52 protein-coding genes and 1 pseudogene (2 of these 53 cut by a window edge) are annotated in these 56,337 nt (G+C 63.9%); 24 read left to right on the top strand and 29 right to left on the bottom strand.

Annotation, left to right across the window (positions count from 1 at the left end; translation table 11 throughout):
* The 7 genes from ABVK50_RS01115 to ABVK50_RS01145 form a co-directional block, all read right to left on the bottom strand.
* A protein-coding gene (locus tag ABVK50_RS01115; RefSeq protein ID WP_353643193.1) for an ABC transporter permease crosses the window boundary here: on the bottom strand, positions 1-568 show its 5' portion. The gene continues 431 nt to the left of window position 1, outside the view; only the first 568 of its 999 coding nucleotides appear in the window; the start codon lies at positions 566-568; the stop codon falls past the left edge of the window.
* 2 nt (positions 569-570) lie between these two features.
* Complete coding sequence (locus ABVK50_RS01120; RefSeq protein ID WP_353643192.1) at positions 571-2,472, bottom strand: ABC transporter substrate-binding protein; 1,902 nt, start codon at positions 2,470-2,472, stop codon at positions 571-573.
* Positions 2,469-4,361, bottom strand: a complete 1,893-nt coding sequence (locus ABVK50_RS01125; RefSeq protein ID WP_353643191.1) for an ABC transporter ATP-binding protein — start codon at positions 4,359-4,361, stop codon at positions 2,469-2,471. The genes ABVK50_RS01120 and ABVK50_RS01125 overlap by 4 nt, the downstream gene beginning before the upstream one ends.
* 158 nt (positions 4,362-4,519) lie before the next feature.
* Entirely contained in the window at positions 4,520-5,434 is a 915-nt protein-coding gene (locus ABVK50_RS01130) for a polysaccharide lyase (protein WP_353646055.1), read from the bottom strand.
* Between the two features lie 41 nt (positions 5,435-5,475).
* Positions 5,476-6,816: an adenylate/guanylate cyclase domain-containing protein gene (locus ABVK50_RS01135; RefSeq protein WP_353643190.1), complete on the bottom strand. Its 1,341-nt coding sequence runs from the start codon at positions 6,814-6,816 to the stop codon at positions 5,476-5,478.
* Positions 6,813-7,601, bottom strand: a complete 789-nt coding sequence (locus ABVK50_RS01140) for an FkbM family methyltransferase (protein ID WP_353643189.1) — start codon at positions 7,599-7,601, stop codon at positions 6,813-6,815. Before ABVK50_RS01140 ends, ABVK50_RS01135 begins: the two co-directional genes overlap by 4 nt.
* 108 nt (positions 7,602-7,709) lie before the next feature.
* Positions 7,710-8,870, bottom strand: coding sequence for a DUF3095 domain-containing protein (locus ABVK50_RS01145; RefSeq protein WP_353643188.1), 1,161 nt, complete (start codon positions 8,868-8,870; stop codon positions 7,710-7,712).
* Positions 8,871-8,962: 92 nt separating this feature from the next.
* Here ABVK50_RS01145 and ABVK50_RS01150 point away from each other — a divergent pair, with 92 nt between their 5' ends.
* Positions 8,963-10,048, top strand: coding sequence for a glycosyltransferase family 4 protein (locus ABVK50_RS01150; protein WP_353643187.1), 1,086 nt, complete (start codon positions 8,963-8,965; stop codon positions 10,046-10,048).
* A complete protein-coding gene (locus tag ABVK50_RS01155) occupies positions 10,045-10,785 on the top strand; it encodes a polysaccharide deacetylase family protein (protein ID WP_353643186.1) in 741 nt (246 codons plus the stop codon). Before ABVK50_RS01150 ends, ABVK50_RS01155 begins: the two co-directional genes overlap by 4 nt.
* Here the strand turns inward: ABVK50_RS01155 and ABVK50_RS01160 are convergent.
* The 4 genes from ABVK50_RS01160 to ABVK50_RS01175 form a co-directional block, all read right to left on the bottom strand.
* The gene (locus ABVK50_RS01160) at positions 10,730-11,644 is read right to left on the bottom strand and encodes an MBL fold metallo-hydrolase (protein WP_353643185.1); all 915 of its coding nucleotides are present in this window, start codon (positions 11,642-11,644) and stop codon (positions 10,730-10,732) included. The genes ABVK50_RS01155 and ABVK50_RS01160 overlap by 56 nt on opposite strands.
* 129 nt (positions 11,645-11,773) lie before the next feature.
* The gene (locus ABVK50_RS01165) at positions 11,774-12,238 is read right to left on the bottom strand and encodes a cyclic nucleotide-binding domain-containing protein (RefSeq protein WP_165029099.1); all 465 of its coding nucleotides are present in this window, start codon (positions 12,236-12,238) and stop codon (positions 11,774-11,776) included.
* Between the two features lie 51 nt (positions 12,239-12,289).
* Positions 12,290-15,004: an ABC transporter ATP-binding protein gene (locus tag ABVK50_RS01170; RefSeq protein ID WP_353643184.1), complete on the bottom strand. Its 2,715-nt coding sequence runs from the start codon at positions 15,002-15,004 to the stop codon at positions 12,290-12,292.
* Between the two features lie 8 nt (positions 15,005-15,012).
* Positions 15,013-15,606, bottom strand: a complete 594-nt coding sequence (locus ABVK50_RS01175; RefSeq protein WP_353643183.1) for a hypothetical protein — start codon at positions 15,604-15,606, stop codon at positions 15,013-15,015.
* Between the two features lie 29 nt (positions 15,607-15,635).
* On the opposite strand from ABVK50_RS01175, the gene ABVK50_RS01180 reads away from it, so the two are divergent.
* A complete protein-coding gene (locus ABVK50_RS01180; protein ID WP_353643182.1) occupies positions 15,636-16,331 on the top strand; it encodes a class I SAM-dependent methyltransferase in 696 nt (231 codons plus the stop codon).
* Positions 16,332-16,406: 75 nt separating this feature from the next.
* Here the strand turns inward: ABVK50_RS01180 and ABVK50_RS01185 are convergent, their stop codons facing one another.
* The 3 genes from ABVK50_RS01185 to ABVK50_RS01195 are packed head-to-tail and all read right to left on the bottom strand — an operon-like array spanning position 16,407 to position 19,999.
* On the bottom strand, positions 16,407-17,537 hold the full coding sequence (locus tag ABVK50_RS01185) for a glycosyltransferase (RefSeq protein WP_353643181.1): 1,131 nt from the start codon (positions 17,535-17,537) through the stop codon (positions 16,407-16,409).
* On the bottom strand, positions 17,534-18,781 hold the full coding sequence (locus ABVK50_RS01190) for a glycosyltransferase family 4 protein (protein WP_353643180.1): 1,248 nt from the start codon (positions 18,779-18,781) through the stop codon (positions 17,534-17,536). Before ABVK50_RS01190 ends, ABVK50_RS01185 begins: the two co-directional genes overlap by 4 nt.
* Positions 18,782-18,784: 3 nt before the next feature.
* A complete protein-coding gene (locus ABVK50_RS01195; protein WP_353643179.1) occupies positions 18,785-19,999 on the bottom strand; it encodes a glycosyltransferase family protein in 1,215 nt (404 codons plus the stop codon).
* Between the two features lie 351 nt (positions 20,000-20,350).
* Between ABVK50_RS01195 and ABVK50_RS01200 the strand changes: the two genes are divergently transcribed.
* Positions 20,351-20,608, top strand: coding sequence for a DUF982 domain-containing protein (locus ABVK50_RS01200; protein ID WP_353643178.1), 258 nt, complete (start codon positions 20,351-20,353; stop codon positions 20,606-20,608).
* Between the two features lie 54 nt (positions 20,609-20,662).
* Here the strand turns inward: ABVK50_RS01200 and ABVK50_RS01205 are convergent, their stop codons facing one another.
* Positions 20,663-20,860, bottom strand: coding sequence for a hypothetical protein (locus ABVK50_RS01205; protein ID WP_353643177.1), 198 nt, complete (start codon positions 20,858-20,860; stop codon positions 20,663-20,665).
* 61 nt (positions 20,861-20,921) lie between these two features.
* A complete protein-coding gene (locus ABVK50_RS01210; RefSeq protein WP_353643176.1) occupies positions 20,922-21,074 on the bottom strand; it encodes a hypothetical protein in 153 nt (50 codons plus the stop codon).
* A 274-nt stretch (positions 21,075-21,348) separates the two neighbouring features.
* On the opposite strand from ABVK50_RS01210, the gene ABVK50_RS01215 reads away from it, so the two are divergent.
* From ABVK50_RS01215 to ABVK50_RS01235, 5 genes are all read left to right on the top strand, one after another.
* Positions 21,349-22,362 (top strand): BMP family protein, encoded by a 1,014-nt coding sequence (locus ABVK50_RS01215; RefSeq protein ID WP_353643175.1) that lies wholly within the window; start codon positions 21,349-21,351, stop codon positions 22,360-22,362.
* Positions 22,363-22,485: 123 nt separating this feature from the next.
* Positions 22,486-24,039, top strand: a complete 1,554-nt coding sequence (locus ABVK50_RS01220) for an ABC transporter ATP-binding protein (RefSeq protein WP_353646054.1) — start codon at positions 22,486-22,488, stop codon at positions 24,037-24,039.
* A 75-nt stretch (positions 24,040-24,114) separates the two neighbouring features.
* The gene (locus ABVK50_RS01225) at positions 24,115-25,164 is read left to right on the top strand and encodes an ABC transporter permease (RefSeq protein WP_353643174.1); all 1,050 of its coding nucleotides are present in this window, start codon (positions 24,115-24,117) and stop codon (positions 25,162-25,164) included.
* 128 nt (positions 25,165-25,292) lie between these two features.
* Positions 25,293-26,237 (top strand): ABC transporter permease, encoded by a 945-nt coding sequence (locus ABVK50_RS01230; protein WP_353643173.1) that lies wholly within the window; start codon positions 25,293-25,295, stop codon positions 26,235-26,237.
* Positions 26,234-27,520, top strand: coding sequence for an amidohydrolase family protein (locus tag ABVK50_RS01235; RefSeq protein ID WP_353643172.1), 1,287 nt, complete (start codon positions 26,234-26,236; stop codon positions 27,518-27,520). Before ABVK50_RS01230 ends, ABVK50_RS01235 begins: the two co-directional genes overlap by 4 nt.
* 1 nt (position 27,521) lies before the next feature.
* Here ABVK50_RS01235 and ABVK50_RS01240 read toward each other — a convergent pair whose 3' ends face one another.
* The 4 genes from ABVK50_RS01240 to ABVK50_RS01255 form a co-directional block, all read right to left on the bottom strand.
* Complete coding sequence (locus tag ABVK50_RS01240) at positions 27,522-28,484, bottom strand: SH3 domain-containing protein (RefSeq protein WP_353643171.1); 963 nt, start codon at positions 28,482-28,484, stop codon at positions 27,522-27,524.
* A gap of 276 nt (positions 28,485-28,760) precedes the next feature.
* Positions 28,761-29,213 carry a VOC family protein gene (locus ABVK50_RS01245; RefSeq protein WP_353643170.1) on the bottom strand — a complete coding sequence of 151 codons (453 nt, stop codon included), beginning with the start codon at positions 29,211-29,213 and terminating at the stop codon, positions 28,761-28,763.
* Positions 29,210-31,645 (bottom strand): FAD-dependent oxidoreductase, encoded by a 2,436-nt coding sequence (locus ABVK50_RS01250; protein WP_353643169.1) that lies wholly within the window; start codon positions 31,643-31,645, stop codon positions 29,210-29,212. The genes ABVK50_RS01245 and ABVK50_RS01250 overlap by 4 nt, the downstream gene beginning before the upstream one ends.
* 2 nt (positions 31,646-31,647) lie before the next feature.
* Positions 31,648-32,532 carry a phosphotransferase family protein gene (locus tag ABVK50_RS01255; RefSeq protein WP_353643168.1) on the bottom strand — a complete coding sequence of 295 codons (885 nt, stop codon included), beginning with the start codon at positions 32,530-32,532 and terminating at the stop codon, positions 31,648-31,650.
* Between the two features lie 296 nt (positions 32,533-32,828).
* Between ABVK50_RS01255 and ABVK50_RS01260 the strand changes: the two genes are divergently transcribed.
* Complete coding sequence (locus ABVK50_RS01260) at positions 32,829-33,611, top strand: DeoR/GlpR family DNA-binding transcription regulator (RefSeq protein WP_353643167.1); 783 nt, start codon at positions 32,829-32,831, stop codon at positions 33,609-33,611.
* On the opposite strand, the gene ABVK50_RS01265 is transcribed toward ABVK50_RS01260, so the two are convergent.
* Positions 33,608-34,510 carry an NAD(P)/FAD-dependent oxidoreductase gene (locus ABVK50_RS01265; protein WP_353643166.1) on the bottom strand — a complete coding sequence of 301 codons (903 nt, stop codon included), beginning with the start codon at positions 34,508-34,510 and terminating at the stop codon, positions 33,608-33,610. The genes ABVK50_RS01260 and ABVK50_RS01265 overlap by 4 nt on opposite strands.
* On the bottom strand, positions 34,500-34,949 hold the full coding sequence (locus ABVK50_RS01270) for an Rrf2 family transcriptional regulator (protein WP_353643165.1): 450 nt from the start codon (positions 34,947-34,949) through the stop codon (positions 34,500-34,502). Before ABVK50_RS01270 ends, ABVK50_RS01265 begins: the two co-directional genes overlap by 11 nt.
* Before the next feature lie 78 nt (positions 34,950-35,027).
* Here ABVK50_RS01270 and ABVK50_RS01275 point away from each other — a divergent pair, with 78 nt between their 5' ends.
* From ABVK50_RS01275 to ABVK50_RS01305, 7 genes are all read left to right on the top strand, one after another.
* Positions 35,028-35,939, top strand: a complete 912-nt coding sequence (locus tag ABVK50_RS01275; RefSeq protein ID WP_353646053.1) for a LysR substrate-binding domain-containing protein — start codon at positions 35,028-35,030, stop codon at positions 35,937-35,939.
* Between the two features lie 221 nt (positions 35,940-36,160).
* Positions 36,161-37,318 (top strand): ABC transporter substrate-binding protein, encoded by a 1,158-nt coding sequence (locus tag ABVK50_RS01280; RefSeq protein WP_353643164.1) that lies wholly within the window; start codon positions 36,161-36,163, stop codon positions 37,316-37,318.
* A gap of 180 nt (positions 37,319-37,498) precedes the next feature.
* Entirely contained in the window at positions 37,499-38,494 is a 996-nt protein-coding gene (locus tag ABVK50_RS01285; RefSeq protein WP_353643163.1) for an ABC transporter ATP-binding protein, read from the top strand.
* Entirely contained in the window at positions 38,491-39,462 is a 972-nt protein-coding gene (locus ABVK50_RS01290; RefSeq protein ID WP_353643162.1) for an ABC transporter permease, read from the top strand. The genes ABVK50_RS01285 and ABVK50_RS01290 overlap by 4 nt, the downstream gene beginning before the upstream one ends.
* 98 nt (positions 39,463-39,560) lie before the next feature.
* A complete protein-coding gene (locus ABVK50_RS01295; protein WP_353643161.1) occupies positions 39,561-40,376 on the top strand; it encodes an ABC transporter permease in 816 nt (271 codons plus the stop codon).
* A gap of 296 nt (positions 40,377-40,672) precedes the next feature.
* On the top strand, positions 40,673-42,100 hold the full coding sequence (locus tag ABVK50_RS01300; RefSeq protein ID WP_353643160.1) for a gamma-aminobutyraldehyde dehydrogenase: 1,428 nt from the start codon (positions 40,673-40,675) through the stop codon (positions 42,098-42,100).
* 249 nt (positions 42,101-42,349) lie between these two features.
* Positions 42,350-43,198, top strand: coding sequence for a sugar phosphate isomerase/epimerase (locus tag ABVK50_RS01305; protein ID WP_353643159.1), 849 nt, complete (start codon positions 42,350-42,352; stop codon positions 43,196-43,198).
* Between the two features lie 41 nt (positions 43,199-43,239).
* On the opposite strand, the gene ABVK50_RS01310 is transcribed toward ABVK50_RS01305, so the two are convergent.
* Both ABVK50_RS01310 and ABVK50_RS01315 read right to left on the bottom strand, forming a co-directional pair.
* Positions 43,240-43,617, bottom strand: coding sequence for a VOC family protein (locus tag ABVK50_RS01310; protein ID WP_353643158.1), 378 nt, complete (start codon positions 43,615-43,617; stop codon positions 43,240-43,242).
* A 106-nt stretch (positions 43,618-43,723) separates the two neighbouring features.
* A complete protein-coding gene (locus tag ABVK50_RS01315; protein WP_353643157.1) occupies positions 43,724-43,969 on the bottom strand; it encodes a hypothetical protein in 246 nt (81 codons plus the stop codon).
* 175 nt (positions 43,970-44,144) lie between these two features.
* Between ABVK50_RS01315 and ABVK50_RS01320 the strand changes: the two genes are divergently transcribed.
* Entirely contained in the window at positions 44,145-45,335 is a 1,191-nt protein-coding gene (locus ABVK50_RS01320) for an Mrp/NBP35 family ATP-binding protein (RefSeq protein WP_353643156.1), read from the top strand.
* A 38-nt stretch (positions 45,336-45,373) separates the two neighbouring features.
* Here ABVK50_RS01320 and ABVK50_RS01325 read toward each other — a convergent pair whose 3' ends face one another.
* The gene (locus tag ABVK50_RS01325) at positions 45,374-45,826 is read right to left on the bottom strand and encodes a carbon monoxide dehydrogenase subunit G (RefSeq protein WP_353643155.1); all 453 of its coding nucleotides are present in this window, start codon (positions 45,824-45,826) and stop codon (positions 45,374-45,376) included.
* Positions 45,827-46,024: 198 nt separating this feature from the next.
* Between ABVK50_RS01325 and ABVK50_RS01330 the strand changes: the two genes are divergently transcribed.
* Complete coding sequence (locus ABVK50_RS01330) at positions 46,025-47,827, top strand: IlvD/Edd family dehydratase (RefSeq protein WP_353643154.1); 1,803 nt, start codon at positions 46,025-46,027, stop codon at positions 47,825-47,827.
* Positions 47,828-48,393: 566 nt separating this feature from the next.
* Here ABVK50_RS01330 and ABVK50_RS01335 read toward each other — a convergent pair.
* Positions 48,394-48,792 (bottom strand): hypothetical protein, encoded by a 399-nt coding sequence (locus tag ABVK50_RS01335; RefSeq protein ID WP_353643153.1) that lies wholly within the window; start codon positions 48,790-48,792, stop codon positions 48,394-48,396.
* Between the two features lie 291 nt (positions 48,793-49,083).
* On the opposite strand from ABVK50_RS01335, the gene ABVK50_RS01340 reads away from it, so the two are divergent.
* From ABVK50_RS01340 to ABVK50_RS01350, 3 genes are read left to right on the top strand one after another with little or no spacing between them, the layout of a single operon-like run.
* Positions 49,084-49,284 (top strand): hypothetical protein, encoded by a 201-nt coding sequence (locus ABVK50_RS01340; protein ID WP_353643152.1) that lies wholly within the window; start codon positions 49,084-49,086, stop codon positions 49,282-49,284.
* Positions 49,274-50,815 carry a recombinase family protein gene (locus ABVK50_RS01345; protein WP_353643151.1) on the top strand — a complete coding sequence of 514 codons (1,542 nt, stop codon included), beginning with the start codon at positions 49,274-49,276 and terminating at the stop codon, positions 50,813-50,815. Before ABVK50_RS01340 ends, ABVK50_RS01345 begins: the two co-directional genes overlap by 11 nt.
* Complete coding sequence (locus ABVK50_RS01350) at positions 50,775-51,341, top strand: helix-turn-helix domain-containing protein (protein ID WP_353643150.1); 567 nt, start codon at positions 50,775-50,777, stop codon at positions 51,339-51,341. The genes ABVK50_RS01345 and ABVK50_RS01350 overlap by 41 nt, the downstream gene beginning before the upstream one ends.
* 111 nt (positions 51,342-51,452) lie before the next feature.
* On the opposite strand, the pseudogene ABVK50_RS01355 reads toward ABVK50_RS01350, so the two are convergent.
* The 3 genes and pseudogenes from ABVK50_RS01355 to pgi form a co-directional block, all read right to left on the bottom strand.
* Positions 51,453-51,587: pseudogene (locus tag ABVK50_RS01355) on the bottom strand (IS481 family transposase); the annotation flags it as partial.
* 51 nt (positions 51,588-51,638) lie between these two features.
* Positions 51,639-52,355, bottom strand: coding sequence for an HAD family hydrolase (locus ABVK50_RS01360; RefSeq protein WP_353643148.1), 717 nt, complete (start codon positions 52,353-52,355; stop codon positions 51,639-51,641).
* Between the two features lie 6 nt (positions 52,356-52,361).
* Positions 52,362-53,936 carry a glucose-6-phosphate isomerase gene (gene pgi, locus ABVK50_RS01365; RefSeq protein WP_353646052.1) on the bottom strand — a complete coding sequence of 525 codons (1,575 nt, stop codon included), beginning with the start codon at positions 53,934-53,936 and terminating at the stop codon, positions 52,362-52,364.
* Between the two features lie 303 nt (positions 53,937-54,239).
* Here pgi and ABVK50_RS01370 point away from each other — a divergent pair, with 303 nt between their 5' ends.
* Positions 54,240-55,733: a PLP-dependent aminotransferase family protein gene (locus ABVK50_RS01370; protein WP_353643147.1), complete on the top strand. Its 1,494-nt coding sequence runs from the start codon at positions 54,240-54,242 to the stop codon at positions 55,731-55,733.
* 187 nt (positions 55,734-55,920) lie between these two features.
* On the top strand, positions 55,921-56,337 hold the 5' end (the start) of the coding sequence (locus ABVK50_RS01375; protein ID WP_353643146.1) for a trimethylamine methyltransferase family protein. The gene runs 1,185 nt beyond the window's last position; 417 of the gene's 1,602 nt are visible here — the first part of the coding sequence; the start codon lies at positions 55,921-55,923; its stop codon lies beyond the right edge, outside the window.

Genomic DNA, 56,337 nt, shown 5'->3' on the forward strand with positions numbered 1-56,337 from the left:
TGGATTTCGCCTTGGCCCAGCTCATCGGCTCGTCCAAATATTGGCGATCCATGAGTCCGCCGATCGAGGTGCCGAACCAGATGTTGGCGAAATACATCAGGATCAGCGCCAGCATGAAATTGGGGATGGCGATGCCGATCAGGCCGAGGAAGGTTAGGCCGTAATCGCCCCAGCTATACTGGTGGGTCGCCGAGTACATGCCGATCGGGAAAGCGATCACCCAGGTGAAGACGATCGTCACGAATGAGACCAGGACGGTCAGCCACAGCCGGTCGCCGACGACCTCGCTGACCGGCAGCTGATATTCGAACGAATAGCCGAAATCGCCCTGCAGCATGCCTGCGAGCCAGTGGAAGTAGCGAACCACTGGCGGCTTGTCGAAATCGTACTCCGCCCGCAACGCCTCCAGTCTGTCGTTGTCGACGCCTTCGCCCATGGCGCGCAGTTCGGCGGCATAGCTTTCGAAATAATCGCCCGGCGGCAATTCGATGATGACGAAGATCAACGCCGATATCAGAAGCAGCGTCGGTATCATGACGGCGATGCGCCAGACAATGTATCGCAGCACGTTCAGGTTTCCTCGCCGAGCCAGAACGTATCGGGCATGTAAACTCCGAAATAGCAGGTCGGATCGAAACCGTAGAGCGCGTCTTTCGGCAGGTTTCGCAGGCGGGTCGTGGCCAGGATAGGCTGCTGCGTACCGTTGACGGTGCCGATCGAGAATACCTGCTGCGTGTAGATCGACAGCATCTTGTGCCAGATCGCGGCTCTTTCCGGCGTCGTCACCGTATGACGCCATTCCCTGAGCAGGCTGACCAGTTCGGCCGCTTCGGGCATGTCGGGCGCCTCGCCGATCTCGCCATGCGACAGGTAGTGGGCGCCCCAGACCGGCCATTGCAGCTGGTCGTCGGCCGTCGGGGCTATTTGCCCGGGATTCATATCCGCGGTCGGCACGCCATTGTCGATGCCCGACCAGATCGACATCATGATCTGGCCGGCCAAGGCCCGGCTGCGGAACACATCGCGCTGCGAGGTGCGGATGAAGAGGGCGAGGCCGACATTGCGCCAATGGTCGGCGACCAACTCCAGCACGTCGGTCTCCAGCGTGCTCTCGCCGGCGCTTTCGATCACGATCTGCGCCGGGCGTCCATCCGGAAGGATGCGCATGCCGTCATCGTCGCGCACGTTGAGCCCGGCCTCGTCCAGCAGCGCGTTCGCCTGCGCGGGGTCGTGCTCTATCCAGGCTTCGGCATATTCCGCGCGGAAGAGCGGGCTGTCGGGCAGCACCGTATCGGCGCTGGGCGTCGCCAGCCCGTAAAACACGGCCATATTGATCTCGTGCCGGTCGATTGCCAGCGACAGCGCGCGCCGCACCCTGACGTCGCGCAGCAGCGGCCGCCAGACTTCGTCGCCGGCGTTCATGTTGGGCAGCAGGGCCAGCCGCGATCCGAGGGTCTTTTTCCAGAGGCTGACCTTCACCGGATAGCGCTTCTCGGCGTCCTTCATGAAGGCGTAGTCAGTGAAATCGAGGTTGATCGCCTGCAGGTCGCTCTCGCCCGCGCCGGTCTTGGCGGGGATGATCGAGGACGAACTCACATTCAGCACGAACCGGTCGATATAGGGCAGCTGCAGCCCGTTCTCGTCAACGCGGTGGAAAAATGGATTGCGTTCGAAAACGAACTGCTCGGCCGGCGGCTTGGTGGTGTTGCGCCAGGGGTCGAGCGTCGGCAGATCGGGATTTTCCGGGCGGTACTGCCGGGCCATGCGGATATGCAGCGAAGTCCACTTCTTGGCCTTGTGCTCCTTCATCAACTCCTTGAGCCGTGCCTCGTCCTGGTACTTTTCGTGGAATTGCTTGAGGTAGGCCGCCGGCACGACGATGCTCAGCGCCTGCGCGGCGGCGAGCTTCGGCAGAAAGTCCGGATTGGGTGTGTGCCAGGTGTAGCGGATGGTCAGCGGATCGACGATCTCGAATGTTGGTCCTTTCCCGTCGACCACGAGAGCGGTGTCGAGACCGCCCGGCGACAGGTCTTCATTGTTGATCACGTCTTCCCAGCAATAGCGGAAATCTTCCGGAGTCAGCGGGCTGCCATCGGACCATTTGTGGCCTTCGCGCAGGCGGAAGGTGAAGACCCGGTCCTCTTCGCTCGTGAAGCTTTCCAGCACGTCCGGCTGCAGGGTGAGCGTCTCGTCATAGCCGACCAGCCGGGCATAGCCGTAGATGGTCATCAGCCTGATGTCTTTCTGGCTGCCGATCAGGGTGCGCACCGTCCCGCCATGCCGGCCAGGCTGGCGGCCCATCGAAGCGACTTTGACGATGCGCGGCGTCCGCGGCAACCGCTCGGCGGTTGGCGGCAGCTTGCCTTCATTTAGTTGGGCCCGGAAGAATTCCGGTTCGCGGTCGGCTGCCCTCAGCGTCCCCGGCAGCAGCGCCGAGCCGATAACTCCGAGGGCGGTGCGCCGCGTTATCAAGGCCGCAACTCCCGCACGTCGGCGCTCCGCCGGGCCAGCACCACATGCCCGCCGCCGAGATCGGTCGGCGACAGCGCGTCCTCGTCTCCGTCGTCGCGGAATTGCGGCGACCAGGCGCTGGTGTCGGATGCGCCGCTGGCATGCAGCGTCTTGAAATCGAGCGGGCGATCGAGATCGGGAAACGGCACGGCCGCGAGCAGCGAGCGGGTGTAGGGGTGGACAGGCCGCTTCATCAGCGTCTCGCGCGGCGCGAGCTCCACGATCCGGCCGCCACACATCACGGCGATGCGGTCGGCCATGTAGTCCACCACGGCGAGATTGTGCGAGATGAACAAATAGGTCAGGCCGAGCTCCTTCTGCAGATCCTTCAGAAGGTTTAATATCTGTGCCTGCACCGAAACGTCCAGCGCCGAAACCGGCTCATCGCAGATCAGCAGGTCTGGCCCGAGCGCCAGGGCGCGCGCAATGCCGATGCGCTGGCGCTGGCCGCCCGAAAAGGAGTGCGGGTAGCGGTTGATCGAGCGCTGGTCGAGCCCGATCGCCTGCAGCAGCGAGCGAACGGTTTCGAGCCGCGACCGCGCATCGCCCCGACCGTGGATCTCCAGCGGTTCACTGAGGATGTTCTGCACCGTGAGGCGCGGCGACAGCGACGAGACCGGGTCCTGGAAGACCATCTGGATCTTGGTGCGCAGGGTGCGCAGCGCTTCGCCCTGGGCAGCGAGGATGTCGATCGGGCCCTGGTCGCTGTTGAAGATCACCGAGCCGGCGTCCGGCGTCACCGCGCGCATCAGTATCTTGCTGACGGTGGTCTTGCCGCAACCGCTCTCGCCGACCAGGCCGAGGCATTCGCCCCGCTTTATGTCGAAGCTGACATCATCGACGGCGCGCACGGAGATCTGCGCGTGTTTGCCAAACCAGCCGGATTTGCGTGTCGTGAAGGATTTGGAGATGCCGGAGACCGACAACAGCGTGTCGGATGCGGCGGCTTTCGCCGGCTTCTGCTTACCGAGCAGGTTCTCGACATTGACAGGCACCTCGCGAAGCGCCTTCAGCCGCTCGCCGGGCTTCATGTCGAAGTGCGGAACGGCCGCCATCAGTCCCTTCAGATAGGGATGGCCGGGGCGGCGGAAGATCGCCTCGACCGGGCCTGCCTCCATGATTTCGCCGTGATAGATGACCACCACCTCGTCGGCGACATTGGCCACCACGCCGAGATCGTGCGTGATCAGCAGCATGGCCATGTTGAGCTTGCTCTGAAGCTCGCGCAGCAACTGCAGGATTTGCGCCTGTATCGTCACGTCCAGCGCCGTCGTCGGCTCGTCGGCGATCAGCAGTGCCGGCCGGCAGATCAGCGCCATGGCGATCATCGCGCGTTGCCTCAAGCCCCCGGAAAGCTCGAATGGGTACATGTCATAGGCGCGACGCGGATCGGGAAAGCCGACCAGTCCAAGCATCTCCACGGTTCGATCCTTGATTTCCGCACCGGACATTTCGGCGTGGATCTTCAGCACCTCGCCGACCTGGTTGCCGATCGTGTGCAGCGGCGACAGTGAAGTCATCGGCTCCTGGAAGATTTTGCCGATGCGGCTTCCGCGGACAGCCCTGATCTCGTGCCCGTCCCGCGGCATCTGCAGGATGTCGACCGGGCCGTTTGAATTTTCCGGGTCGTTGAACAGTATACGGCCGCGAACGCGCGCCGATTGCGGCAAAATCCCCATCACCGTCTGGCTGATGACCGATTTGCCGGAGCCGGATTCGCCGACCAGCGCTGTCACCTTGCCCGGCAGGATACGCAGATTGGCCCGCTTCACTGCGTGGACGGGGCCACCCACGATTGCAAAGGATATGCCGAGATCCTCGATCCTTAAAAGGTCTGCACCTGGATTCATCGCCCGTACGGTTCCCCTGTTCGAGCGCTGAACTTCCCCGTATCTGCTGCTCGACGAGCCGAGATTATCGCACGGCTATTGGGCTGCCTAGTGTTAGCGACCAATAAAACAGTAACATCTGGAGGAACCGTTTTCCTCGGCCGTTGCCGTTTGCAGGATCATTGCATCGGGCAGGGCGCGCCGGCCAGCACGTCGGCGCAGCGTGGCGAGCGGCGGAAATCATCGTAATAAACCGTCCATTCGGTTGTATGCGCCGCGCGATAGGGACCGAATTTGAAGTATTGGTTTTTGCCCAGCCCCTTGTCGGCATGGCCGATATGGCCCTTGACGGTCACAACCGGCTTGCCGTTGGCATAGAGTTCTATATGGCCCGTCCCGTCCGGGCCAGGCTTGGTATAGACGGCGAAGTCGATCCAGCCGGAATCCGGCGCCGGCAGCTTGTTGCCGTGGTCGATGACCTTGATCGCGTTTGTGCAGGTGGTGAACAGAGTACCGTCGTCCGCTCCCCATGCGGCATCGGTCGCTACCAGCGCGCGCATCTGGTTGGTTTCGGGGCGCAGCCAGACCGGCGTACCGCCGGTCTGGCAATCTGCCGCGACGTTTTCCACGCCCTTGTCGGCTTGCGGGATGTAGTTGGTCTCGACCGTGGCGTGAAGCTTGCCCTGCCTCAGCCGCAGCGCCAGAAACGGACTGAAATCGCCTTCCGCGCCGGGCTCGATCTCACGTTTCCACTGCGCGATCAGATAGCGGTGGTCGTCGGCCGGAACCGGATCGGCGAACTTGACCGCGAAGCCGTACCAGACGCCCTGGTCGTAGGGCACGCGCAACTCGGTCTTTTCCCAGATTTCGGCGCGTTCGCTGCAGCCATCGGCCGCCGCCCCGCACAGCGGCTTGATGCTGAGTTTCAGCGCCCCGCCACCGTTGCGGGTGACTTCTCTCTGGAACTCGACGCGGCCCGCGCTTTGTTCGAAATTTTCTCTGTAATAAAGGCCGCCCGATTCAGAAAAATCCGATCCGTCGAAGCCATCAATGAGAATGTCCGAATTCGCCGAGGCGCCGGTCTGGCAGCACATGCAAAAGGCGGCCGCCAGGCCGACGGAGCGGATCGTCGTATTCATTGCAGCTTCTTTCCTCCATTCACTTCGATCATGGATTGCCCGCCGCCTCGGATCAAGAGCATGAGCTGCTCGGCGTCAGACATGCCGTCGTAGGTTACCTCGAACCCGTCCTCGTCGGACATTTCGATGTCGGCGGCATCCGGATGAAGGATCGTCAGCTTCTGCTTCACCCCTGCCAGCTTCTCCCTGCCGAGCGTCACCCATCCTCCACCTGTATAGGTTGCGAAATCCTTGCTGGCGATGAGGCGGTGCGGATATTTCTTGGTCAGCATCTGCAGGCGCTGCACCTCGTTTACGGCAGAGCCGAAGGCCGAGAATGTCAGGCGATCGGTGAGGCCGACATTACCGAACATCACATTGCCGACATGCAGGCCGATGCCGTAGCCGATCTCGGCCAGGCCCTTCTGCTTTCTCTCTTCGTTCAGATCGGCCATGCGGGCGTTCGCCTTGAACGCTGCAGTGAGCGCTGCCCGGCAGGCGATTTCCGACGGCTCGCGATGACGGTCACAGGGGTAGACGGCCAGGAAGCCGTCACCGAGAAAGCTCATGATCTGGCCGCCGCGGCGGTTGAACGGCGCTGCGATGGCGTCGAAGAAGCGGTTCAGCGTTTCGATATAGACCTCGCGGCCTTCGCGCTCGGCGAGGAGGGTCGAGCCGCGCATATCGGCCATCACGAGAGCCGCGCGGATCGTGTCACCCTCGCCGCGCTTGATCTGTCCGCTCAGCACTCGCTTGCCGGCGTCGCCGCCGAGATAGGTGGTCAGCATATTGTCGGCGAGCTTGCTGAGGACCGCCATCTTGGCCGCCACCGCCAGATGGTTTTGCACGCGCAGCAGAGCTGCGATCATGTTTTCGCTGAAGCCGCCGGGATTGTCGGTCGACCATGAACCGAGCATCCCCTGGTTGTTGTCGCCGTCGAACCAATGCTTGAAGGCGAGATAGTCGGTGACGCCGAGCAGCTTGAGGTCGTCGAAGATCGGGAACTCAGAGGGTCCCTCCGGATCTATACGCCGCCTGAGATGATCGAGATTGTTGCTGAGCAGGTGGTAATAGGGGCTGCGCAGGAAACGCTCGGCAGTCTCGCCGGGCTTCTTGCGGAAGCCTTCGACATGCATGCCGGTGCCGCGCTCCCAGGTGAAGCCGAGCGCATCGTAGAGCGGGTGCAGCATCGAAAAGCTGAGATGGACGCGGGCCAGCGGAAGACCCGCGGCGGCCAGCCTTTCGCAGAAGCCGCGCACCATTGTTTCGAGATCGTCGCCGACGAGCGACGAATGGCTCAGCCAGTCGGCGACCTTGTCCATCAGGATGGTGGAAACGTCCGCGTTTGTGGTACTCATAGTTTGTCCTCGAAGGTTGGAGCGGGATTGCGTTCGAACACGAAATCCGCCCCCTTTGGTTTGCCGCGAAACAGGATTCCCCGCAGAACATATGCCGCCAGACTGTCGAACTTATGCAGGCTGGGGCCAGGGATGAAGCCGCCCAGCCGTCTCCCCAGCCGCCATGTCGTCCATGCCGTGCGCAGCCGCCGCCACAGCCGGCCGCCTTTCAGGCTTTTCTCGTACAACTGCGGATGGATCGCGACCTGCAACCCGCGCAGCGGGTAATGCTTCAGCTTGGCCAGTTCATCCGCGATCTCGTATTCGTAGCCCTCGATGTCGATCTTGACGAAGACCGGCGCGCCTCCCGCATGCCGCATGATGTCGTCTATGCCGAAGCCGCGGGCCGACGCCTCGGCGCCATTGCCGATGTCCAGGATGCTGGTTTCGGAACTGCCGAAGCCGTCGACGGCATGGATCGCCACTTTGCCGCGGTCGGCAAGCGCTCCCTCTATTACGGTCACATTGCCGGCTGCCGGCGCCAGCGCGTTCAGAATCGCCGCGCATTTCGGATCTGGGTCGACGGCCACCACCTTGCGCGCGATCTGCGCCGACCACATCGGCGTCACACCGATCCAAGCGCCGATATCGATGAGAACGGTGTCGCTGTCGAGGTTGCGCGCAAGAGTGGCGAAAGTGTTCGCCTCCCATCCGTTTCCGGCGAGCTTGCGATAGAATTTCGCGTATTCGCACATGTCGGGAAGGGCGACGGTGCGGCCGGCATAGCGGATTTCGACAGTTCTCATCGGCTCCGCGTCTTCAAAAGTCCGGCTCATGAGATTTCAGCTCGGGATTGCAATCTGCGATAGTCATATAGGCGATGCCGGCAGCGGGTAACAGAGCCGCCGGCAGGTTCAGGCTGCCGCTTTCGCCTTAAGGCTGTTCGCGGCCATTGCGTATCCGCCCGCCGCTCCGTCAACGAAATGGATGTGGTCGCGCTGCAGCGGCGTGGCGACGATGCAGGTCATCAGCGCCGAATCCTGCCGGTGCAGCCCATAGCTGCATATGCCTTCGCGTTCGGCCCGCTCGAGCCGCTCCTCAATCCGCCGCAACCGCTCACGGTCGAGGTCGACCGTCATCTTCAGGCCGTCGTCGAACTTCCGGAAATCCGAATTCCGGACGACGTCGCTCCGGTACTGGACGGCATCGAACCGCCCGAGCGACAGGCGGAGCGTTGAAAGGATGCCAATGAGAGCTGTTTGGCCCAGAATCATCAGCTTGGGCCAGAACCGCTTTCCTTTGGGTGCAAGCGCGCGCGCCTCGGCTTCAAGCCCGGTGGGCGGGAAGCTGAAACCGGGTCCCTCCGGCGGCACCGGATGGCCGCCCCGCTCCTCCTCGCCCGCCAGCGCCACAATATCGGCTACCAGTTGCTGGAACGCCATGTCGCTGCCGGCTGTGCCCGGAACGGCGATGATCGAGACGATTTCGCCGTGCCGCGCCTCGATTGGATTCCAGCGGCACGAAAGCCCGGCCAGATCCGGCCGCGTGCCGGCCGGGGCAGGCTCGATGGTGAAGCGGCCGGCCTTCATCTCGGCTTCCGCCCAGCTCGCGCCGCCGCCGGTGAACATGGCGTAGGAGACCTCGCCGCTGGCCTGGAACCGCGCCACCCGGACGTCCAGTCCCCGGGCGCGAATATCGGCTAACGGCACGATTGCCGCGCGCATCGTCAGCTCCAACTCGTCCGCCGCCCAGGCCTGGACGGCCGACAGGGCCTCGCGGACGGTGGCGGTGGCCAGGGCGGGGAAGGCGACCAGCGCCCCATCGCCGCCAAAGACGAATGGCAGGTCGCGGCGGCCGAGCGCGTTGAGCAGCGCCGAAATCACGCTCGCGCCGGCCATGTTGACCGATTTGTAGCCTCCGGCCGCGATCGCCTTGGTCGAGTCGACGATATCGGCGGTAGCCAGCGACCAATCGTCAGGCAGCGCACGGTAATTGTGGGCGTCGGCCACACCCTCGAACTCCGCAAACAGCGGTAGCGTGTCGAAAAACGGTTGATCGAGGAGCTTGTTTTCCATTGTCGGTGAATAGCACATTCCCGGTTGGCAGGCGATCAATCCGAGGTGACCCTAAAATTGACTTGCACCTGATTCACCAGATAGGTGGCGCAATGCGAATTGCCTACTACGCGCCGCTCAAATCGCCGGATCATCCTGTGCCGTCGGGCGACCGCCAGATGGCGCGGATGCTGAAAGCTGCGCTGGAGCTTGCCGGCCACGAGGTCGATCTCGCATCGGAGTTTCGGACTTTTTCTGTAAACCTGACGGCGGATTTGCATGCCGCGGCCCTGGCCGAAGCCCGGCGCGAAATCGCCCGCCTGTCGGCCCTGTGGGAAACCGGCAATAAGCCCGATCTCTGGTTCTGCTATCATCCCTACTACAAGGCCCCCGACCTCCTCGGGTCGGCACTTTCCTCCCGCTTCGCCATCCCTTATGTTACGGCGGAAGCTTCGTATTCGGCCCGCCGAAACACCGGGATATGGGCCGAAAACCAGGCGCGGTTGGCGGAAATGGTGAAGCGCGCCGCGCTGAATATCTGCTTCACCGCCAGGGACCGCGACGGACTGGCCGAGATCGCGCCCGAGGCCCGCTTCGAGCTGCTGCCGCCCTTCATCGATGTCTCGGCATTCATCGCGCCGCCACCCGTCGCCGATCCGTCCCGTCTGGTAGCGGTCGGCATGATGCGTCCCGGCGACAAGATGGACAGCTACCGGATGCTTGCCCGCGCGCTGGAGCAGCTTGGGCATCTGCGTTGGCGCCTGTCGATCATCGGCGACGGCGCTTGCCGTGACGAGGTGGAGACCGAGTTTTCGCGGCTACCGCCGGAGCGCATAGAATGGCTGGGCGAAAGGCCGCTGGCCGAAGTGGCCGGGCTTCTGAGCAGCGCCGGCCTTTACGTCTGGCCGGGCTGCGGCGAAGCCTATGGTCTCGCCTATCTCGAAGCCCAGGCGGCGGGTCTGCCGGTCGTGGCGCAGGCGATTGCGGGCGTGCCCGAGGTCGTCCGGCATGGAACAACCGGCCTGCTGACGCCGGCCGGCGATGTCGCCGCATATGCAAAGGCTATCGAGCGGCTGCTGACGGATGAGCACGAAAGGCAGCGATTGGGCGCCGCCGCACGGCGGTTCGTCCTTGACGAGCGCTCGCTCGATGCGGCAGCCAGGCACTTGGCTGCGATCCTGCCAGAGGCCCGAACATGACACCCGACGAAATCTGGCGACCGCTGACAACCGAACTGGCGCGCTGGCGGCAGACTGGCCGAACGGCCGAATTCTGGCTGCGCGACGACGATGCGATCGAGCCGACGGCCGCGCTCGACCGGCTGCTCGCGATGACGGCGGCTCGCGCGCCGGTCGCGCTTGCGGTCATTCCGGCCTGGACCGGAGCGCCATTGGCCGAGCGGTTGGCGCGCGAAAACCATGTCACGGTGGCGGTGCACGGCTGGTCGCACGAGAACCATGCGCTGCAAGGCGAGAAGAAGCAGGAACTCGGTCGCCATCTCCCCCGCGAGGTAGTGCTGGCCGAACTTTCGGAAGGGCGCTCGCGCCTGGAGCTACTGCACGCCGGGCGTTTCGCGCCCGTGCTGGTTCCGCCATGGAACAGGATCGATGCTGACCTGCTGCCGCACCTCGCCGGCATTGGCTTCTCGGCGCTGTCGGTGTTCGGCGCGCCCAGGCCGAGCCCCTTGCGCATGCTCAACAGCACTGTGGACATCATGGATTGGCGCGGCAATTGCGGCCGCGATCATGCCGCGCTCATTGCTGAAATCGTGGCGCAGCTCGAAGCCGCATTCCGGGGCGTGGGCGGTCCTGTCGGCCTATTGAGCCATCACCTTGTGCATGACGAGGTGGCTTGGTCGTTCCTCGACCGCCTGTTCGAGGTCACGGAAGCGAGCGGCGCTTGCCGTTGGCGGTCGCTCGGCGAACTGCTTGCCTGAGCGGCGACGGTTTGGGCAGTTTCAAACGCGGAAATTCGACCGTCTGCCCGTCGTAGGCGGCGAAGGCGCCGGGAAAAGCCCTCATCGCCTCTTTCTCCATCGCTGCGAGTTGGTCGTCCGTGCGCGAGGGATCGTGGTGGAAAATCGCCAGTCGACGCGCGCCGGCGGCCTCGCAAAGCTTGACGCCCTGCTGCCACGTCGAGTGGCCGTAGCCGCGCTTGCGCAGCATTTCTTCCTCGGTGTAGGTGCAGTCGTATAGCACCAGATCGGCATCTTCGATGAGCCCCAGGACGACTGGATCGAGCTTGCCAGGCTCATGTTCGGTGTCGCTGATCACGCAAACCGCGCGGCCGCCCCATTCGACACGGTAGCCGATACAGCCCCCTGGATGGGTCAGGCTTCCGGTCCTGATCGTGACGCCTTCCTGCGGTTTCAGGACATCTCCGGCGACGAAATCTCGCGTCCCGACACACGCACGGCACACTTCCATGGCGACCGGAAACCAGGGCGGGCGCATGAATTCGCTGACCATTTCGAGCGTTGTCATGCGGCCGGCGAGGTGACCCGACCATGCCGTGACGCCTATGCGGGGGTTGTAGAGTGGAAAGAAGAAAGGCAGCCCGATGATGTGATCGTAATGGCAATGGGTGAAGAAAACGTCGAACTGGTCGACGCCCGCCGCCATCAGCGCCTCGCCGGCCGGGCGGGCGCCCGATCCGGCATCGAAGAGCAGCGTGTGCGGTCCGCAGCGCATTTCCACGCATATGGTGTTGCCGCCGTAGCGCTGATATTGGGCGCCCGAAACGGGGACGCTGCCGCGAACTCCCCAAAATCGGACCCGGAACAAGTCATCGTTCATTCTATATCTTCGCCCGTCGGCTCCCGTCGGAGAGCCATCCTAGCCAGACTGGCGCAATATAGCGAGACAGGCAACTCACCGCCTTTCGTTGAACTTACGCTGCGTCCGCGGCCGGGCAAAAGGGTGCACCTAGTGCTTGGCCTGGCGCGCCTGGCTGCGGGCGTCGGAAAGTTCAGCCGTCGTGTGGCCGAGCCGGTCGGCGAGCACGCGGATGATTTCGATTGTCATTTCCGGGAACTCCCTGAGCAGCCGCAGGAAGTGATCTTTTCGGATGCGCAGCGCCTCGAGCGGCATCGATGCCTGCACTGTGGCGGTGCGCGACACATCGCACAATATCGCGATCTCGCCGACGATCTCGTTTGGCTCGACCTCGGCGACCTTTATCTGGCCGCTCGGCGAGTCGACGATAATGTCGGCCTTGCCGGACAGGACCACATAGGCCGCGTCGCCCTCGTCACCCTGGCGGAACAGAATCTGCCCGGCGCCATAGCTCACGCGGTCGGAGGTGAATGCCAGGAGCTTGAGTTTCGCCGGCTCCACGTTCGAGAACAGCGGCACCCGCCGCAGCATTCCGACTTCATCATTGAGAAGCATGACCGTAACCCTAGCCCCAAACCCAGATTCAATCAAAGCTGTCGGAAACTATCATGACAGCAATCCTTTGAAGATACCGTTTCCGGCCGCGAGTGTCGCGTGCGTTCCGTCTTCCACCAGTTCTCCACCGTGAAAAACGATTACGCGGTCGAACAGTTGCGCCATTGCTGGATTTGCCAGGACCCAGACGATGGCCGGATTGCGGCCGTCGCGCTTCGCTTCCTCGAGCACGTTGCGTACGATCTGGTCCTGCGCTCGCTGGTCCAGCGCCGACAGCGGCCGGTTGAGGATCAGGAAATCGGCGCGCTTGAGCATCGCGCGTGCCAGATCCAGCTTCTGCCGCTGCGCTCCCGTCAGCCGCCTTCCGCCGACGCCAACATTGAATTCGAGGCCGATGCCCAGCACCTCGTCGTAAAGACCGAGCTCGTCGAGGATTTCGCGCACGATCGCGCGGATGCGCTCCGGCCCGTCCGGCTGGTTATGGCCGATGCGCCCGAACAGGACATTGTCCATCAGGCTGGCCGCGGTGCTGAAGCGCATGGGGTCGTAGCGCTCGATGGCGCCTGCCAATTCCTTCGGCAGGCCCTCATAGAAGCGGCTGCGAGCTTCGACGATCCTCGCCATTAGATCATCGGTCAGCAGGCCGAAACGATGCCGAGGCTCGATATAGGCGAAGCTCAGCATGATGATCTGTGCACGATCCTGCTCGGAAACCGTGGCGTAGCTGCGCCCTTTGAGTTTCTGCAGCAGCACCTTATAGCCCGGGATTTCGTCGGCGGTCATGAAGGCGAGCTGCTGGAAGAACGGATGGTCGGGCGGCAGATCGCTGAACAGCTCGATGGCGTTGCCGGCAATCTCCAGGCCCATATTGTAGAGTACTTCGTCGAGCCCGGCCGACTTCAGCACCGATAGGAAATACGGGTTGGAGGCCAGCGCCTTGTCGGCGAGTTCCGGTCCTGTCGCAGTGCCGAATAGCAGGTTCTCACCAACCGTTGCCTGCTGGTTGTATGCCCCCGGCTCGAACGGAACGACCAGTCCGCTCACCCCTTCGGCCGCAACGCGTTCGCGCAGCGCCAGCCGCAATTCCACGATGCGGTCGACGATCTCGGCATGGCGCGACGGATCGACCGATGCGCGCAGCCCGAGATCCAATATGTCCCGCGACAAGGCCACCGCCTCGAGCACCGGCCTTATCATCAGCAATATGTCGTCCGGGCCTGTGGCTCCGGCCGCTGCATAGTCGACCCAGTCGCTGTTCACGTCGAAATCCGGGTTGCCGGCCATGCGCGCTTCCCCGACCTCCCAATGGCGCTGCGATGCTTGTTCGCCTTCATAGACCGTCGGCGTCAGCGGCGCGTGCTTGAGGCCGTACAGCAGATTATCGCGCAGCGTTCCCTGCGAAAGAAACGCGTCGGACGAGGCATAGGCCATACGCCGCCCCACCACCGATTCCGGCAATTCGAGAAGGTCTGTGCCGCCGATGGCGATCCTGCCGCTTTCGGGCCAGATCAGCCGCGCCAACGCTTCGGCGAAGACCTCCGCGCCGCCCGCGGCGGTTCCGACCACGGCCACCGTCTCGCCCGGCTTGATCTGCACCGAGACGTGCTCGAGCAGCTTTGCGCCGCTGTCGTCTATCAGCGACAGATTGACGGCGGCGATCGGCGCATCCAGCGCGGGGACGCTTTCCGCCGACACGGCGTGGATGCGTGCATCCACGATTTGGTCGATGCTGAACTGCTCGACCACCTGCGCATACTTGACCTGCACGTCCTGGCGTGCCTGGTCCCAGTCGATCAGGTCCTTCATCGGACCGGGCAAATCCTTGTAGGCGCCGATCACCGCCACGAGCTGCCCGACATCAAGGCGGCCCTGCAGCGCCAGATAGCCGCCGATCAGATAGAACAGGAACGGAGTAACCTGCGCCAGGAAGTTGTTGATGAACTTGACCAGGAATTTCCATTGGTAAAGGTCGTAGCGGATCTTGAAGATGCGGCCGAGCCGTGCGGCGATGTCGGCGCGCTCAAAATTGGACGTGTCATGTATGTGGATGGCGCCGATGCCGTCGACAATCTCGCCGACCCGGCCCGAAAGCTGCCGTGCGGTAAGTTGCCGCTCGCGGCCGAGCTGGATCAGCCTGCGCCGCATTCTGGGGATGATGCCGAGCTGGATCGTGACGATCACCAGCGCGACCAGCCCGAGCCAGAAGTTCTGGAGCATGATGAACAGCATCGCCGTCAGCGCCTGCCCGCCAAGCAGGGCTGGCTGCACGAAGGCGTCGCCGATGAAGCCTCCGAGAGGCTCGACCTCGTCCTTCACCATGCTCGCGATTTCGGCGGATTTCACCCGCTTGAACTGGTGGGGCGGAAATCTGAGCACGAGATCGACGAGTTCGAAGCGGATGCGCCGCAGCATCCTTTCGCCGAGGCGGCCTTTGTAGGTGTTGATGTAGAGCTTGAACAGGCCGTTAACGATGACCAGGATCAGGAACACCATGCTGAGCGCGAAAAGCGTCTGTTCGCGGTCGAGAGGTATTCCGGGGAAGAGCACGGTTTCGCCGAGGAACGGAAGATCGTAGGCGGCCCGAAGGAATGGCTGGGTGGTGCCGGGGGACTCGAAGCCCTGGCCCTGTATCGGCCCGTTGACGATCAGCTTTGGCAGGTTGAACGACATGTAGAACGGGATCATCGATACCGCGACAACGCCCAGTATCCAGAGCTGCTGCTTCCAGGTATGCGTCCAGATATAGCGGGCCAGGCTTTGTTCCATGGGCGAGCTCAGGCCGCTGAACCGGAGGGATGAAGCACGTGGAAGCGCCGCCTGGCATATGGCGTGGCGGCGATCTCCGGATCTTCGAGCTTGAGTTCGAAGCTGCAATGGCTGGTGAGCGTCGGGCGCGAAAGGATTGCTGGAACCTGCGAGGCCGCGCGGTCCAGCTCCGGGGTGTAGTCGATGACCACCACGCTGGCATTGTCGACCAGTGAGAACATGAGTTCGCCAAGCGGTTCGCGCCTGCCGAAGGGCTTAAGTGAATAGCCGAGCAGCACTAGGCCATAGCTGCGCGGCGCAAGGTCGAGTTCGACGTCCTGGAATTTGCGGGCGATGTGGCGCACGCGGCAAGGGCGGCCATTGAGTTCTTCCGCCTCGTATTCGGCGGTCTTCGGGTCGATCGAGGTGACCGACAGGGGCGCGTGGGTGAGATAACCGGTGATCGGTCGCCTGTGCCCGCCGATCTCGAGCACATGCGGACAATCGCGCACAAAATGCGCCGCCAGCACCTGGCGTATGGCGGCGGCGGGACCGGACAGATGCGGCAGGTCCTGTCCGGCGCCGTCGGATGGCGGAACGGCTTCGAACGGCTTCAAATTCATATGGTCAGATTGCGTTGGTTGCACCCCGGATGGCTGAAGCTTACAACACGTGCATCATGGACGCCACCCAGACCGATCCCGGCGCCGACTGGCGCGAGACAGCCTTCGATCTGACCCGCGGAATCGCCGCCTACTGCGGCTGTTCGCTGGTCGGCGGCCTCGCGAAGGTCATCGCAAAGCACCCGCAGGCCGATCTCGGCAACGCCTTCAACCACAAGCAGGTCGCCTGCAAATTGTGGGCGCGAGACAAGCTTTTCGAAAGCTGCGGCGGTCGATTCGGCAACGTCTGGATCGTCGGCGGCTGGTATGGCGTGCTGGCGGCAATGCTCTTCGACGATCCCCGTTTCAACATCGGCGCCATCGAAAGCATCGACATTGATCCGGGCGTGGCCGAAGTGGCAGGCACGCTGAATGCGCGCTGGACTGATCGCTTCCGCGCCACGACAGGGGACATGTACACGCTCGACTATGTCGGCAGCCGGCCCGACCTCGTCGTCAACACCAGTTGCGAGCACATCGCCGATCTTCGCGCCTGGCTTGCGCTATTGCCGCCGGGCACGCGCGTCCTGCTCCAGTCCAACGACTATTTCAGCGAGCCGACGCACATCGCCTGCGTGCCCTCGCTGGAAGCCTTCGAGAAGCTGGCCGGCCTCAGCGAGATCGCGTTTGCCGGCGCGCTGCCGATGAAGAAATACACAAGGTTCATGCTGATCGGCAGGGTTTGAGCATCATCCCGGACCGAAGGTCCGCGCAGCGAAAAGTTGCAGATTTTTGGGCAGATCATGCGGCTAAAAATTCGGCTACAGCAATCTCCGCAGCACCAGGGCGGACTTGCGCGCCCCATCGAGATCCAGCGCATGGCGCGGCGGGCGTGGCTTGGCCAGCGCCGCTTCGATCGCGCCGGCCAGCAGCGCCGGCGTCAGTCCGCTCTCGCTGACGATCGAGGTGAGCCCGAGCCGCTCCAGTCGCTCGGCGCGCACTTCCTGCTCGGTCTCGCCGCCGGCCGCGAACGGTACAAGCAGAGACCGGCAGCCGGCGCGCAGTATGTCGCAGACTGTGTTGTAGCCCGCCTGCGAAACCGATAGCCGCGCGCCGCCGAGCAGGCCGGCGAAATCCTTGCGGAACCTGAAGACTTCGAGACTCTCCGGCGCCGATGCTACCGCCGCGTCGAACTCGCCTTGCGGCAGGTTCGGCCCGGTGATCAGCCCCCATTTGCCTGGCTCCGGCAGCAGTTTCGCGGCTTCCACCGCCGTTCGGGCGAGTTCGCCGCCCGCCGCGCCGCCACCGGCCGAGATCAGCACGTCGAAATTTTCCGCCGCGGGTTCGGGCTCGGGGCCGGCGACGAGGCCGGTATAGGCGATCTTCTCCGAAAAGCCGGCGGCCAGCGGAAATGTCTCGTCCAGCCTGGCGAAAGCAGGATCGCCATGCACCATAACCAGGTCGAAATACCGGTCGATAAGTTCGGCGCTTTCCTCGTTCCGTCCCGGCTTCACCCGCTCCTGCAGGATGTCGCGAACCGACGTCACCAGGCGCGGCCTCGGCTTGGCCGCCGCGATGGCGTCAAGCAGCGGCCGCAGTTCGAAGAGCATCTGGCGGCGGCCGAATGGGAACGCCTCGATGATCACGATATCTGGCCGTATTTCGGTAAACAGCGACAGCAGTACATCGCGCCGTCGCGCCTTGAACTCGTCGTCGACGGGATTGCCGTCGAGATCTGTCAGGCCGGAAAATCCCTGGTCGCCCGACGTCACCGCGGGCAATGGGACGTGGGTCACGCCCGGTCCGGGAAATCCTGCCACGGGCGTTCCGCCCGTCACCACGGTGACGGCGAAGCCATCTTCGGCGAGTGCAGTCGCCACCCGGCTCGCCCGCGCCAGATGGCCGATGCCGAGCAGGTGCTGGACGTAGAACAGGATGCGGGGCTGCGTCATGGCTGTCTGCGCCACTCCTCCTCGAACAATGCCTCGAGCTGCCGGATGCTCGACATGTGGTCGAAATATCCTCGCACGCGTTTTTCAGCCGCTTCGCCGAGGCGTTTTCTCAACGCAGGATCGCGGATCGCGCGCTCCAACGCTCCGGCAAGCGGGGCGGGATCGTCGGGCGGCACGACCAGCCCGTTTTCACCGTCGGCCAGGAGTTCCGGCACGCCTGAAACGTCGGTGGAAACGCAAGTGAGTTTCTGGCTCGCCGCCTCGACCAGAACGTTGGGCAGCCCGTCCCGGTCGCCGTCGGCGGCTATCCGGCAGGCCAGCGCAAAAATGTCGGCGCGGCGATAATGCTCCAGCACCTCTTCTTGCGCCAGCGCGCCTTTCCATGTGACGCGGCCGGCAATGCCCAGTTCCTCGGCCAGCACCTTGAGCCGGTCCAGTTGCTCGCCGCCGCCAATATGCTCGAAGCGCCACGAAAGATCGCCGGGCAGCAGCGCCAGCGCCCGAAGTAGCGTATCGTAGCCCTTTTTCTCCACGGCCCGGCCGACGCTGACCAGCACCACCGGGTCGGCAGGGGCTGAACCATCGCGCTCGGGCCGCTTGCCGTCAAACGGCCCGAAGCGGGCGAGGTCGAGCCCGTGGTAGCTGAGATGCACACGGCCCTTGCCGCCCGCCAGCGCCTTGAGGTGCTCGAAGCCGGTCCGGGTGCAGGTCACCACCCAGCGCGCCGAGGCGAGCTTGCCGGCGAGTTCCCAGTCGGGCGAGGTCCAGATGTCCTTGGCATGCGCCGAGCAGGTCCATGGCACGCCCCTGAGCAGGCTGGCATAGGCCGTCACCGAAGCCGGCGTGTGGATGAAATGTGCGTGCAGCCATTCGGCCTCGCCCGGCCATTCCGCCGCCAGTACCAGCGCCTGGCCGAAGCGGCGGAAGCGGTTGCGCGTGCGGTCGCGCCGCAGATCCGAGACGAAGGCCCGCGCCGCGCGCAAAAAGGCCGGTCTGGGCAGGCAGGCGAGCAGCGCGCGCAGAACCCGCCAGGGCTCTTCATGCAGATATTCGGGAAGGTAGTGGACCGGCGCCCTGATCTCGTCATGCACGGGGTGCCGCTTGGCGTCGGTCGGCCGCCGCAGCGCTACCAGCACCAGTTCCAGCCCGGCGCGCTCCAGCCCGAGCAATTCCTGCGCGATGAAGGTTTCCGACAGGCGCGGATAGCCCTTCAGCACCACGGCGATCTTGCGTCTGGCAGGCAAATGTCAGCTCGCGCTTTCGACGACCGAGAAATGAGGGCGCGAGCGCTCGTCGAGCCAGTTGCCGACAATTTCGGAGATGTTGACGAGGCCGCCGAGTCGGAGGTCGGGACTGCTCCTGGAAGGCGCGGGGCGGCCGGGCAGGGCCTTCAGCGCCTCGGCGAAGCGCCTGGAATCTTCTGCCTCTTCCGGCAGCAGCATCTCGATGAGCCCGAGTTCGGCGGCGCGGCGGGCGCGGATCAGCTGCTCCTCGCGCGGGCTGACACGGGGCACGATCAGCGCCGGCTTGTCGAACGACAGGATCTCGCAATAGGTGTTGTAGCCGCCCATCGCCACCACCGCCTTGGCGCCCGCGATCAGTTCTTCCATGCGGTTGTCGAACTCGATGATCCTGATGTGCGGCACCTTGGCGCCCTTGTTGATCAGCTTGCGCCGTTTGCGGGCCGGCATATACGGACCGAGCACGACCAGCGCCTTGTGCTGCAGGCTGGGGTCCTCGCGATAGGCGTCTATGACATTGTGGATGAGGTCGGCCCCGTCACCGCCGCCGCCGGTGGTCACGAGGATGTATTCGCCGTCAGGCCGATGGTCCGGCATCTCGTCATGCGACAGGCTTCTCTGCAGAAAGCCGACGAAGTTCATCTTGGCGCGTACGCCGGGCGGCACCTCCAGCCCGGTCAGCGGATCGTAGAAATCCGGCGGGCCGTAAACCCAGACCATGTCATAGAAGCGGTCGATCTTGCGCATCGTGTCGCTTTTCTTCCATTCCGCGTCGAGCAGGTGCGGCGCGTCCATCACCTCGCGCAGGCCGAGCACCAGCGTGGTGCCGCGCGTCTTCAGGTATGACAGCGTCTCCTCCACCTCGCCGCGCAGCCCCATGGGCTCCTTGTCGACAATGAAGATATCGGGCTGGAAGGTTTCGGCGGTGTGGCGGATGATCGATTGACGCATTTTCAGCGTCTCGTGCAGGTCCATGTGCTGGGCAAGCGAGGTGTATTCGCCGTTGCGCAGCTTGATGACGCTGGGGATCTTCACGAAGTCGACGCGCGCCCGATAGTCGAACGCACCGGCAATGGTCGCGCCCGAGATGATCAGCACGTTCAGCCCGCGATAATCCTCGACCAGCGAGTGGGCGATGGTGCGGCAGCGCCGCAAATGCCCGAGCCCGAAAGTGTCGTGGCTGTACATGAGGATCCGAGCGTCTTCAAAGCGCCGCATCATACCAAATCGTCCTCAATTTGGCCCTGCGGCCGTCTCTTCAAAAAGCCCGGTAGGGTTCACTATACCGCATGTGCCCGTCTGGTCCACTACCGCAGGCCGGCTTTGCGCCGGGCGGCGGCACTGACGGGTCAGCGGAGGGCGAAATTCACCGGGCATGACAAACAATCGATGAAACGCAACGCGGAAAGAGCCGGTCAGGTAGAGACGGCATCGCCCGGAATCAACCGGCAATCGCTGCTACGTGCGGTGCCGGTGGCAGATTGCCCCGGAAATGCAACGAGATAGCCGCAGGGATTTTTTTCAGTTCACGACCTACCTCGCTTTGTCGGCGGCGATGGCGTAAGAGCGGCGATGAAACAAGAACGCTTTGAAGTGCCGCTCACCGTGAAATCCGGCGATGCCGGCGAAAACCTGGTGCTGCGGACGGCCCGCGAGGCCTCCGATTACCTGCTCAACAAATGGCCGGGAAAGAAAAGTCCCAAGCACCGCGCTGCGCTGCAGGCCTGTCACGACGCCGTTGCCGGCGACAAGCCGGCCATGACCGCTCGGCGCGCATTTCTCGCTGCGGCGCGCGAAGCCGACGTGCTGGTCAACGACAAGGCGCCCTGACCTGTAGCTCAATCTGGCCGGCGGAACCTGCCGTCACCTCCCAGCCGACCTTCTTCAGGAGGCCTTGTTGCGCGCCCGCTTCGGTGTTGCCGGCTTGTCGGCCTGTTCGAGGCGCTCGGCCTTTTCCTTTTCGAGCCGAAGCTCCCTGAGGCGCGCGGTCTTCTTCTGACGCGCAGCCAGTTCGGTGTTCATGATCTGGCGCGCCGCCGAATCGGTCCTGGCGCTCTTCTGTTCGCCCGCGATTGGCTTCATGTCGCTAATCCTTGCCGGTTGTTTCCGTCGAATGCCGAAGCGATGAGCTCGGCGGCTGGCGCTATTTTGCCTCAGACTCCTTCGCCTCGGTGGATTCGCCGTCCTTGGTCCGTCCGGACTTCTCGGCCTTGGCATTCTGTTTTTCGGCCTTCTTGGCCGCCTTGATCCGGTCGCGATCCCTGCGCTCCTGGCCGTAATTGGGCTTCTTTGCCATCAGTCGATCCTTTCGATGCGCAATTGCCCGGATGCCGCTTTCGGCAATGTGCCGGGCCGCCCATGTCGCATCCGGCCACTTCCGGCCCGATCCGCGGGCGCGGCTTCAATAGGTCCTGCCTACCGCGTTGCGCTTGGCTGCGCAACCTGAGGCGCTTTTTGCGGCAGCGGTGGAATGCTCTGCGCGGCCGATTGCGGGCCCCCGGAAATTCGCATACCGTTGACCAAACGATAAAAAACGGGACGGAAGTCAATCCAACCAGAGGTGGTCAAAAATGCCTAAAAACGAAGTATCGCGCCGCGCGGTGTTGAAGTCGGCCGGCGTGGGCGCGGCCCTTGCAATGGCGGGTCTGCCGACGCGCCTTTTCGCTCAGGAGGCGCTGAAAGTCGCGGCCGTCTACACCGTTCCGGTGGAGCAGCAATGGGTCAGCCGCATTCACAAGGCGGCCAACGCCGCCAAGGATCGCGGCGACATCGAATATGTCTATTCCGAAAACACCTCCAACAACGACTATGAACGCGTGATGCGCGAATATGCCGAGGTCGGCCACAAGCTCATTGTCGGCGAGGTGTTCGGCGTCGAGGAAGCCGCTCGCGCGGTCGCCAGGGATTATCCGGACGTCGCCTTCCTGATGGGTTCGAGCTTCAAGCCGGATGATGCCGTGCCGAATTTCGCTGTCTTCGACAATTATATCCAGGATGCCTCTTATCTTTCCGGCATCATCGCCGGCGCCATGACCAAGTCGAATAATATCGGCATGGTCGGCGGCTATCCGATCCCCGAAGTGAACCGCCTGATGAACGCCTTCATGGCGGGCGTGAAGGAAACCGCGCCCGACACGAAGTTCCAGGTCGCCTTCATCGGCTCGTGGTTCGATCCGCCCAAGGCCAAGGAAACCGCCTTCGCCCAGATCGACGCCGGCGCCGACCTGCTCTACGCCGAGCGCTTCGGCGTCTCGGACGCTGCGAAGGAGAGAGGCATCCTCGCCGTCGGCAACGTCATCGACACCCAGGCCGATTATCCCGACACCGTGGTCGCCTCGGCGCTTTGGCATTTTGAGCCGACTCTCGACAAGGCGATTGCCGAGGTGAAGGCCGGAACCTTCAAGGCCGAGGATTACGGCGTCTATTCCTTCATGAAGAATGGCGGCTGCTCGCTGGCCCCGCTCGGCACCTTCGAGGGCAAGGTGCCTGCCGAGGCGATGGCGCTGGTCGAGGAGAAGGAAAAGGCGATCAAGGACGGAAGCTTCACGGTCGAGATCAACGACGCCGAGCCGAAGTCGAGCTAGCACAAGCTCTCCCTTCTCCCCGTATAGAGACGGGGAGAAGGGGCTTGGCCGCAAAGTGCCGCCCCCTGTCCTGAGCTTGTCGAAGGATTGCGGGAGAGGGTAAGGGTGAGGGGCAGCGCCGACGTGGAAGAGAAAAGCCAGAATGGACGATATGGCGGAGGGGAGCCCCCCGTCCTCCGCCTCGAAAACATCACCAAGCGGTTCGGTCCGCTTGTCGCCAATGACGCGATTTCCTTCGACCTGAAACGCGGCGAGGTCGTCGCGCTGCTTGGCGAAAACGGCGCCGGCAAGACGACGCTGATGAACATTCTCTTCGGCCATTACGTCGCCGACCAGGGCTCGACCGAGGCGTTCGGCAAGGCGCTTCCGCCGGGCGATCCGCGCGCCGCGCTCGACGCCGGCATCGGCATGGTGCACCAGCATTTTACGCTGGCCGAGAACATGACGGTTCTGGAAAACATCGCGCTTGGCACACAAGCCATGTGGCGGGCGCGGCTCGACCGCGGCGCGGCGGTCCGGCGCATCCGCAAGCTGTCGGGCGAATTTGGCCTCGCCATCGATCCCGGCGCGATCGTTGCGGCGCTCTCCGTTGGCGAGCGGCAGCGCGTCGAGATCCTAAAGGCGCTTTACCGCGACGCTCGCATCCTGATCCTCGACGAACCGACTGCGGTGCTGACGCCGGCCGAAACCGATGCGCTGTTTCGCACGCTGAAGCTCCTCGTTGCGCAGGGCCTGTCGATCATCTTCATCTCCCACAAGCTGCAGGAGGTGATGGCCGCCAGCGACCGTGTGCTGGTGCTTCGCGCCGGCCGGCTGGTTGGCGAAAGGCGCACCGCCGAAACCAGCCGCTCCGAACTGGCGGCGCTGATGGTCGGGCAGGAGATCGCGCCGGCCACTGTCGCTCCGTCAACGGCAGGTCCGCCTTTGCTGGAACTGGCCAACATCTCGACGCGCGCGGGCAGCGGCGGTGCTGCCCTCGACGGAATATCGCTGACTCTCCGCAGCGGCGAGATCACCGGCCTTGCCGGCGTTTCCGGCAACGGCCAGGCGGCACTTGCAGCGCTGATTGCCGGAACCATGCAGCCACTTGCAGGCGAAATTGCCATTGGTGGTGCACCCGTCACGGAATGGTCGCCGCGGCGCGCGCTCGCCGTCGGCATCGCCCGCATTCCGGAGGACCGCCACGCCGTCGGGACGATCGGCGACATGAGCGTCACCGAGAACGTGATTTCCGAACGCTACCGCAGCGCCCGCTTCAGCCGGCTGGGTTTTCTCGACTGGCGCGCCGCCCGCGGTTTCGCCGAGGAGGTCATCGCCGACTACGACGTGAAGTGCCCCTCGCCGGAGGCGCGCATAAGGCTGCTCTCCGGCGGCAACATGCAGAAGCTTATCCTCGGCCGCGCGCTCAATCCTGAGCCGTCGGTCATCCTCGCCAACCAGCCGACGCGCGGGCTGGACGTCGGCGCTGTCTCCTATGTCCATAAGAAGCTGCTGGAGGCCCGGGCGCGCGGCGCGGCCATTCTCCTTATCTCCGAGGATCTGGAGGAGATATTGGCTCTGTCGGATCGCATCCTGGTGATGTCGAAGGGCCGGCTCTCGACACCTTCGGCGCGGGGCGAACGCAGCGTGCGGGAGTTGGGCGAACTGATGGCGGGGCATGCGGAGGCTGCGGCGTGATTTTTCGACGATTGATCGCGCTATATGTCGCCCCCTCTGTCCTGCCAACCTCTCTGGCTAGTATGGAGCCTGTCCATGCGGCTTGAGCCCAAATCCGCGCCGCCGCTCGGCGTCACGCTGCTATTTCCCGTCGCGGCGATCGCCGCGACGCTTGTCATCACCTCGCTTCTGGTGCTCGCGGCCGGCGCGTCGCCCTTTTCCGTCTTCTATCTCGTCGCGCGCGGCGCGGCCGGCACTCAATTCGCGGCTCTGGAAACGTTGACTCGCGCAACCCCGCTGATCTTCACCGGCCTTGCGGTCGCCGTGGCCTTCCGCGCAAAGCTATGGAACATCGGCGCGGAGGCCCAGCTCTATATTGGCGGGGTGGTCACGGTCGTGCTCGGCACAGGCGCGCTGCCGTTACCCTCCTTCCTGCTCATCCCCATCATCATGCTGGCCGCGATGGCGGCGGGCGCGCTCCTGCTGCTCGGCCCTGCGGTGCTGAAAACACGCTTCGGCGTGGACGAGGTCGTCACCACGCTGCTCCTCAACTTCATCGTGCTTCTCTTCGTCTCGATGCTGCTCGAGGGGCCGCTGAAGGACCCGATGGGACTAGGCTGGCCGCAATCGTCGAGGGTCGTCGCCGAGGCGCAGCTTCCCCGCATCATCCAGGGCAAGCGCCTGCATTACGGCTTCGTCATCGCGCTTTGCGCCGCCGCGATCGTCTGGGTGATCATGAAGAAGACCGTGCTCGGCTACGAGATGCGCGCCGTCGGCCACAATGCGCAGGCTGCGAGTTTCGCCGGCATTCCGGTCAACCGCGTGCTGATGAAGACGGCGCTGCTGTCCGGTGGGCTCGCCGCGCTCGCCGGATTTTCCGAAGTGTCGGGGCTCAAGGGCAACCTAACCCTCGATCTGTCGCCGGGCTACGGCTACTCCGGCATCGTGGTCGCAATGCTTGCCATGCTCAACCCGCTCGGCGTCGTCGCCTCGGCGATCTTCGTCGCCGGCATCTTCGTCGGCGCTGACGCCATGAGCCGTACCGCCGGCGTGCCGAGCTACATCGCCGACGTGATGGTCGCCACTGCGCTGCTCACGATGGTCACGGCGATCCTGATGTCGCGATTCAAGGTGAGGTGGAAGTAGGGAATGGCTTTGGATCACATGCCTCCTTCGCCGCCTTCGACGGTCCCCCTCAGCGGCGAAGTCGGTTCCTCCCCTGCGAAGCGGGGGAGGGGGACCACGCGAAGCGTGGTGGAGGGGGCGTACATCTGATGGAACAGGCCTTCGAAATCCTCTTCACCGCCTCGTTCTGGGTCGCCGCAATCCGCATCGCCTCGCCGCTGATCTTCGCCACGATGGGCGAGCTGATCTGCGAGCGCGCGGGTGTGCTCAATCTCGGCATCGAAGGCATCATGACCGCCGGCGCCTTCGCCGGCTGGTTCACCGTCTATGCCGGAGGCGACCTCTGGAGCGGTGTGCTGGTGGCGGCTTTGGCCGGCGCCATGTTCGGCCTGCTGCACGCAACGCTCACCGTGCCGCTCGGCCTGTCGCAACATGTGGTCGGCATCGGCATAACCCTGCTCGCCTCCAGCCTGACCTACTTCATCTACCGGCTGGCGCTGCCCGAGGTCACCTCGCCGCCCAAGATTGCGCCGTTCGAGGCGCTGGCCATTCCGGGCCTGTCGTCCATTCCCGTCGTCGGCCCGGCGCTGTTCAACCAGACGCCGCTTACCTATCTGGCCTTCGCTACCGTGGCTATCGTCGCCTGGGTGCTCTACCGAACGCCGCTCGGCCTCGCCATCCGCGCCGCCGGCGAGAACCCGGCGGCCGTGGAGGCGCAGGGCATCAGCGTCACCGGCATCCGCATGGGGGCGGTCATGGCCGGCAGCGCGCTGATGGCGGTCGGCGGCGCATTCCTGACGATGTCGGCCTTCAATTCCTTCTTCTTCCAGATGATCAATGGCCGTGGCTGGATCTGCATCGCGCTCGTCGTGTTCGGCTCCTGGCGGCCGGGCAAGGCGCTGCTCGGCGCCATATTGTTCGCCGCCTTCGACGCCTATCAGGTGCGCCTGCAGCAGCTTTCCGGCGGCGTCGTGCCCTACCAGGTCTTCCTGATGATGCCCTATGCGCTGTCCATCCTGGCGCTCATACTGGTGGCGCGCCGCGCGACCTATCCCAAGGCGCTGATGATCCCCTACCAGAAAGGCGAAAGATGAGTTTCGACATCCTTGTGCGTGGCGGCACGCTGCCCGACGGAAGCACCGCCGATATAGGCATATCGGGCGACAGGATCGTCGCCATCGAACCGCGCATCGACGCCGAGGCTGGCCGCATCATCGACGCCAGCGGCAATCTCGTGTCGCCTCCTTTCGTCGATCCGCATTTCCACATGGACGCCACGCTCTCATATGGCATCCCCCACATCAACGTTTCAGGCACGCTGCTTGAGGGCATATCGCTCTGGGGCGAGCTGAAGCCGCTCCTCACCCACGAAGCGGTCAAGGAAAGGGCGCTGCGCTACTGCGACTGGGCGGTCTCCATGGGATTGCTCGCCATTCGCACGCATGTCGATGTCTGCGACGACCGACTGCTCGCCGTCGAAGCGCTGCTGGAGGTGAAGAAGGAGGTCGCGCCCTATATCGACCTGCAACTCGTCGCCTTTCCGCAGGACGGATTCTACCGCTCGCCGACAGCGCGGGAAAACACCATCCGCGCACTCGACATGGGCGTGGAGATCGTCGGCGGCATTCCGCATTTCGAGCGCACCATGGCCGACGGGCGCCGCTCGGTTACAGAGCTCTGCGAGATCGCGGCCGATCGCGGCCTGATGGTCGACATGCATTGCGACGAGACCGACGATCCGCTGTCGCGCCACATCGAGCAACTCGCCTGCGAAACGCAGCGGCTCGGTCTGTCGGGCCGTGTCGCCGGCTCGCACCTCACCTCCATGCACTCGATGGACAATTATTATGTCTCGAAGCTATTGCCGCTCATTGCCGAGGCGGGCGTCTCGGCGATTCCCAACCCGCTCATCAACATCGTCATCCAGGGCCGCCACGACACCTATCCGAAGCGCCGCGGCATGACCCGCGTGCCGGAAATGCTGAAGGCCGGCATCCGTGTCGGCTTCGGCCAGGATTGCGTGCTCGACCCGTGGTACCCGCTCGGCACGGCCGACATGCTCGACGTCGCCTTCATGGGACTTCACGTCGCGCAGATGACCAGCCCGGCCGACATGGCGCATTGCTTCGATATGGTGACGAACGTGAACGCGGAGATCATGGGCCTGGACCATCTCGGTCTCGCGGTCGGCAGGAGCGCCAGCCTCGTCGTCCTCGACGCCGGCAGCCGGGCGGAGGCGCTGCGCCTGCGCGCAGACCGGCTATGCGTGATCGCCAGGGGCAAAGTTGTCGCCGAGCGCGAGAAGCGCGCCACCTGGCTCTCGATTGCCGGCCGCCCTCCTACGGTCGACCGGAGGCATCAGACGCCGGCAGGCTGATTCAGCGGTTCTCGTGGTTGTTACGCCAGGGGCTGGGCTTCGGCTCCACTTTCGGCGCGGCCGGGGTCGCGGCGGTTGCAGCGGGCGCAGCCTTTTCGGTAGCCCCAATGCTCACGCCCGGCAGTTCGGCGGCATTCGCTGTCGCCTTCTCTTCGGCGGGTTTTTTCCGCGCAGCGGCGCGTTTTCCGCCGACGAAGCTCTTGTAGACGAAGCCGCGCGTGCCGTCGTAAACCACCTCGCACCAGGCATCGCAATTGACCAGGCCGACCGACGCCTTTGCGGGAATGACCCTGAGCACCTTCGATCCGCTCGCTGGCTTTGCCCGCAAATTGACGCCGTCGTTCACGCGCACGGTCCTGTGGGGGGCCGGTCTTTGCTTCGCGGCTGGCATTTCGGGCGCGGGAACCTCGAGTTCGGGCGAAGCCGGGGGTGTCTGCTCACGCGCCCGTTCCTCGTTCCGGACGATCGCCGCCGTCACCATCGGATCGGAGACTTCTTCTTCCTGCTCGGCAAGCGCGCGCGCCACGACAGCGCCGGCAGGCGTTTCGAGATCGGCCAGCGCCTCGGCGCCGATCCGGGGCCCCGGGCTCTGACGCGCCCAGCGCGGATCTTCCGGCGGCAGCGCCTCGGCGTCGGCGGCCTCTACTGCGGCTTTGACAGGCATTTGAGGCGCTACGGGTCTTGGCTCTGTCTTTGTGGTGTGCGGCGTCGGGTTGATCTTGATCGAGATCGTCTTCACCGTCCTGACCGGCAATTGCTGGGCTGCGGCAGCCAAAGCGACTTGCGGCGCATCGGTTGCTGCTGCTCGGGTCTGATCGCCGCCTATCAGGAAGGCCGCGGCTGCGCCTCCCGCGGCAAGCAGGGCGACCGCGCCGGCGAAGGCGGCCGCCGGGCGGCGCCCCCGAATCGAGGAAGTCGAGCCGCGCTTTCTGTCTGTCGCGGCGAGGCGGACAGGCTTTGTCACTTTTCTACTCCACGCTGGACCAGACCAGTGCGAATGCACCTTGAAGTGTCTGGGAAGTGTCTGGCTGGGTCCCTTTCCCTCAACGTAAAATTCAAAACAATCGATCGGCGAGCATCGCCGCAAGCATGCCGAGACATATCATCGCCCGGAATTGTGGCGCTGCTATGCCCGTAATTAACCGTTTATAAAGGGCTTTTGGGCCGGCGTCGAATCTGCGGGCCTTTGCTGGCGCTGGCGCGCGTTGCTTGGCCCCCGGAAGGCCGGTTGCTCGATGCTTTATTTGTGCACCGGCCGCGTTCCGATCGACTGCGCGAAGCGCAGCAGGTAGCCGTCGGGATCCTGTACGATGAACTGCCGGCAGCCAAGCAGAACGTCATCGCGACGGTACCATTTTTCCTCCATGGCGCGGAAAATCACCAGTCCTTCGGTTTGGCACGCACGATGGATAGCATTGACGTCCTCCACGTCGATCTGGATATTCATGCCCCTGCCGAATGGCCTTGAAAGCTCCGCCGCGAGCCAGGAGTCGTCCTCGAGCTGCTCCAGCATGATTTGAGCGCTATTCATGTCGAGATAGGCAAAGCCTTGCTCCGGTCGGGCGTAAAGTATCCTGAAGCCGAAAACACGGTGATAGACTTCGATGCTCGCCCGCACGTCCGTACAGACAAGTTCCGGCACCAGGGCCGCCATGTCGCTGCGATTTCCCATCAGGATTTGACCTTCGCTCACTCAGGATCGTAGAGCGGCTCCATGTGGAGCACGGCCCGCGTCCGCTCCATCGCCACGACCAGCTCGTAATCGCCCGACAGCAGGAAATCATCGCCGACGCCGTTCGGATTGCGGACATATCCGTAGCCGATGTTCTTGCCGACGGTATAGCCATAACCGCCGCTGGTGAGATAGCCGACGGCTTCGCTGTTCCGCAGGATCGTCTCCCGGCCAAGCAGCACAATTTCGGGGTCGTCGACCGTGAAGCAGGTGAAGCGCTTTTTCAGCGTTTCACCCTGCAATTTTTCCAGCGCCTGCCTGCCGACGAAGTCGATTTTCTTGCGGAGCTTCACCGCCCAGCCCAGCCCCGCTTCGAAAGGCGTGTCGTTGGGCGTGATGTCGGAACCCCAGGCGCGGTAGCCCTTTTCGAGCCGAAGCGATTCCAATGCACGATACCCGACCGGGCGGATGCCGTGCGGCTTGCCCGCCGCCATCAGCGTGTCGAATACCTCGCCCGTGGCGTCGATCGGCACATGCAGTTCCCAGCCGAGCTCGCCGACATAGGTGATGCGAAGCGCTCGCACCTTTTGCCCGGCGATCACGATCTCACGGACATGGCCGAACGGGAATGCAGCCTTGGAAACATCGGCATCGGTGACCGCCGCCAGCACATCTCGCGCGCGGGGGCCCATCAGCGAAAGCGTGCCGAATTCCTCCGTCACATCCGCAAGCTTCACATCGAGCCCGGCCGAAATGTGGTCGCGTATCCGCGCAAGATCGTGCGTGCGGAAGCCGGTGCCGGTGACGATGTAGAATTTGTCCTCGGCGATCCGCGCCACGGTCAGGTCGGCTTCGATGCCGCCGCGCGTGTTGAGAAGCTGAGTGTAGGTCAGGCGGCCGGCGGGCTTGGTGACATCGTTAGCGCAGATCCAGCCGAGCGCCTTGAGCGCGTCCGCTCCCGTCATCTCATATTTGGCGAAGGAGGACTGATCGAAGATGCCGACCGCCTCGCGCACGTGCCGATGCTCCTCGCCGACAGGCTCGAACCAGTTCTGGCGGCCCATCGAATAGATGTCGCGCGCACCCATCCCCTCCGGCGCGAACCAGTTAGGCCGCTCCCAACCGAGCTTCGAGCCGAACACCGCGCGGTGCGCCTTCAGCCGTTCGTAGAGCGGCGAAACAATGCGCGGCCGGCCGGAAAGATATTCCTCGTGCGGGAAGCCGATCGTGTAGTGCTTGCCATAGGCCTCCAGCGTGCGATCTGAGACCCAGTCGCGGTCTCGATGAAGGCCGGAAAAGCGGCGGATGTCGACCACCCAGAGATCGAGCGGCGCCTCGCCGTCCATCGTCCATTGCGCCAGCACCCAGCCGGCGCCGCCGCCGGAGGCGATACCGAATGCGTTGAAGCCCGCGCCGACAAACATGTTTTCGCATTCCGGTGCGACGCCGAGGATGAAGTTGCCGTCCGGGGTGAAACTCTCAGGGCCGTTGATCATCTGCTTGACCCCGGCCGTCTCCAGCGTCGGGATTCGGGCGATCGCCTGCGTCATATGCTGTTCGAAATGATCCCAGTCGTCGTCGAACAACCGGAACTGCCAGTCGTTCGGAACGTCCCCGCCCGGCAGTTCGGTCGACCATGCCTGCGGGTTCGGCTCGTAGCCGCCCATCACCAGCCCGCCGACCTCCTCCTTGAAATAGGTGCGCCGGTCCGGGTCGCGGATGGTCGGCGCATTCGCCGCCAGCCCGTCGACCTTTTCGGTGATGATGTACTGATGCTTGACCGGCTGCAGCGGCACGTTGATGCCGGCCATCGCCCCCACCTGCCGCGCCCATTGGCCGGCGCAGTTCACGACCTTTTCGCAGGCGATGTCGCCCTGGTCCGTCTTCACCTTCAGGATGCGGCCGTCTTTCATCTCGAAGCCGGTCACGCGGACGTCCTCGAAGAGCTTCGCGCCGTGTATGCGCGCGCCCTTGGCCAGCGACTGCGTGATGTCGGACGGGCTCGCCTGGCCGTCGGTAGGCAGCCAGCTTGCGCCGACGAGGTCGCCAACCTCCATCAGCGGCCACATCGCCTTCACCTCGGCCGGCGAAAGAAGCTGCATGTCCATGCCGAAGCTTTTGGCCGTCGTCGCCAGCCGCTTGTATTCGGTCCAGCGATCCTGGTTGGTGGCGAGCCGCAGGCAGCCCGTCATCTTCCAGCCGGTTGCAAGCCCCGTTTCGGCCTCCAGCCCCTTGTAGAGCTCGACCGAATATTTCAGCACCCGCGTGATCGAAGCCGAAGAACGCAACTGCCCGACCAGGCCCGCCGCATGCCAGGTCGAGCCGGAGGTCAGCTTGCCCTGCTCCAGCAGCACGACATCCGCCTTATGGTCGCGCGCCAGGTGATAGGCGGTCGAGCAACCGATAATGCCGCCGCCGATGACGACGATCCGGGCGTGGGTTGGCAGGGTCATGTTCAGGATTTTCCGTAGGTCGAGCGATATTGGTCGAGCGCCTCAGTGAGGCGTGACAGGTTCTCGGCCGTATAGGCGACATAGTCGACGCCGGGCGCGGCAAGGTGCAGTTCCGAGACCATGCTCCACATCGCCTCACGCAGGAGCGAGGCGCATTGCATGGCCGCATGGGAGCGAAGCAGGTCGGTCGTGGGCTCGCCGCCGAAATATGTGGCGAGAAACTCTTCCGATTCCTGTTCGGTCATGCCGGCATTCGAGGCAGCGCCGGCGAGGTCGAACATGGCTGTGGAGAAGCCGGCATATTCGAAGTCGATCAGCCACAGCCGCGCGCCGTCCTCGAGTATGTTGGCGGGCAGAAGATCATTGTGGCCGAAGATCACCGGCAGCGCCGTCTGCGCCTGCTCCAGTTCCTCGGCGAGCGCCAGATAGCCCGGGATTTCCGAAGCCATGCGGCTGCCCCCGGCCTCCAGGGTGCGGGCATAGTCGCGGATGACGTGGAAGACCCAGAACATGAATCCTGCGCCGGACACATGGCGCGGCATCTCCTGGTGGAAGCGCCGCAGCATGACCGCGATGCGCTCGCGGTTCGCCCGCACGTCCTTCGCCCCGTAGGTTTTCGCGCCGATGAAGGCAGTGACCATGATGCCCGGCTCGGCATAGATTACCTCCGGCGCGAAGCCGGCGGCATGGGCGGCGCGCGCGGTCATGATCTCGCGTTCGCGCGAAACATGGTGGAATGGAAAATCCCTGCCGAAGCGCACGACATGCCGGCCTGCGCCGTCGGTCACCAGGTAGCTCTCATTGCTGATGCCGCCGTGCAGCGGCTCGATCGCGATGCCGCCTTTCCACAGGGGCAGGGCGCGGATACGGTGTTCGTTGTTCCTCACTCTGCCCTCGCACACGCTTAGAGCATGATCCCGAAAAGTTGCAGACTTTCGGACAAGATCATGCGGCTAAACAAACAGTTAGAGCCCCATTCCGATTCGATCGGAATAGATCAGCTCTAGGCCGCATTCGGCGCTGCGGTCCGGCGGCAATGTCAGGCGGGGCGACACGGCTTGTCAACGCAATGCTGTGGTTATTCCTGTCTTTTTGACCGCTTTGTCCAGCCTTTGTTTGCATTGAACGCCCGGGTTTTCTAAACCGGTCATTGATTGCGGCATTCCGGCAGGATCCCGAAGCAATGAACCACTCGAAACGGCATGGCGAAATTCTCAGGCTAGTGCGCGAGGAAGGCACGATCAGCATTGCCGATCTCGCCGCCAAGCTCGACGTCTCGCTGGAAACGGTGCGTCGCGACGTCAAGCCGCTCACCAATGACGGCTCGGTGCTGAAGATGCACGGCGCGATCGGCCTGCCTTCGCTTGCCGGCGAAGCGCCGTTCGAACGCCGCATGCGCGAGAACGCCGACGCCAAGCGTGCCATCGCCAAACATGTCGCCACGACCATCCGCGACGGCGAATCCGTCATGCTGGACACTGGCACCACGACCAGCTTTCTCGCCCGCGAACTGCTCGGCCACAGACGGCTGACCGTGGTCACCAACTCGTCCGACATCGCCCGCACCCTTGCCACCGTCAACGGCAACAAGGTCTATATGGCCGGCGGCGAGTTGCGCAGCGATTCCGGCGCTGCCTTCGGCGCCTCGGCCATCGAGTTCGTCAGCCGCTTCAGCGTCAACCACGCCGTCGTCACGGCGGGCGCCGTCGACGCCTCCACCGGCATCATGGACTACGATCTCGATGAGGCGGAGTTCGCGCGCATGGTGGTTTCCCGCGGCATCCGGGCGGTGGTGGCGACCGACCACAGCAAGTTCGGCCGCCAGGGCCTGGTCAAGGTCTGCAGCTTCTCGGGCTTCCACGAACTGGTCACCGACCGTATACCGCCGCGCGACATCGCCGCCGCCCTTGGCGAAGCCGGCGCCAGGCTCACCATCGCCGGTGGCCAGCAAGCGGCGGCGGGCTAAAGGCTGTCCCAAATCAGCGACCGGTGCGCCGCCACGCCGGCGAACGCGCCGTCGGAAACCGCGAAGGCGATGTTGGTCATCGAGCGGGCGGCATCGCCAGCGGCATAGACGCCGGGAACGCTCGTCTGCTGCAGTTCATCGACCTTGATGATCGGTCCAAGCCCGCCCTCGGTAAAAGTGCAGCCCAGTTGTTCGGCAAGCGGGCTCGCCATGCTGGTCCGCGGCGCGGTGAACAGCGCCTTGACCCGGACCGTGCGCCCATCATCGAGGACCATCACCAATTCGTCCGCGCCATCTGCCTCGCAAGCAGCAATGCGCGCGCGCTCCAATTTCACGCGGCGCGCCTCGAGCGCCCGCATCTGCTCCGCATCCGGTTCAAAGGCGTCGTTAGTGAAAAGCGTCACGTCGCCCCAATCGGGAATGAGTAGCGCCTGGTGCATCGACACAGCGCCAACGGCCAGCACGCCGAGCGGTCCACCCGCGGCCTCGTAGCCATGGCAATAGGGGCAGTGCAGCACTGTCTTGCCCCACTGCTCCTGCAGGCCGGGAATGTCCGGCAGCGTGTCGCGCACGCCGGTCGCGAGCAGCAGCCGCGCTCCTTCGAACGTTTTGCCGTCTTCCAGCGCGACTACAAAACCATCGTTCGCCGCCTCGGCCTTCTCCGCATATTCATCGACCATCGTCACAGTCGGGTAGGCGAGCAGTTGCCGCCTGGCTTCGCCCAGGATTTCAGCCGGCGTTCGGCCATCCTGTCCGAGAAAGCCGTGAGAGTGGACCGCGAAGCGGTTGCGCGGCTTCCCGCCGTCGATGACCAGCACACGCCGGCGCGCCCTCGCCACCTGAGTTGCGGCGGAGAGGCCGGCGAAGCTGCCGCCCACCACGATCAGATCATACTGCATGGCTGGTTACTCCAGTTTCGTCGTAGCGGCGGCGAAAATCGGCCGCCAGATCGGCAAGCATGATCCGGCCGAGCCTTTCGGCGAGCAGCCGCTCTGCCTCCGCACGAAAATCCTCCAGCGCCGCGATCACCGCTTGCTCGACCAGGCAGCCGGGGCTTTCCGGCTCGGTGCTGAACGGCAAAAGCGTCTCGCCGAGTGCCGAACTGATCTCGGCCAGCGAGATCTGGTCCGGTGCGCGGCCGAGCTGCCATCCCCCGCCATGCCCGCGCGAGGAGGCGACGATGCCCGCTTCGCGCAGGCCCGCGATGGTGCGCCGCACGACGACCGGATTGGTGTGGATGAAGGACGAGAGCTCTTCCGAGGTTAGCGCCCGCCCGCCCGCCTCGGCCATGTGGACGAGCATGTGCAACGCGGAGGAAAACTTACTGTTTCGTTTCATGTAACTAAATTAGTTACGAATAGTCCGGCCGTCAAGCCGCCACTTCCCAACGCCCGCGCCAGCGTGTCTATTCGCGCCATGGCGTTCACCATCAGGCAGTTGCAGTTCTTCGTCGCCGTGGCCGAGCAGGGCACCGTTTCGCGCGCCGCGCAGAACCTGTCGATCTCGCAATCCTCGGTCACCGAAGCGATCAAGGAACTCGAAAGCGATCTCGGCGTCGAACTCTTCGAGCGCCATCCGCGCGGGCTCAACATCACTCACAAGGGCCACCAGTTCCTGCGCCACGCCACCAAGATTCTTGCCGACGTGTCGGATGCGCGGCGGACGTTTTCGCAGGAACAGGAGCGGGCGGGTGGGCGTCTGCAGCTCGGCGTGACCTCGCTGGTCGCAGGCTACGTGCTTTCCGATCTGCTCGCCCGCTACCGCCGCGCCTTTCCCGGTGTCGAGGTCACCGCGATAGAGGACAATGGCGACTATCTCGAGCACCTTCTGGTCGGCGGCGAACTCGACGTTGCGGTGATGGTCATCTCCAACCTGCGTGACCGCATGGCGCTGCAGGCCGAAATCCTCGAAGTCTCGCCCTACCGCCTATGGCTGCCGCTCGGCCATCACCTTGCCGGCGCCGACATCATCGGCATCAACGACATCGCCGCCGAGCCCTTGATCATGCTGACCGTCGACGAGATCGAGGAAAACACCGGCAAGCTTCTGGTGGCGCTCGGCGCGCGCCCGCACGTCGCCTTCCGCACCCGCTCGGTCGAGGCCGTGCGCAGCCTGGTTGCCACCGGCGCCGGCGTCGCGCTCCTGCCTGATCTCGTTTACCGGCCGTGGTCGCTGGAAGGCGACCGCATCGAATCCCGCGATATTTCCGGCGCGCTCCCGGTGGTGCAGGTCGGCATGGTCTGGCGTCGCGGCTCCAGCCTGCCGCAAGCCGCCCGCGATTTCATCGGTATGGCGCAAGGACAGCGCTCCGTCCGCCAGCGTCCGTAACTGCTGCTGGGGACAGTTTACTTTTTTCCGCCTGCGCGAACCCTGAAGCGTCTCGGCCTTCTGCGGAAAGAAGTAAACTGTCCCCTAGTCCTGCACCTATCGGAAAAACCGATATCGACGTTCTGACAAATGAATTTGCGAACGTGCGATATTCCGGTCACCTTGGCATTGCCGGGATAACGCCGCCTCTGGAGAGCGGCCCCGCCAATGGGAGAACCGTCATGAAATCGTTCCTGAAATCCTGCACCGCGCTGACTGTCGCATTGAGCTTCTCCGGCCAGGCAATGGCCCAGGTCAAGGAGATCGGCGAAGGCGAGGGGCAGGTCAACATCGTCGCCTGGGCCGGCTACATCGAGCGCGGCGAGACCGACAAGAACTTCGACTGGGTGACCAAATTCGAGGAGGCGACTGGCTGCAAGGTCAACGTCAAGACTGCCAACACCTCCGACGAAATGGTTGCGCTGATGAACGAGGGCGGCTTCGACCTCGTCACGGCCTCGGGTGACGCCTCGCTGCGCCTGATCGCCGGCAAGCGCGTGCAGCCGATCAACATCGACCTGATCAAGAGCTGGGGAACCATCGACGATCGCCTGAAGGACGCGCCCTGGCACACGGTCGACGGCGTCCATTACGGCGTACCCTATATGTGGGGCCCGAACGTTTTGATGTACAACACCAACGTCTTCAAGGAAGCGCCCAAGAGCTGGAGCGTGGTGTTCGAGGAGACGAACCTTCCCGACGGCAAGTCCAACAAGGGCAGGGTGCAGGCCTATGACGGGCCGATCCACATCGCCGATGCGGCGCTCTATCTGATGACGCACAAGCCGGAACTCGGCATCAAGAGCCCCTACGAACTGAAGGAAGAACAGTACAAGGCGGCGCTCGACCTCTTGCGCCAGCAGCGCCAGCTCATCGGCCGCTACTGGCACGACGCCTTCATCCAGATCGACGACTTCAAGAACGAAGGCGTGGTCGCATCCGGCTCGTGGCCGTTCCAGGTCAACCTGCTCAAGGGCGAAAAGCAGCCGGTCGCCTCGGTGTTTCCCGAGGAGGGCGTCACCGGGTGGGCCGACACCACCATGATGCACGTGGATTCGGCCAATCCGAACTGCTCCTACATGTGGATGGAGCATTCGCTTTCGTCCAACCTGCAGAGCGATCTCGGGGTTTGGTTCGGCGCTAATCCGTCGGTTCCGGCAGCGTGCACCGACGGCCGCGGCATGATGACCAAGGAAACCTGCACGACCAACGGCTTCGACGATTTCGAGCAGGTCAAGTTCTGGACGACGCCGACCTCGAAATGCGCCAGCCAGAACGATGAATGCGTGCCCTACTATCGCTGGGTGTCGGATTACATCGGCGTCATCGGCGGGCGGTGAACTGGTAGCCTGTTCACCTGGCATCGCGCCGCCCCTCACCCTTACCCTCTCCCCGTGAATGACGGGGAGAGGGGGTCGCCAGCGTTGTGGCCAGCCTCCCTTCTCCCCGTCAGTACACGGGGAGAAGGTGCCGGCAGCGCCGGCATCGAAACGGAATCCACCCCTCGGATGGCTTCACCAATGACCACCGCCGTCTCCTTCCGACAAGTCTCCCGCCATTTCGGCGCGGTCCGCGCCGTGGATGCGGTCGACATCGACATCAGGGCTGGAGAATTCTTCGCGATGCTCGGCCCATCCGGTTCGGGCAAGACCACCTGCCTGCGCCTCATCGCCGGTTTCGAGCAGCCGACCGAAGGCAGCATCGAGATATTCGGCGAGCGCGCCGAAGGCGTCCCGCCCTACCGCCGCAACGTCAACACCGTGTTCCAGGACTACGCGCTGTTTCCGCATCTGAACGTGCTGGACAATGTCGCCTACGGGCTGATGGTCAGGGGCGTCGGCAAGGCCGAGCGCGCTTCGGCCGCCGAGGGGGCGCTGCGCCTGGTGCAACTCCCCGGCTATGGCGCCCGTCGTCCGGGCCAGCTTTCAGGCGGCCAGAGGCAGCGCGTCGCGCTTGCCCGAGCGCTGGTAAACAAGCCGAAGGTCCTGCTTCTCGACGAGCCGCTCGGCGCGCTCGACCTGAAGCTGCGCGAAAACATGCAGGAAGAGCTGAAGGCGCTGCAGAAGACGCTTGGCATCACCTTCGTCTTCGTCACCCACGATCAGGGCGAGGCGCTGTCCATGGCCGACCGCGTCGCCGTTTTCCATGAAGGCCGCATCAGGCAGATCGGCACACCGCAGGAAATCTACGAACGGCCGCGCTCGCGCTTTGTCGCCGATTTCGTCGGCTCGTCCAATGTGCTGCCGCCCGATTTCGTCAAGCTACATGGCGGCCAGCCGCGCTGGGCTAGCCTGCGGCCGGAAAAGATCAGGATCGGCGAAGCAGCCGGGCAGGGGCTCGTCGGCTCGGTGCTGTCGTGCAGCTTTCTCGGCGCCACCAACCGCATCACTGTCGAGACCGACGGGCTGCGCCTTCAGGTCGTCATGCCGGCCGGCCAGCCGCTGCCCGAGAACGGCGCTGCCGTCTCGCTGCACTGGCTGGCGTCGGATCTGCATCTGATGGAAGGGCCGCAATGAGCGTAGACGCGACGTTGCCAGCGGCTGCGCGGTCGGTCGCCATCCTGCCGAGCCGTGGCGGCGTTGTCGGCGCGCTCTCCGACCTGTTCTGGTGCCGGCCGCGCCTGCTCCTCTTCCTGATGCTGGCGCCGCCGGTCCTGTGGCTCGGCATCGTCTATCTCGGCTCGCTTTTCGCGCTGCTGCTGCAGAGCTTCTTTTCGATCGACGAGTTCTCCGGCCTGATCAACCGCGAGCTCACGCTGAAGACCTATGGCGAGCTGTTCCTGCCGGCCAATCTCGACATCATCGTCCGCACGGTCACCATGGCGGCCGTGGTCACGATCGGTTCGGCAATCATCGCCTTTCCAATCGCCTACTACGCGGCCCGTTATGCGCGCGGCAAATGGAAGGCGCTGTTCTATCTCGGCATCATGCTGCCGCTGTGGTCGAGCTATCTGGTCAAGATCTACGCCTGGAAGCTGATCCTAGCCAAGGAAGGCATTCTCACCTGGCTGTTTGGAAAACTGCACCTGATGTGGCTGATCGACGCCTGGCTCTCCGTTCCCATAGTAGGTGGCAACTCGCTCTCGGTTTCAGCCACCGGCACCTTCATCGTCTTCGTCTATGTCTGGCTTCCTTTCATGGTGCTGCCCATCCAGGCTGCGCTGGAGCGCGTGCCGGGAAGCCTCATCGAGGCGTCTTCCGACCTTGGCGCCTCGCCCGCTCAGACGTTCCGCAACGTGCTGCTCCCGCTGGCGCTGCCCGGCATCGTCGCCGGCTCGATCTTCACCTTTTCGCTGACGCTCGGCGACTACATCGTCCCGCAGATCATCGGCACGTCGCGCCTGTTCATAGGCCAAGCTGTCTACGCGCATCAGGGTACCGCGGGCAACATCCCGCTCGCCGCTGCCTTCACGATCGTTCCGATCGTGGTGATGGGCTTCTATCTCTGGGGCGCAAAGCGCATGGGAGCGTTCGATGCGCTGTGAGGCTCAGGGGACAGTTTACTTTCTTTCCGCAGAAGGGCTCTGCGGTGGAGAACTCGCGCGGGCGGAAAAAAGAAAACTGTCCCCGGCGGAGATGTCCCATGCGCTCTGACCGCTCGCAATCCGCTCCTCTCGGCCTCAAGATCGCTGCCGCCGCAGGCCTGCTATTCCTGCATCTGCCGTTGCTCCTGATCTTCGTCTATGCCTTCACTACCGAGGAAAAATCCTATCAGTGGCCGCCGCCAGGCTTCACCATGCAATGGTTCGCCGTGGCGTGGAACCGTCCGGACGTCTGGCAGGCGCTGACGTTGTCTGTGCAGGTCGCCGCCATTTCCACGGCCATCGCCCTGGTGCTCGGCACGCTCTGCGCCGCAGCCGTCAGCCAGTCAAAATTCTTCGGCCGCGAGACGATCTCGCTGCTGGTCATCCTGCCGATCGCGCTGCCCGGCATCATCACCGGCATCGCGCTGCGCTCGGCCTTCAACCTCGCTGAAATCCCATTCTCGTTCTGGACGATCATTCTCGGCCACGCCACCTTCTGCGTGGTCGTGGTCTACAACAACTCCGTCGCGCGCTTCCGCCGCATGTCCGGCTCGCTGATCGAGGCGTCGATGGATCTCGGAGCCGACGGCTTCCAGACCTTCCGCCATGTGATCCTACCCAACATCGGCACGGCGCTGCTCGCCGGCGGCATGCTGGCCTTCGCGCTGTCCTTCGACGAGGTCATCGTCACCACCTTTACCGCCGGCCAGCAGCAGACGCTGCCGATCTGGATGCTCGAGGAACTTGTTCGGCCGCGTCAGCGCCCGGTCACCAATGTGGTTGCCATGGTCGTGGTGCTGGTGACACTGCTGCCCATCCTCGCCGCCTATTACCTCACCCGTGACGGCGACCAGATCGCGGGAGGTGGAAAGTGATGTCGTGCGTCCTTCGAGGCTCGTCCGTGAAAGTCAGGCGTCTAATATCGCAAGGTTGCGCGGGCTCGCACCTCAGGATGAGGGCGGGCGTGCCTGAAAGGCTCGCCGCCGGTGTCGCACCGATCCTGAACCAGCGTACGCAACGCAATTTGCTGGGCCGACCTCGACGTCGCACAGACGGGCACGTCCTGCCTCACCCTGAGGTGCGAGCCCGCCCGGCGTGTGGCGCTCAAATGAAAATGTCGAAGGGGCGAGCCTCGAAGGACGCACCGAATAACTCTTAGGAGGAAGATAAAATGTACACTGAGATGCTGATCGGTTCGCGGTTCGAGAAGGGCACCGAGACCGAAGAGCCGATCCTGAACCCCAAGACCGGCGAGACCGTGCTTGGCGTGCCCGAGGCGTCGCAGGCTCAGATCGAGGCGGCGGTGGCAGCCGCCGAAAAGGCGTTCGCGACATGGTCGCGCACCACGCCGGCGCAGCGCTCGGGCTATCTGCTGAAGATCGCCGACCGCATCGAGGCCGACGCCGAGGAGTTCGCCAAGCTCGAGGCGCTTAACTGCGGCAAGCCGATAAACGCGGTGCTCAATGACGAGATACCGGCCATCGTCGATTGCTGGCGCTTCTTCGCCGGCGCGGTGCGCTCGATGCCCGGCGCCGTCGCGGGTGAATATCTGACCGGCCACACCTCGATGATCCGTCGCGATCCAATCGGCGTCGTGGCCTCGATCGCGCCCTGGAACTACCCGCTGATGATGATGGCCTGGAAACTCGCGCCGGCGATCGGCGGCGGCAACACGGTGGTGTTCAAGCCGTCCGAGCAGACGCCGCTGACGGCGCTGAAACTGGCCAGGATTCTCGCCGAGATCCTGCCCGAAGGCGTGGTCAATGTCGTACTCGGGCGCGGCGAAAGCGTCGGCAATGCCTTGATCAACCATCCGAAGATCAACATGATCTCGATCACCGGGGACGTCGCCACCGGCAAGAAGGTGCTGCAGGCTGCAGCCAAATCGGTCAAGCGCACCCATCTGGAGCTCGGCGGCAAGGCGCCGGTCATCGTCTTCGACGACGCCGACCTCGATGCGGTGGTCAATGGCCTGCGGGCCTTCGGCTATTACAATGCCGGACAGGACTGCACCGCGGCCTGCCGCATCTATGCCGGCGCGAAAATCTACGACCGGCTCGTCGCCGATCTTTCGTCAGCCGTCTCCACCGTAAAATTCAACCAGCCCGACGATACGGAGAACGAGATCGGGCCGCTGATCTCCCAGCGCCAGCGCGACCGCGTCGCGAGCTTCGTCGAGCGCGCCTCCGAACTGAAGCATATCGAGATCACCACCGGCGGCGGGCCGGGCGAGGGCGGCGGCTTCTTCTACCAGCCGACGGTCGTTGCCGGCGCGCTGCAGGAAGACGAGATCGTCCGCCGCGAAGTGTTCGGTCCGGTAGTTTCGGTGACGCGCTTCTCCGATGTCGACCAAGCCGTCGACTGGGCAAATGACAGCGATTACGGCCTCGCCTCCTCGGTCTGGACCAAGGACGTGTCGCGCGCCATGGCGACAGCCGCCCGCCTGCAGTATGGCTGCACCTGGATCAACACGCATTTCATGCTGACCAACGAGATGCCGCATGGCGGGCTGAAGCAGTCCGGCTACGGCAAGGACATGTCGCTCTACGCGTTGGAGGACTACACCGCCGTCCGGCATGTCATGATCGCGCATGGGTGAGGAGCGGTCCGCGCAGCGGACGAAAAGCCAACGATTTGGCTTTTCGAGCGACGAACGCCCGGAGCCATAGCGGAGGGCCGGCTGGCAGCCGGTTGCAAGCGAACGCCGGGACGCTGCCGAAGGCAGCGGGGACCCGGCCGGGCGCCGGTGACGATTTTCATTCCTCCCTATCTGGTCCTACCAGATTTTCCCCGCTAGATTGGCCCCGGTCGCCGTCAGGAAGAGCGGCCGCCGGGGAGGGGAGACAGAATGAAAATCGGCTTCTGCATGTTCCTGTGGACGACCAACGTCACTGGGAAGCACGAAAAGCTGCTGAAGGACATTAAGACGACGGGCTATGACGGCGTCGAGATACCGATTTTCGAGGGAACGCCCGACGACTACAAGCGCCTCGGCGAGATGCTCGACCGCATCGGCCTGGAGCGGACCGCCGTTTCGGCGATGGGCGATCCGGCCATGAACCTGATCGGCGACGCCGCCGCCCGCAAGGTGGGCATAAATTACATGAAATGGGCGATCGACTGCGCTTCCGCGCTCGGCGCCGACAGGCTTTCGGGTCCGCTGCATTCGACGCTCGGGCATTTTTCGGGAACTGGTCCGACCAGAGCCGAGAAAAAGCGCTCCGTCTCGTCCCAGCGCGCCATCGGCGACCATGCCGCGAAAAAAGGCGTGATCATCGGCCTGGAAGCGCTCAACCGCTTCGAATGCTATCTCGTCAACACAATGGACGATTTATGCGCGCATCTCGATGAAATTGCTCATGAAAACGTCAAGGCGATGTACGACACGTTCCACTGCAATATTGAGGAAGCCGACCCGATCGCGGCGTTCACCAAGCACACGAACCACATCGTCCATGTCCACATTTCGGAGAACGACCGCGGCGTGCCCGGCCGTGGCAACGTACCGTGGAAAAAGACTTTTTCGGCGATTCGCGGCAGCGGCTATGACGGCTGGCTGACCATCGAAGCCTTCGGCCGCGGCCTGAAGGACCTCGCCGCCGCGACGAAAGTCTGGCGCGACTTCGCCGAAAGCCCCGAGGCGGTGTACCGCGAGGGCTACGAGCACATCAGGAAGGGCTGGAAGCGGGCGGTGTAGCTTCGATCTCCCCCGTGTTGAAGGGAGAAAGCAGCCGCCACCTACTTGTTGATCAGGTTCAGGATGTTGCCCTCGGGGTCCTTGAACCACGCGACCTTCATGTCGCCATGGACGTGGATGTGGCCGTCCATGGTGACGCCCGGCCATTCATAATGCTCGAACGGAACGCCCTTGTCCTCCAGCGCCTTGACGATCTTCCCTATGTCGGCGCCGACCGTCCAGGTCACCGCCGTCGCTTTGTTGGTGCCGGCGAATTCGGAGCGGTAGACGTTGATCAGCGTATCGCCGCTGGCGAACACGATCACCTCCTCGCCTTCCCGGCCGACCGGCTTCAGTCCGAGCGTGTTTTCGTAAAAGTCGCCGGCCTTCGCCAGATCCTTCACCGCGATGTTTGCCGTCGCATTCCTGTTTCCAAGCATGGTCGCCTCCTGTGAACATCAATTGCTATGCCAAGGACGTTCGGCGTGCGCCCATTCCGACACCCAGGCTATAATTCTCTCGGCTGACGCTGCGCGGCAAGGCGGCTCAATCGTCGGCGCGTTGCTTGTGGTGTTCGCTTTCCTGATTTTCGCCGCGCAGTGTGTTGCGGTCGTCGGGATCGACGAGGTTCGGCGCATCCGTCCGCAAATTTGCGCCCTTGCGATAGGCTTCCCGCTCCTGCTTCGATTTCTTAAGTTCGGCTTCGGCGTCGAAATCCTTGCCGGCGTTCTTTGTGTTTTCCCGTTCCTCGATGATGCGCACCTGCTGCTCATGCGTCTTCCTGCCGGTCATGACATGCTCCTGTTCCGGAATTGTTTGCGGCGCGATATCCGTTGCTCGCGCCTGTCATGGCCCAACGGACGCCGCCCGCGAAATGTTCCCGCAGGGGCCGATGCAGCCATGGCGCTTGGTTCTCTCCCCAAACTGCATTATCTGAACCCCAACAGAGAACAGAAAGAGCCGAGAGATGCCCGTCACCAAGGAAGCCGTCATCGAGCGCCTCAGGACCGTCAACGGGCCGGACTTCACCGGCAATATCGTCGATCTCGGCCTGGTCTCCGACATCTTCATCGCCGATTCCAAGGTTTTCTTCTCGATCACCGTGCCGGCCGAGCGCGCCAGGGAGATGGAGCCGCTGCGCGCCGCCGCCGAGCGCGTGGTCAAGGCGATGCCGGGCGTCGCGGGCGCCATGGTGGCGCTGACCGCGGAGAAAAAGGGCGGCGGCATGGAAGCGCCGGTGCCACCGCGACCCGCCCCGCCAAGGCCGGCAGCGCCCGCTCCGCGCCACTCCGCTACCACGACGCCGAGGCCTGCTCCGCACGCGCCGGCCTCCCACAGCCAGGGCAAGCGCGGCGTGCCGGGCGTCGGCGCGATCATTGCCGTCGCGTCCGGCAAGGGCGGCGTCGGCAAATCGACCACGGCCATCAACATCGCACTCGGGCTTCTGGCCAACGGGCTCAAGGTCGGCGTGCTCGACGCCGACATTTACGGCCCTTCCATGCCGCGGCTTCTCAATCTCCATGGCCGCCCGCAGACCGTCGACGGCAAGGTCCTGAAGCCGATGGAGAAATACGGCCTGAAGGTCATGTCGATGGGTTTTCTCGTCGACGAGGAAACCCCGATGATATGGCGCGGGCCGATGGTCATGTCGGCGCTGACCCAGATGCTGCGCGAGGTCGAATGGGGCGAACTCGACATTCTGGTGGTCGACATGCCGCCCGGCACCGGCGACGCCCAACTCACCATGGCGCAGCAGGTGCCGCTGGCCGGCGCCGTCATCGTCTCGACGCCGCAGGATCTTGCGCTGATCGATGCGCGCAAGGGCTTGAACATGTTCAAGAAGGTCGACGTGCCGCTCCTCGGCATCGTCGAAAATATGAGCTACTTCGTCGCTCCCGACACCGGCAAGCGCTACGACATCTTCGGCCATGGCGGCGCGCGCAAGGAAGCCGAGCGCCTCGGCGTCACTTTCCTCGGCGAAGTGCCGCTGCAGATGGAAATCCGCGAGACGTCGGATTCCGGATCGCCGGTCGTGGTGTCCAATCCTGAGGGACCCGAAGCCAGGATATATCGCGGCATCGCCAGCAAGGTCTGGGACCGGGTGACCGAGGAGCGCACAGCCGCCGATGCTTCCGCGCCGAGCATCGTATTCGAATAATCGCGATTACCTTCCCCTCAAGGGGGCGGAAAAGCGCCTCAACCCCCGCTCACCTTTTCATTGAACGTCGCGAAAAACTGCCCCGCCAGTTTCTTCGAGGTCGACTGGATCAGCCGGCTGCCGAGCTGCGCGATCTTGCCGCCGACATCGGCCTTGGCCTCGTAGGTCAGCACCGTCGTGCCCGGGCCGTCTTCGACGAGCCTCACGTCGGCGGCGCCCTTGGCGAAGCCGGCTACGCCACCCTTGCCCTCGCCGGAGATCGTGTAGGAATGCGGCGGGTTGAGATTGGCGAGCGTCACCCCACCGGCAAACGTCGCCTTGATCGGCCCGATCTTCAGCACCACGGTCGCCGCCAATTCGCTGTCGGATTTCTTTTCCAGGCTCTGGCATCCCGGAATGCTGGCTCTCAGCACATCCGCATCGTTCAGCGCTTCCCAGACCTTGTGGATAGGCGCCGAAATCCTCTCCTCGCCCTCGATGACCAAAGACATGAAACCCTCCTTAGCAAGCCGCCGAGAGGCGTAGCGCAGCGTCGGGCTTCTGTCCATGGCCGCTGCGGCGGGGGGCGCTTTGCCATGCGGCTATTTGTCCGACAAAAACGACAAATACGCCCGCTGGCCCAGCCGATGGCTCTTGCCGCTGTGGAAGCGTTGTCATATCGATTGCGGAACTGATTTCCGGAGAATGTCATGGCTGGCCCGACGACGAAAAAGAAATTCCGCTCGCAGGAGTGGTTCGACAATCCCGACAATCCCGGCATGACCGCGCTCTACCTCGAGCGCTACCTGAACTACGGGCTGACCCGCGCCGAACTTCAATCCGGCAAGCCGCTGATCGGCATCGCCCAGACCGGTTCGGACCTGTCGCCCTGCAACCGCCATCATCTCGAACTCGCCAAGCGCGTGCGCGAGGGCATCGTTTCGGCCGGCGGAATTCCCTTCGAATTCCCCTGCCATCCGATCCAGGAGACCGGCAAGCGCCCCACGGCGGCGCTCGATCGCAACCTCGCCTATCTCAGCCTCGTCGAGGTGCTCTATGGCTACCCGCTCGACGGCGTCGTGCTCACCGTCGGCTGCGATAAGACGACGCCCGCAATGCTGATGGCGGCCGCCACCGTCAACATCCCGGCTATCGCGCTGTCCGTCGGCCCCATGCTCAATGGCTGGCACAAAGGCAAGCGCACCGGTTCAGGCACTATCGTCTGGGAATCGCGCCAGCGCCTGTCGGCTGGCGAAATCGGCTATGACGAGTTCATGGATATCGTCGCCTCCTCTGCTCCCTCGGTCGGCTACTGCAACACGATGGGCACCGCAACGACGATGAATTCGCTGGCCGAAGCGCTCGGCATGCAGCTTCCCGGTTCCGCCGCAATTCCCGCGCCCTATCGCGAGCGCGGCCAGATCGCCTACGAGACGGGAAAACGCATCGTCGCAATGGTGCACGAGGACCTGAAGCCCTCCGACATCATGACCCGCGAGGCCTTCGAAAACGCCATCGTCGTCAATTCGGCGATCGGCGGCTCCACCAACGCACCGATCCATCTGAACGCCATCGCTCGCCATCTCGGCGTCAAGCTTGACAATGACGACTGGCAGGCGATCGGCTACCGCATTCCGCTGCTCGTCAATCTCCAGCCGGCCGGCGAATATCTCGGCGAGGACTATCACCATGCCGGCGGCGTGCCGGCCGTGGTGATGGAACTGATGAAGGCCGGCCTGCTGCCGCATCCCGCTGCACTCACGGTCAACGGCGCCTCGATCGGCGACAATTGCCGGGACGTCGAAAACCTTAACCACGAGGTTATCCGGCCTGCCGCCGATCCGCTGATGCGCGATGCTGGTTTCATCAATCTGAAGGGCAATCTCTTCGATTCCGCCATCATGAAGACCAGCGTCATCTCGAAGGAGTTTCGCGATCGCTATCTCTCCAATCCGCGCGACCCGGAGGCTTTCGAGGGCAGGGCGGTCGTGTTCGACGGACCGGAGGATTACCACGCGCGCATTGACGATCCGGCCGAGAACATTGACGAGCATTGCATCCTGTTCATGCGCGGGGCGGGGCCGGTCGGCTATCCCGGCGGCGCGGAAGTCGTCAACATGCAGCCGCCCGCCTATCTCATCAAGCGCGGCATCTATTCGTTGCCCTGCATTGGCGACGGCCGCCAGTCCGGCACTTCCGGCACCCCGTCCATCCTCAACGCCTCGCCGGAGGCGGCGGTCGGCGGCGGGCTAGCGCTCCTCAAATCGGGCGATCGCGTTCGCATCGATCTGAACAAGGGCTCGGCCGACATACTGATCGGCGAGGAAGAGCTTGTTGCCCGCCGCAAGACGCTTGCCGAAAGTGGCGGCTATCCTTTCCCCGGCCACCAGACGCCGTGGCAGGAGATCCAGCGAAGCATGGTCGACCAGTTCTCGGACGGCATGGTGCTGAAACCCGCCGTAAAATACCAGCGTGTCGCCCAGACCAGCGGCGTGCCCAGGGACAATCACTGAGCACTTGGTCCTCCCCGTTTACGGGGAGTCCGAAGGACGGGCGCTTCGCTCCGGTTCCGGGATGATTGCACGTCGGCCTTTTCAAAACACCAGCGGTGGCGATTGGCAGAACCGTTCCTCCAATCGTCATCCCGGCCAAATGAGCGAAGTGAAATGCGAGCCGGGACCTATTGGCCGGAACATCGTCGAGACCGACCCGGTCTTTGCGATAGTATGATGCGCGGTGTGCGAAATCAGGATCCGGCCGCGCCGCTCAATGGGTCGGATACCTCCGCTTCCCTCCGGTTCCGGGATGGCGTCAATAAGATGCGACGACCCCCTTGGACGTGGACAAAATTCGCGCCCGTTCCGGCTCAGATGAAGAAATCCGCCTTACGGATCAATGGGGTGTAAGATTCTTGAAGAATCTTGGCGTGCTGATTTGTCCATCAATGCCCGGGCCGCGCGCATAATCCTCGGCAGTTTCTCCCGCGGGAACGCCGGTCGCGACGGTGATCTGTGGGGAGGAACCGGCGCCTCCGTCCTGCCGCCAACGTAGCGGCAGGCCCGGGCAGGTTCCGTCCTGTTCAGACCGGAGACATGGTGAACACCTGTTCGGAGACATGGTGAACAGGTTGCACCCTGTCCTGGCGCAGGTCGATGCGGGCCAGGATGTGGCGACGGTAGCACAGCTCGAACAGGCCGTCCTGGTCGGTTGGGCGCAGGGCCAGGCGCTTTGCGGCGAAGGCTAAGGAGCAGTACAGTCTGTGGCCGGCGAAGTGGATGCGGCCCTTGGCGTCGGCGGTGCGGACCTGAGCCTCGGCGTCGTATTCGGGCGGCAGCAAGGCGGCGGGCATCGAACGGGAGCTCTCTCGGTAGCGTTGTGCAGGGGTTTGAAGGCCGATGGCCTCGTGCGGCCGCTTGGTGTTGTACAACTCAACGACGGAACGCCCACGGGACCGGCCAACGCGAGCTTCTTTATCCATGGCATCCTTGGGCGGGTTGCCAGGTGCACATTCATGAAGTGATCGATAAGCGTGCCGTAGCGGTCTTTCGCTGCAGCATTTCCGGCCAGGCATTGGATCGATGGTTGGAGGTTCCGGCGTGGATGTTCGATCGGCGCCCCAGCGCGAGCTGGCGTATCACTACTGCTCCGCATGTCGACCTTGCCGCGCTTGGCGCCCTGGCGACACTGCTCCGGGACACGGCTACCCCATCACAATCGCAGGAGGTTGGCGCAGCATTGGGCTCTCACGACGCGAATCGGAGAGATGTCCATGCCGCGCCAGCCCACGACATACCAGTTCGATCTGTTCTCGAAGCTGAACGACGCCGAGACGGTGCAGACGCCGCAATGGCAGGCGCTGCCCGCCGAGACGCGTCGATCAGTGACGAAGCTGATTGTCAGCCTGATCCTCGATCACGTCGACGGCGACCGCTCTCCCGGACGGGAGGAGGAGATGCGTCATGATGCATGAGAAGATCAGGCCGCACCATCTGGAGCGCAAGGCGATCCTGTATGTGCGGCAGTCGTCAGCCCATCAGGTCCTGCACAATCGCGAGAGCAGCGCCCTGCAATATGCGATGCGCGATCGCCTGACGACGCTCGGCTGGTCTCGCGTCGAGACGATAGATGATGATCTCGGACGTTCGGCCGCTGGCGGCGTTGCCCGTGCCGGTTTCGACCGGATGGTCGCCGAGGTCTGTCTCGGCAAGGTCGGGGCGGTTGCGGCACGGGAGGTATTTGCCCGCAACAGCCGCGACTGGCAGCAGCTCATCGAGATGTGCCGCGTCGTCGACACTGTGCTGATCGACCAGGAGACGGTCTATGCACCGCGACAGGGCAATGATCGGCTGCTGCTGGGATTGAAGGGCAGTCTCAACGAGTATGAACTCGATCTTCTGCGCCAGCGTTCGTTGTCGGCCCGCTACGAGAAGGCCCGCCGCGGCGAACTTGTCGTTGCAGCCCCTGTCGGCTTTGTGAAGATTGGCGATCGGCTCGAGAAGGATCCTGATCGCCGCGTGCAGGAAGCCATCACTCTTGTGTTCGACAAGGTCGCTGAACTTGGCAGCGCCCGTCAGGCCCCGATGTGGTTCCTCGAGCATGGGCTGGATTTGCCCGCCAGGCGCAACAATGGCGACGTCGTGTGGCGCAGGCCGAACTATGCGACCATCCACCGGATGATCGAGAACCCGATCTACGGCGGCGCCTACGCCTATGGTAAGACTCGTATTGCGCCGGGATTTGGCCCATCCGCCGTTCGAACGGGTATGCGACGCAGGACGCGCGAGGAATGGCTTGCTTTAATCCCGGGCAGCCATGAAGGCTATCTCAGTTGGGAGCGGGCAGAGGCGATCCGCAAGATGGTCAGCGACAATGTGACCACGGGCCGGCATCACGGAGCGCCCAAGCATGGCGACGCGCTGCTGGCCGGTCTTGTCCGCTGCCGGCGCTGCGGCCGCAAGCTCACGGTGCGATACACGGGCGCCAAGCACAACATTCCGCGCTATTCCTGCTGGCGGGGCCTGCTCGACAATGGCGAGCCGCGCTGCATCGCCTTCGGCGGGCTGCGCGTCGACGATGCGATTGAGGAAGCACTCTTGCGTGTCGTCGAGCCTGGCGCGATTGCTGCCGCCGCCGAGGCCGAGGCGCAGGCAGCCGGTCGCCGCGACCAGGTCCGGGACGCCCTCAGCCGCGATCTGGAAGCTGCCCTCTACTCCGCCGACCGGGCTTTCCGGCAATATGACGCCGCCGATCCCGAAAACCGGCTGGTTGCGGCGGAACTGGAGGTGCGATGGAACCGCGCCCTCGCGCATGTCGGTGACATCGAAAGCAGGATCGCTGCCCATGATGCAGCGACACCGAAACCGTCACCTGTGGTGGGAAAGGACAATCGCTGCGCTTGCCGGAGACCTTCGCACCGTCTGGTCGGCGCCGACGACAGATGCCAGGCTCAAGAAGCGCGTCGTGCGCACCGTCATCCAAGAAGTAGTCGCCGATATCGATGATGAAGCCTCCGAGATCGTCCTGCTGATCCATTGGATCGGCGGCGTCCATACAGAACTGCGTCTGCCGAAACGGCGACGTGGCCAGCGCAACGCGACCTCCGCCGACATCATCGCAGCCATCCGGCAACTGGTGCTGATCGCCAGCGATGACCTGATCGCCGGCATTCTCAACCGGAACGGCCTGGTGACTGGGCATGGCAATCGCTGGACACGGAAGCGGGTCACTGCGCACAGGTCGCATCACAAGATCCCGGTCTTCCGCCCGGCGCTGGACGGCATTGAGCCATACCTCAATCTGAACAAGGCGGCGCGCCTCCTCGGCGTCTCACCGAAGACCCTCAGGCTTGTCGCCGAATCCGGCGAGATCAAGGGTATCCATCCCCTGCCGGATGGCCCATGGATCTTCAAGCGATCAGAACTTGGAAGGCCGGAAGCCCAGCGGATTGTTCATCGCGCGCGACAGAACCCCAAATACCCCACAAGATCGCATCCCGATCAGCAAAACCTATTCGCTTCAACGACATAGACAGATGGGTGTTATGAAACAGGATTGTAGACTTCGCGCCAACTATCAAAGGCGGCTTGAGCTTGGCCGAGATCGGCAAAGATGCTCCGGTCCAGCAGCTCGAAGGCCAAACCAGCCCTTGAAGTCCATCTGCCAAAGATCGTTCGGCGCGGCATGCTCGAAGCGTATGAAGGCCCGCCGCTCGCCCGCACCGGGGCCATCCAGTTTGCCGTGGCGGCGCAGGATCATGGTGATCGTCGAGGCCGCCGGCTAAGCATGCCTCTCTCTCCCTTGGGAGTGAGCAGCCGATTCGGCTCCTCAGGCGAATTCCCGCGCCGCCAAAAAACCCGGCAGATCGGCGATCGAGTCCAGCACCACGTCGGCCATCGGCGCCAGCGTCTCGCGCGTGCCGGTGCCGGAAAGCACCGCAACCGCGAGCCCGGCCCCGCCGGCGCGGGCCATCTCGAGATCGTGACGATTGTCGCCCACCATGGCGATCTCCCACGGCTTCAGGCCGGTCAGATCGGAGAATGCGTAGATCGCGTCCGGCGCGGGCTTGGGATTGGCGACCGCGTCGTAACCGAAGGCGGCGTCGAACATCTGCGCCACGCCGAGCTCAAGCAGCGTCTTTTCCGCGCCGCCGGTGGAATCGTTTGTGGCGACGCCGAGCCGGAAGCCCAAGCCGTGCAGGCGAGTAATGGCGTCCTGGCTGCCTGGCAGCGGCACGGACTGCTTGGCGCCCTCTTCCGCCGTGAACCGGTCGAAGCCTATGGTCATCTTCCGCCGGTCTTCGGCGGTCGCCTCCGGATACCAGAGCGCCACGATGTCGGCATTGGTGCCGGCGGCGAACACCGAATCGGCCTTGAAGCACTTTTTGCCGAAATCGTAGCCGGCCGCCTCCATCAGCGCGTCCGCCTTGGCGCGGTCGCCGGCCGCTGCCTGCAGCGCCAGAAGGTCGCCGATCGCGAACCAGGTTGCCTGGAAATCGACGAGTGTCCCATCCTTGTCGAACAGGATGCCTTTGATGCTGCTCAAGATCACCTACTCCGCCCCGCGCAGACGGTGGATATGACGCACGAGCCCAGCTGTCGAGGCGTCGCTCCTCGCGGCATCCTGTGTGCCCTCCACGACAGGCAGGAGATTGGTGGCCAGTTCCTTGCCGAGTTCCACGCCCCACTGGTCAAAGGCGTTGATGCCGAAAAGCTGCGCCTCGACGAAGACGCGGTGCTCGTAAAGCGCGATCAGCCGGCCGAGCGTATGCGGATCGAGTTTTTTGTAGAGGATCGTCACCGACGGCCTGTTGCCTGGGAATACCCGATGCGGCGCGATCTTCTCGATTTCGGCAGGCGTCATGCCCTTGGCCCGCATCTGCGCCTCGGCTTCCTCCAGCGTGCGACCCTGCATCAGCGCCTCCGACTGCGCCAGGCAGTTCGCCAGAAGCAGATCGTGATGATGGCGAAGCTCAGGCTCGTGACCCTCGGCCGCGGCCAGGAATTCGACCGGGATGATGTCGGTGCCCTGGTGCAACAATTGGAAAAACGCGTGCTGACCGTTGGTGCCGGGCTCGCCCCAGACCACCGGACCGGTGGGCGTCGTGACGGCGCCGCCGTCGATGGTCACCCGCTTGCCGTTCGATTCCATGTCGAGCTGCTGCAAATAGGCCGGCAGCCGCGACAGACGCTGGTCGTATGGGATGACGGCACGAGTTGGGTAATCGCAGACGACGCGGTGCCAGTAGCCGATAAGGCCCATGACTGCGGGAATGTTCTTGAGCAACGGCGCGGTTGCGAAATGGCTGTCCATTTCATGCGCTCCGGCCAGGAACTCACGGAAATGCTTCGCTCCGACCGCTATCATCACCGGCAGGCCGATCGCCGACCACAGCGAATAGCGGCCGCCGACCCAATCCCAGAAGCCAAAGACGCGGTCGGGCGCGATGCCGAACTTTTCGACCTTGTCGAGTGCGGTCGAGACGGCAGCGAAATGCTTTCCGACAGCGGCGGCGCCGAGCGCCTGCTCGATCCATTTCCGTGCGGTCGCCGCGTTGGTCATGGTTTCGACGGTGGTGAAGGTCTTGGAAGCGACGATGAACAGCGTCGTCTCGGGATCGAGCCCCTTCAGCGCGTCGTGGATATGCGCGCCGTCGACGTTGGAGACATAGTGCGCTCGCGGTCCGTCATGATAGGGCGCCAGCGCCAGTGTCGCCATCGCCGGCCCGAGATCCGAGCCGCCAATGCCTATGTTGACGATGTCTGTAATCTTGCGGCCGGTGGCGCCAGGCGCGGCGCCGGAACGCACCGCATCCGAAAACTTCTCCATGGCGTCGAGCACGGCGCGCACGCCGCCCATCACGTCCGCACCGCCGAGCACGACCTTCGCATCCGGCCCTGCTCGCAGCGCCGTGTGCAGGACAGCCCGGTCTTCCGTGATGTTGATCCTGTCGCCGGCAAACATCGCCCGGCGCCGCTCGGCGAGACCCGCTGCCTCGGCGAGTTTCTCGAGCAGAGCCATGGTTGCGGGCGTGACCGCGCATTTCGACCAGTCGAGCAGCAGGTCGCCGTCGGTCAGAGAGAACCTTGCGAACCGCTGCGGGTCGGAGGCAAAAGCCTCGCGCATGCTCTTTGGCGCAGCCGCGCGATCGTCGCGAAGCGCTGCCAACTCCGCCTTCAGAAAATCTGTCAATTCCCTACTCCAGAAAGTCCATACCGGCTGCACCCTACAGACCTTGCGGCCGTTTGAGAATGTTCAGCACGGCCCTCACACAAACAGAAACATCCGTCACGCCAGCCTGCACCACTCGCCCATGCATCACTGGCATAAATCCTAGCAATCAGAAATTTTGATTGGCGCAACTGGTTGGACCAACAGTAGCATCCTTTGGTTCAGATTCCGACGAATCCGTCCAACGAGGGAAAGCCTATGCCGCAGAGAAACGACACCGCGATCTGGTCCGGGCTGTTCCGCATCTCCGCCGAGTCGGGCCAAACCCTGCAGGCGCAAATCCGTCAGGCCATTGTCGCCGCCATTCTCGACCGGCAGATCGCCGCCTCGATGCCACTGCCGTCCTGCCGCATCCTGGCCGAAAAACTCGGCGTCGCGCGCGGCACAGTGGTGCTGGCCTTCCAGCAATTGGTCGACCAGGGCTTTCTGGTGGCGCGCGAGCGGCGCGGCCATTTCGTCAATCCCGAAGTGCTGGCCACTCCGGCCAAGCCGCACCAGAAGACGCCGGACAACGCCAATGAGATCGACTGGAAGGCGCGCCGCCAGATCGCGGCCAGCGACATGCCGCGCCCGGCCAAACTGGATAACTGGATCAAGTCGTCCTACCCGTTCGTCTACGGCCAGTTCGACCCGGCGCTGTTTCCGACCGCCGAATGGCGCGAGTGCAACCGCATGGCGCTGGCGGTGCTGGAAATCCGCAACTGGGCGGCTGACATGGTCGACCGCGACGATCCGCTGCTGATCGAGCAGATCCAGGCACGGCTGCTTCCGCGCCGCGGCATCTTCGCCAATCCGGACGAAATCATCATCACGCTCGGCGCCCAGAACGCGCTCTACATGCTCGCCAACCTGTTGATGAGCAAGGGTTCCAAGGTGGCGATGGAGGATCCGGGCTATCCGGATGCGCGCAGCATCTTCAGGCTCGCCGGGGCCGAGATCACCCCCACGCCGGTGGATGCCTCGGGCATCGTCACCTCGGCCATCCCCTCCGACGCCGGTTTCGTTTTCGTGACGCCGAGCCATCATTGTCCAACCATGGTGCCGCTTTCCGCCGAGCGGCGGCAGGATCTGCTCGCACGCGCCAGCCGGCACAACCAGATCATCATCGAGGACGGCTATGACAGCCAGTTGCTCGACGAGGCGCCGCAGCAGGCGCTGAAAAGCCTCGATCGCTCGGGCCGCGTCATCTATGTCGGCTCGATGTCGAAGACCTTGGCGCCGGGCCTCAGGCTCGGCTACATCGTGGCCTCGGCCGGCCTGATCTCGGAACTGCGGGCGCTGCGCCGCTTCATGCTGCGCCACCCGCCGGCCAACAATCAGCGTGCCGTCGCGCTGTTCCTGTCGCTCGGCCATCACGAAGCCCTGGTGCGGCGGCTTTCGGCAGCTTTCGACGAGCGCCGGAAGCGTCTGGTCCATGCGATTTCCGCTTTCCTGCCGGAGTGGCGTTCGACTGATTCGGCCGGCGGCGCGTCGCTCTGGCTGGAAGGGCCGCGCGGAACGGATTCGCGCAGCCTTGCCGAAGCGGCCGCGGCGCGCAGCGTGATCATCGAGCCAGGCGACCGCTTCTTCGCTCAGGCTGACAAGCCCTCGCGCTTCATGCGGCTCGGCATTTCGTCGATCTCGCTGCAGCACATCGAGCCGGGCATACGCGAGCTTGCAACAGCCGCCGGAAGGCGTCCCGCCGCCGCCTGATCTGCGAGTTCCAAGCTCTGCCAAAATCGTTGGGCCACACCATTCCCGCTGGTACATCCGGCGGAATGGCGTGGCCCATACACGTCGGCAAAGGCCGCTGCATAGTCTCGCGAAGCGGGGCATCGAAGCAGCCAAAATCGGCGGGATTTGACCAGCCGTGCCTGCTTCGGAAATGTGGAGCGTCGGCATGTCGATCGCCGTGGAAAAGCAGGATTTCGCTCAGGATGTGAGCCAGGAGAGCCGTTCGCGGCGTTCCGGCGGCCGGGAGGCGCGGCGCGCCATGCGCGCAGCGCCGTTGGCCGATGACGTTCGGCCGATCCGGCCAGGGCTGGAGGGTGGCAGGTACAAGCCTTTGGGCCAGAACGATCTCGAGCGTATCCACGAGGCGGTGCTGACGCTGCTTGAAACCGTCGGTTTCGCCAACGCAATTCCAAGCTGCATCGAGGCCTGCACCCGGGTCGGCGTGATACTCGGCGCAGACGGCCGCCTGCGCTTTCCGCGCGAGCTAGTCATGTCGACAATCAGGAACGCGGCGCGCAACTTCACGCTGTGCGGGCAGGACCCAAAGCACGACATGGTAATCCAGGGCAAGCGCGTGCATTAC

The organism is Mesorhizobium sp. WSM2240, from assembly GCF_040438645.1.
In the GTDB taxonomy this organism is placed as follows: Bacteria; Pseudomonadota; Alphaproteobacteria; order Rhizobiales; family Rhizobiaceae; genus Allomesorhizobium.

Excerpts from the sequence above, each read along its gene's own strand:
- ABVK50_RS01125 (WP_353643191.1), bottom strand. The coding sequence starts at position 4,361 with ATGAATCCAGGTGCAGACCTTTTAAGGATCGAGGATCTCGGCATATCC.
- ABVK50_RS01130 (WP_353646055.1), bottom strand. The coding sequence starts at position 5,434 with ATGTGCTGCCAGACCGGCGCCTCGGCGAATTCGGACATTCTCATTGAT.
- ABVK50_RS01135 (WP_353643190.1), bottom strand. The coding sequence starts at position 6,816 with ATGAGTACCACAAACGCGGACGTTTCCACCATCCTGATGGACAAGGTC.
- ABVK50_RS01140 (WP_353643189.1), bottom strand. The coding sequence starts at position 7,601 with ATGAGAACTGTCGAAATCCGCTATGCCGGCCGCACCGTCGCCCTTCCC.
- ABVK50_RS01145 (WP_353643188.1), bottom strand. The coding sequence starts at position 8,870 with ATGGAAAACAAGCTCCTCGATCAACCGTTTTTCGACACGCTACCGCTG.
- ABVK50_RS01150 (WP_353643187.1), top strand. The coding sequence starts at position 8,963 with ATGCGAATTGCCTACTACGCGCCGCTCAAATCGCCGGATCATCCTGTG.
- ABVK50_RS01155 (WP_353643186.1), top strand. The coding sequence starts at position 10,045 with ATGACACCCGACGAAATCTGGCGACCGCTGACAACCGAACTGGCGCGC.
- ABVK50_RS01160 (WP_353643185.1), bottom strand. The coding sequence starts at position 11,644 with ATGAACGATGACTTGTTCCGGGTCCGATTTTGGGGAGTTCGCGGCAGC.
- ABVK50_RS01165 (WP_165029099.1), bottom strand. The coding sequence starts at position 12,238 with ATGCTTCTCAATGATGAAGTCGGAATGCTGCGGCGGGTGCCGCTGTTC.
- ABVK50_RS01170 (WP_353643184.1), bottom strand. The coding sequence starts at position 15,004 with ATGGAACAAAGCCTGGCCCGCTATATCTGGACGCATACCTGGAAGCAG.
- ABVK50_RS01175 (WP_353643183.1), bottom strand. The coding sequence starts at position 15,606 with ATGAATTTGAAGCCGTTCGAAGCCGTTCCGCCATCCGACGGCGCCGGA.
- ABVK50_RS01180 (WP_353643182.1), top strand. The coding sequence starts at position 15,636 with ATGGCTGAAGCTTACAACACGTGCATCATGGACGCCACCCAGACCGAT.
- ABVK50_RS01185 (WP_353643181.1), bottom strand. The coding sequence starts at position 17,537 with ATGACGCAGCCCCGCATCCTGTTCTACGTCCAGCACCTGCTCGGCATC.
- ABVK50_RS01195 (WP_353643179.1), bottom strand. The coding sequence starts at position 19,999 with ATGATGCGGCGCTTTGAAGACGCTCGGATCCTCATGTACAGCCACGAC.
- ABVK50_RS01200 (WP_353643178.1), top strand. The coding sequence starts at position 20,351 with ATGAAACAAGAACGCTTTGAAGTGCCGCTCACCGTGAAATCCGGCGAT.
- ABVK50_RS01205 (WP_353643177.1), bottom strand. The coding sequence starts at position 20,860 with ATGAAGCCAATCGCGGGCGAACAGAAGAGCGCCAGGACCGATTCGGCG.
- ABVK50_RS01210 (WP_353643176.1), bottom strand. The coding sequence starts at position 21,074 with ATGGCAAAGAAGCCCAATTACGGCCAGGAGCGCAGGGATCGCGACCGG.
- ABVK50_RS01215 (WP_353643175.1), top strand. The coding sequence starts at position 21,349 with ATGCCTAAAAACGAAGTATCGCGCCGCGCGGTGTTGAAGTCGGCCGGC.
- ABVK50_RS01225 (WP_353643174.1), top strand. The coding sequence starts at position 24,115 with ATGCGGCTTGAGCCCAAATCCGCGCCGCCGCTCGGCGTCACGCTGCTA.
- ABVK50_RS01230 (WP_353643173.1), top strand. The coding sequence starts at position 25,293 with ATGGAACAGGCCTTCGAAATCCTCTTCACCGCCTCGTTCTGGGTCGCC.
- ABVK50_RS01235 (WP_353643172.1), top strand. The coding sequence starts at position 26,234 with ATGAGTTTCGACATCCTTGTGCGTGGCGGCACGCTGCCCGACGGAAGC.
- ABVK50_RS01250 (WP_353643169.1), bottom strand. The coding sequence starts at position 31,645 with ATGACCCTGCCAACCCACGCCCGGATCGTCGTCATCGGCGGCGGCATT.
- ABVK50_RS01260 (WP_353643167.1), top strand. The coding sequence starts at position 32,829 with ATGAACCACTCGAAACGGCATGGCGAAATTCTCAGGCTAGTGCGCGAG.
- ABVK50_RS01265 (WP_353643166.1), bottom strand. The coding sequence starts at position 34,510 with ATGCAGTATGATCTGATCGTGGTGGGCGGCAGCTTCGCCGGCCTCTCC.
- ABVK50_RS01270 (WP_353643165.1), bottom strand. The coding sequence starts at position 34,949 with ATGAAACGAAACAGTAAGTTTTCCTCCGCGTTGCACATGCTCGTCCAC.
- ABVK50_RS01275 (WP_353646053.1), top strand. The coding sequence starts at position 35,028 with ATGGCGTTCACCATCAGGCAGTTGCAGTTCTTCGTCGCCGTGGCCGAG.
- ABVK50_RS01280 (WP_353643164.1), top strand. The coding sequence starts at position 36,161 with ATGAAATCGTTCCTGAAATCCTGCACCGCGCTGACTGTCGCATTGAGC.
- ABVK50_RS01285 (WP_353643163.1), top strand. The coding sequence starts at position 37,499 with ATGACCACCGCCGTCTCCTTCCGACAAGTCTCCCGCCATTTCGGCGCG.
- ABVK50_RS01290 (WP_353643162.1), top strand. The coding sequence starts at position 38,491 with ATGAGCGTAGACGCGACGTTGCCAGCGGCTGCGCGGTCGGTCGCCATC.
- ABVK50_RS01295 (WP_353643161.1), top strand. The coding sequence starts at position 39,561 with ATGCGCTCTGACCGCTCGCAATCCGCTCCTCTCGGCCTCAAGATCGCT.
- ABVK50_RS01300 (WP_353643160.1), top strand. The coding sequence starts at position 40,673 with ATGTACACTGAGATGCTGATCGGTTCGCGGTTCGAGAAGGGCACCGAG.
- ABVK50_RS01305 (WP_353643159.1), top strand. The coding sequence starts at position 42,350 with ATGAAAATCGGCTTCTGCATGTTCCTGTGGACGACCAACGTCACTGGG.
- ABVK50_RS01310 (WP_353643158.1), bottom strand. The coding sequence starts at position 43,617 with ATGCTTGGAAACAGGAATGCGACGGCAAACATCGCGGTGAAGGATCTG.
- ABVK50_RS01315 (WP_353643157.1), bottom strand. The coding sequence starts at position 43,969 with ATGACCGGCAGGAAGACGCATGAGCAGCAGGTGCGCATCATCGAGGAA.
- ABVK50_RS01320 (WP_353643156.1), top strand. The coding sequence starts at position 44,145 with ATGCCCGTCACCAAGGAAGCCGTCATCGAGCGCCTCAGGACCGTCAAC.
- ABVK50_RS01325 (WP_353643155.1), bottom strand. The coding sequence starts at position 45,826 with ATGTCTTTGGTCATCGAGGGCGAGGAGAGGATTTCGGCGCCTATCCAC.
- ABVK50_RS01330 (WP_353643154.1), top strand. The coding sequence starts at position 46,025 with ATGGCTGGCCCGACGACGAAAAAGAAATTCCGCTCGCAGGAGTGGTTC.
- ABVK50_RS01335 (WP_353643153.1), bottom strand. The coding sequence starts at position 48,792 with ATGGATAAAGAAGCTCGCGTTGGCCGGTCCCGTGGGCGTTCCGTCGTT.
- ABVK50_RS01340 (WP_353643152.1), top strand. The coding sequence starts at position 49,084 with ATGCCGCGCCAGCCCACGACATACCAGTTCGATCTGTTCTCGAAGCTG.
- ABVK50_RS01345 (WP_353643151.1), top strand. The coding sequence starts at position 49,274 with ATGATGCATGAGAAGATCAGGCCGCACCATCTGGAGCGCAAGGCGATC.
- pgi (WP_353646052.1), bottom strand. The coding sequence starts at position 53,936 with ATGCGCGAGGCTTTTGCCTCCGACCCGCAGCGGTTCGCAAGGTTCTCT.
- ABVK50_RS01370 (WP_353643147.1), top strand. The coding sequence starts at position 54,240 with ATGCCGCAGAGAAACGACACCGCGATCTGGTCCGGGCTGTTCCGCATC.